General features: G+C 62.0%; 53 protein-coding genes and 2 pseudogenes (1 of these 55 only partly in view). 25 read left to right on the top strand and 30 right to left on the bottom strand.

The window, feature by feature from the left end:
- Nucleotides 1–670 precede the first annotated feature (670 nt).
- The 5 genes and pseudogenes from ltrA (at nucleotide 671) to ONR57_RS16315 (ending at nucleotide 4,738) form a co-directional block, all read left to right on the top strand.
- Nucleotides 671–2,191 (top strand): group II intron reverse transcriptase/maturase, encoded by a 1,521-nt coding sequence (gene ltrA, locus ONR57_RS16335; protein ID WP_265124568.1) that lies wholly within the window; start codon nucleotides 671–673, stop codon nucleotides 2,189–2,191.
- A gap of 115 nt (nucleotides 2,192–2,306) precedes the next feature.
- Nucleotides 2,307–2,564, top strand: a pseudogene (locus tag ONR57_RS16330) (ATP-binding protein); the annotation flags it as partial.
- A 323-nt stretch (nucleotides 2,565–2,887) separates the two neighbouring features.
- Nucleotides 2,888–3,073, top strand: a complete 186-nt coding sequence (locus ONR57_RS16325; RefSeq protein WP_265124567.1) for a hypothetical protein — start codon at nucleotides 2,888–2,890, stop codon at nucleotides 3,071–3,073.
- A 1,096-nt stretch (nucleotides 3,074–4,169) separates the two neighbouring features.
- The gene (locus tag ONR57_RS16320; protein WP_265124566.1) at nucleotides 4,170–4,397 is read left to right on the top strand and encodes a hypothetical protein; all 228 of its coding nucleotides are present in this window, start codon (nucleotides 4,170–4,172) and stop codon (nucleotides 4,395–4,397) included.
- 128 nt (nucleotides 4,398–4,525) lie between these two features.
- On the top strand, nucleotides 4,526–4,738 hold the full coding sequence (locus ONR57_RS16315) for a hypothetical protein (protein ID WP_265124565.1): 213 nt from the start codon (nucleotides 4,526–4,528) through the stop codon (nucleotides 4,736–4,738).
- Nucleotides 4,739–5,077: 339 nt separating this feature from the next.
- Here the strand turns inward: ONR57_RS16315 and ONR57_RS16310 are convergent, their stop codons facing one another.
- Complete coding sequence (locus tag ONR57_RS16310) at nucleotides 5,078–5,413, bottom strand: hypothetical protein (RefSeq protein WP_265124564.1); 336 nt, start codon at nucleotides 5,411–5,413, stop codon at nucleotides 5,078–5,080.
- A gap of 167 nt (nucleotides 5,414–5,580) precedes the next feature.
- The gene (locus ONR57_RS16305; RefSeq protein WP_265124563.1) at nucleotides 5,581–6,294 is read right to left on the bottom strand and encodes a hypothetical protein; all 714 of its coding nucleotides are present in this window, start codon (nucleotides 6,292–6,294) and stop codon (nucleotides 5,581–5,583) included.
- Between the two features lie 571 nt (nucleotides 6,295–6,865).
- On the opposite strand from ONR57_RS16305, the gene ONR57_RS16300 reads away from it, so the two are divergent.
- Both ONR57_RS16300 and ONR57_RS16295 read left to right on the top strand, forming a co-directional pair.
- Nucleotides 6,866–7,120: a hypothetical protein gene (locus ONR57_RS16300; protein ID WP_265124562.1), complete on the top strand. Its 255-nt coding sequence runs from the start codon at nucleotides 6,866–6,868 to the stop codon at nucleotides 7,118–7,120.
- 552 nt (nucleotides 7,121–7,672) lie between these two features.
- A complete protein-coding gene (locus ONR57_RS16295; protein WP_265124561.1) occupies nucleotides 7,673–7,882 on the top strand; it encodes a hypothetical protein in 210 nt (69 codons plus the stop codon).
- Here ONR57_RS16295 and ONR57_RS16290 read toward each other — a convergent pair.
- The 4 genes and pseudogenes from ONR57_RS16290 to ONR57_RS16275 all read right to left on the bottom strand — a co-directional run.
- Complete coding sequence (locus ONR57_RS16290; protein ID WP_265124588.1) at nucleotides 7,850–8,269, bottom strand: SRPBCC family protein; 420 nt, start codon at nucleotides 8,267–8,269, stop codon at nucleotides 7,850–7,852. The two genes, ONR57_RS16295 and ONR57_RS16290, sit on opposite strands and share 33 nt — an antisense overlap.
- A 103-nt stretch (nucleotides 8,270–8,372) precedes the next feature.
- Entirely contained in the window at nucleotides 8,373–8,624 is a 252-nt protein-coding gene (locus tag ONR57_RS16285; protein ID WP_265124560.1) for a hypothetical protein, read from the bottom strand.
- A 94-nt stretch (nucleotides 8,625–8,718) separates the two neighbouring features.
- Nucleotides 8,719–9,621, bottom strand: a complete 903-nt coding sequence (locus ONR57_RS16280; protein ID WP_265124559.1) for a transposase — start codon at nucleotides 9,619–9,621, stop codon at nucleotides 8,719–8,721.
- Between the two features lie 117 nt (nucleotides 9,622–9,738).
- Nucleotides 9,739–9,855, bottom strand: a pseudogene (locus ONR57_RS16275) (IS607 family transposase); the annotation flags it as partial.
- Between the two features lie 97 nt (nucleotides 9,856–9,952).
- Here ONR57_RS16275 and ONR57_RS16270 point away from each other — a divergent pair.
- Nucleotides 9,953–11,761: a penicillin-binding transpeptidase domain-containing protein gene (locus ONR57_RS16270; RefSeq protein ID WP_265124558.1), complete on the top strand. Its 1,809-nt coding sequence runs from the start codon at nucleotides 9,953–9,955 to the stop codon at nucleotides 11,759–11,761.
- A gap of 53 nt (nucleotides 11,762–11,814) precedes the next feature.
- Here ONR57_RS16270 and ONR57_RS16265 read toward each other — a convergent pair whose 3' ends face one another.
- The gene (locus ONR57_RS16265; RefSeq protein ID WP_265124557.1) at nucleotides 11,815–12,090 is read right to left on the bottom strand and encodes a hypothetical protein; all 276 of its coding nucleotides are present in this window, start codon (nucleotides 12,088–12,090) and stop codon (nucleotides 11,815–11,817) included.
- A 222-nt stretch (nucleotides 12,091–12,312) separates the two neighbouring features.
- On the opposite strand from ONR57_RS16265, the gene ONR57_RS16260 reads away from it, so the two are divergent.
- Nucleotides 12,313–12,750 carry a hypothetical protein gene (locus ONR57_RS16260; RefSeq protein WP_265124556.1) on the top strand — a complete coding sequence of 146 codons (438 nt, stop codon included), beginning with the start codon at nucleotides 12,313–12,315 and terminating at the stop codon, nucleotides 12,748–12,750.
- 5 nt (nucleotides 12,751–12,755) lie between these two features.
- Here the strand turns inward: ONR57_RS16260 and ONR57_RS16255 are convergent, their stop codons facing one another.
- From ONR57_RS16255 to ONR57_RS16235, 5 genes are all read right to left on the bottom strand, one after another.
- Nucleotides 12,756–12,980 carry a hypothetical protein gene (locus tag ONR57_RS16255; protein WP_265124555.1) on the bottom strand — a complete coding sequence of 75 codons (225 nt, stop codon included), beginning with the start codon at nucleotides 12,978–12,980 and terminating at the stop codon, nucleotides 12,756–12,758.
- A 35-nt stretch (nucleotides 12,981–13,015) separates the two neighbouring features.
- Nucleotides 13,016–13,798 carry an HNH endonuclease family protein gene (locus tag ONR57_RS16250; RefSeq protein WP_265124554.1) on the bottom strand — a complete coding sequence of 261 codons (783 nt, stop codon included), beginning with the start codon at nucleotides 13,796–13,798 and terminating at the stop codon, nucleotides 13,016–13,018.
- A gap of 109 nt (nucleotides 13,799–13,907) precedes the next feature.
- A complete protein-coding gene (locus ONR57_RS16245) occupies nucleotides 13,908–14,432 on the bottom strand; it encodes a GNAT family N-acetyltransferase (RefSeq protein ID WP_265124553.1) in 525 nt (174 codons plus the stop codon).
- A 34-nt stretch (nucleotides 14,433–14,466) separates the two neighbouring features.
- On the bottom strand, nucleotides 14,467–15,702 hold the full coding sequence (locus ONR57_RS16240) for an RNA polymerase sigma factor (protein ID WP_265124552.1): 1,236 nt from the start codon (nucleotides 15,700–15,702) through the stop codon (nucleotides 14,467–14,469).
- 9 nt (nucleotides 15,703–15,711) lie between these two features.
- A complete protein-coding gene (locus tag ONR57_RS16235; RefSeq protein WP_265124551.1) occupies nucleotides 15,712–16,134 on the bottom strand; it encodes a YciI family protein in 423 nt (140 codons plus the stop codon).
- A 240-nt stretch (nucleotides 16,135–16,374) separates the two neighbouring features.
- On the opposite strand from ONR57_RS16235, the gene ONR57_RS16230 reads away from it, so the two are divergent.
- Complete coding sequence (locus ONR57_RS16230; RefSeq protein WP_265124550.1) at nucleotides 16,375–19,575, top strand: arabinosyltransferase domain-containing protein; 3,201 nt, start codon at nucleotides 16,375–16,377, stop codon at nucleotides 19,573–19,575.
- A gap of 3 nt (nucleotides 19,576–19,578) precedes the next feature.
- Here ONR57_RS16230 and ONR57_RS16225 read toward each other — a convergent pair whose 3' ends face one another.
- Together ONR57_RS16225 and ONR57_RS16220 are read right to left on the bottom strand one after the other, a co-directional pair.
- On the bottom strand, nucleotides 19,579–20,256 hold the full coding sequence (locus ONR57_RS16225; RefSeq protein ID WP_265124549.1) for a GAP family protein: 678 nt from the start codon (nucleotides 20,254–20,256) through the stop codon (nucleotides 19,579–19,581).
- Entirely contained in the window at nucleotides 20,256–20,639 is a 384-nt protein-coding gene (locus tag ONR57_RS16220; RefSeq protein ID WP_265124548.1) for an Rv2640c family ArsR-like transcriptional regulator, read from the bottom strand. Before ONR57_RS16220 ends, ONR57_RS16225 begins: the two co-directional genes overlap by 1 nt.
- 93 nt (nucleotides 20,640–20,732) lie before the next feature.
- Between ONR57_RS16220 and ONR57_RS16215 the strand changes: the two genes are divergently transcribed.
- From ONR57_RS16215 to ONR57_RS16205, 3 genes are all read left to right on the top strand, one after another.
- Entirely contained in the window at nucleotides 20,733–21,140 is a 408-nt protein-coding gene (locus tag ONR57_RS16215; protein ID WP_265124547.1) for an ArsI/CadI family heavy metal resistance metalloenzyme, read from the top strand.
- Between the two features lie 10 nt (nucleotides 21,141–21,150).
- Entirely contained in the window at nucleotides 21,151–21,768 is a 618-nt protein-coding gene (locus ONR57_RS16210; protein WP_265124546.1) for a YigZ family protein, read from the top strand.
- Between the two features lie 123 nt (nucleotides 21,769–21,891).
- Nucleotides 21,892–22,857, top strand: a complete 966-nt coding sequence (locus ONR57_RS16205) for an L-lactate dehydrogenase (RefSeq protein WP_374116463.1) — start codon at nucleotides 21,892–21,894, stop codon at nucleotides 22,855–22,857.
- Nucleotides 22,858–22,888: 31 nt separating this feature from the next.
- On the opposite strand, the gene ONR57_RS16200 is transcribed toward ONR57_RS16205, so the two are convergent.
- The 8 genes from ONR57_RS16200 to rpsF form a co-directional block, all read right to left on the bottom strand.
- Complete coding sequence (locus ONR57_RS16200) at nucleotides 22,889–24,346, bottom strand: glycosyltransferase family 39 protein (protein WP_265124544.1); 1,458 nt, start codon at nucleotides 24,344–24,346, stop codon at nucleotides 22,889–22,891.
- Between the two features lie 27 nt (nucleotides 24,347–24,373).
- Nucleotides 24,374–24,853 (bottom strand): DUF4188 domain-containing protein, encoded by a 480-nt coding sequence (locus ONR57_RS16195; protein WP_265124543.1) that lies wholly within the window; start codon nucleotides 24,851–24,853, stop codon nucleotides 24,374–24,376.
- Nucleotides 24,854–24,987: 134 nt separating this feature from the next.
- Nucleotides 24,988–27,735 (bottom strand): replicative DNA helicase, encoded by a 2,748-nt coding sequence (locus tag ONR57_RS16190; RefSeq protein ID WP_265124542.1) that lies wholly within the window; start codon nucleotides 27,733–27,735, stop codon nucleotides 24,988–24,990.
- 506 nt (nucleotides 27,736–28,241) lie between these two features.
- On the bottom strand, nucleotides 28,242–28,931 hold the full coding sequence (locus tag ONR57_RS16185; protein ID WP_265124541.1) for a type 1 glutamine amidotransferase domain-containing protein: 690 nt from the start codon (nucleotides 28,929–28,931) through the stop codon (nucleotides 28,242–28,244).
- A 113-nt stretch (nucleotides 28,932–29,044) separates the two neighbouring features.
- Nucleotides 29,045–29,500: a 50S ribosomal protein L9 gene (gene rplI, locus ONR57_RS16180; RefSeq protein ID WP_265124540.1), complete on the bottom strand. Its 456-nt coding sequence runs from the start codon at nucleotides 29,498–29,500 to the stop codon at nucleotides 29,045–29,047.
- A 19-nt stretch (nucleotides 29,501–29,519) separates the two neighbouring features.
- A complete protein-coding gene (rpsR, locus tag ONR57_RS16175) occupies nucleotides 29,520–29,756 on the bottom strand; it encodes a 30S ribosomal protein S18 (protein WP_265124539.1) in 237 nt (78 codons plus the stop codon).
- Between the two features lie 49 nt (nucleotides 29,757–29,805).
- Complete coding sequence (locus ONR57_RS16170; RefSeq protein ID WP_265124538.1) at nucleotides 29,806–30,318, bottom strand: single-stranded DNA-binding protein; 513 nt, start codon at nucleotides 30,316–30,318, stop codon at nucleotides 29,806–29,808.
- 83 nt (nucleotides 30,319–30,401) lie between these two features.
- Nucleotides 30,402–30,689, bottom strand: coding sequence for a 30S ribosomal protein S6 (gene rpsF, locus ONR57_RS16165; RefSeq protein WP_265124537.1), 288 nt, complete (start codon nucleotides 30,687–30,689; stop codon nucleotides 30,402–30,404).
- A 175-nt stretch (nucleotides 30,690–30,864) separates the two neighbouring features.
- Here rpsF and ONR57_RS16160 point away from each other — a divergent pair, with 175 nt between their 5' ends.
- From ONR57_RS16160 to ONR57_RS16135, 6 genes are all read left to right on the top strand, one after another.
- Nucleotides 30,865–31,656, top strand: a complete 792-nt coding sequence (locus ONR57_RS16160; RefSeq protein ID WP_265124536.1) for a deoxyribonuclease IV — start codon at nucleotides 30,865–30,867, stop codon at nucleotides 31,654–31,656.
- 32 nt (nucleotides 31,657–31,688) lie between these two features.
- The gene (locus tag ONR57_RS16155; RefSeq protein WP_374116468.1) at nucleotides 31,689–33,026 is read left to right on the top strand and encodes a glycosyltransferase family 87 protein; all 1,338 of its coding nucleotides are present in this window, start codon (nucleotides 31,689–31,691) and stop codon (nucleotides 33,024–33,026) included.
- Nucleotides 33,027–33,108: 82 nt separating this feature from the next.
- Complete coding sequence (locus ONR57_RS16150; RefSeq protein WP_265124587.1) at nucleotides 33,109–33,798, top strand: response regulator transcription factor; 690 nt, start codon at nucleotides 33,109–33,111, stop codon at nucleotides 33,796–33,798.
- 9 nt (nucleotides 33,799–33,807) lie between these two features.
- The gene (locus ONR57_RS23380) at nucleotides 33,808–35,046 is read left to right on the top strand and encodes an ATP-binding protein (RefSeq protein WP_265124534.1); all 1,239 of its coding nucleotides are present in this window, start codon (nucleotides 33,808–33,810) and stop codon (nucleotides 35,044–35,046) included.
- Entirely contained in the window at nucleotides 35,039–36,109 is a 1,071-nt protein-coding gene (locus tag ONR57_RS16140; protein ID WP_265124533.1) for a hypothetical protein, read from the top strand. Before ONR57_RS23380 ends, ONR57_RS16140 begins: the two co-directional genes overlap by 8 nt.
- Before the next feature lie 152 nt (nucleotides 36,110–36,261).
- Complete coding sequence (locus ONR57_RS16135) at nucleotides 36,262–36,591, top strand: LuxR C-terminal-related transcriptional regulator (RefSeq protein WP_265124532.1); 330 nt, start codon at nucleotides 36,262–36,264, stop codon at nucleotides 36,589–36,591.
- On the opposite strand, the gene ONR57_RS16130 is transcribed toward ONR57_RS16135, so the two are convergent.
- Nucleotides 36,592–37,233 (bottom strand): sigma factor-like helix-turn-helix DNA-binding protein, encoded by a 642-nt coding sequence (locus tag ONR57_RS16130; RefSeq protein WP_265124531.1) that lies wholly within the window; start codon nucleotides 37,231–37,233, stop codon nucleotides 36,592–36,594.
- 331 nt (nucleotides 37,234–37,564) lie between these two features.
- Between ONR57_RS16130 and ONR57_RS16125 the strand changes: the two genes are divergently transcribed.
- Nucleotides 37,565–38,518, top strand: coding sequence for a proline dehydrogenase family protein (locus ONR57_RS16125; RefSeq protein WP_265124530.1), 954 nt, complete (start codon nucleotides 37,565–37,567; stop codon nucleotides 38,516–38,518).
- 66 nt (nucleotides 38,519–38,584) lie between these two features.
- Nucleotides 38,585–39,496 (top strand): hypothetical protein, encoded by a 912-nt coding sequence (locus ONR57_RS16120; protein WP_265124529.1) that lies wholly within the window; start codon nucleotides 38,585–38,587, stop codon nucleotides 39,494–39,496.
- Here ONR57_RS16120 and ONR57_RS16115 read toward each other — a convergent pair.
- The 4 genes from ONR57_RS16115 to ONR57_RS16100 all read right to left on the bottom strand — a co-directional run bounded on the left by ONR57_RS16115 (nucleotide 39,463) and on the right by ONR57_RS16100 (nucleotide 44,439).
- Nucleotides 39,463–41,013 (bottom strand): glycosyltransferase family 87 protein, encoded by a 1,551-nt coding sequence (locus ONR57_RS16115; RefSeq protein WP_265124528.1) that lies wholly within the window; start codon nucleotides 41,011–41,013, stop codon nucleotides 39,463–39,465. The two genes, ONR57_RS16120 and ONR57_RS16115, sit on opposite strands and share 34 nt — an antisense overlap.
- A 46-nt stretch (nucleotides 41,014–41,059) precedes the next feature.
- Nucleotides 41,060–43,234 (bottom strand): transglycosylase domain-containing protein, encoded by a 2,175-nt coding sequence (locus ONR57_RS16110; protein ID WP_265124586.1) that lies wholly within the window; start codon nucleotides 43,232–43,234, stop codon nucleotides 41,060–41,062.
- A gap of 150 nt (nucleotides 43,235–43,384) precedes the next feature.
- Nucleotides 43,385–43,804: a DUF5318 domain-containing protein gene (locus ONR57_RS16105; protein WP_265124527.1), complete on the bottom strand. Its 420-nt coding sequence runs from the start codon at nucleotides 43,802–43,804 to the stop codon at nucleotides 43,385–43,387.
- A gap of 200 nt (nucleotides 43,805–44,004) precedes the next feature.
- Nucleotides 44,005–44,439, bottom strand: coding sequence for a hypothetical protein (locus tag ONR57_RS16100; protein ID WP_265124526.1), 435 nt, complete (start codon nucleotides 44,437–44,439; stop codon nucleotides 44,005–44,007).
- A gap of 518 nt (nucleotides 44,440–44,957) precedes the next feature.
- On the opposite strand from ONR57_RS16100, the gene ONR57_RS16095 reads away from it, so the two are divergent.
- The 3 genes from ONR57_RS16095 (at nucleotide 44,958) to ONR57_RS16085 (ending at nucleotide 47,146) form a co-directional block, all read left to right on the top strand.
- Nucleotides 44,958–45,563, top strand: coding sequence for a PadR family transcriptional regulator (locus tag ONR57_RS16095; RefSeq protein WP_265124585.1), 606 nt, complete (start codon nucleotides 44,958–44,960; stop codon nucleotides 45,561–45,563).
- Entirely contained in the window at nucleotides 45,556–46,632 is a 1,077-nt protein-coding gene (locus tag ONR57_RS16090) for an inositol-3-phosphate synthase (RefSeq protein ID WP_265124525.1), read from the top strand. Before ONR57_RS16095 ends, ONR57_RS16090 begins: the two co-directional genes overlap by 8 nt.
- Nucleotides 46,633–46,768: 136 nt before the next feature.
- The gene (locus ONR57_RS16085) at nucleotides 46,769–47,146 is read left to right on the top strand and encodes a hypothetical protein (RefSeq protein WP_265124524.1); all 378 of its coding nucleotides are present in this window, start codon (nucleotides 46,769–46,771) and stop codon (nucleotides 47,144–47,146) included.
- 19 nt (nucleotides 47,147–47,165) lie between these two features.
- Here the strand turns inward: ONR57_RS16085 and ONR57_RS16080 are convergent, their stop codons facing one another.
- The gene (locus ONR57_RS16080; protein ID WP_265124523.1) at nucleotides 47,166–49,157 is read right to left on the bottom strand and encodes a sodium:proton antiporter; all 1,992 of its coding nucleotides are present in this window, start codon (nucleotides 49,155–49,157) and stop codon (nucleotides 47,166–47,168) included.
- Between the two features lie 175 nt (nucleotides 49,158–49,332).
- On the opposite strand from ONR57_RS16080, the gene ONR57_RS16075 reads away from it, so the two are divergent.
- Nucleotides 49,333–50,106 carry an LLM class F420-dependent oxidoreductase gene (locus ONR57_RS16075; RefSeq protein WP_265124522.1) on the top strand — a complete coding sequence of 258 codons (774 nt, stop codon included), beginning with the start codon at nucleotides 49,333–49,335 and terminating at the stop codon, nucleotides 50,104–50,106.
- Here ONR57_RS16075 and ONR57_RS16070 read toward each other — a convergent pair whose 3' ends face one another.
- Nucleotides 50,107–50,892, bottom strand: a complete 786-nt coding sequence (locus tag ONR57_RS16070) for an alpha/beta fold hydrolase (protein ID WP_265124521.1) — start codon at nucleotides 50,890–50,892, stop codon at nucleotides 50,107–50,109.
- A 51-nt stretch (nucleotides 50,893–50,943) separates the two neighbouring features.
- Nucleotides 50,944–51,016, bottom strand: the 3' end of a protein-coding gene (locus ONR57_RS16065; protein ID WP_265124520.1) for a hypothetical protein. 134 nt of this gene lie beyond the right edge of the window; the window shows 73 of its 207 coding nt (coding positions 135–207); its start codon lies off the right edge, out of view; it ends in the stop codon at nucleotides 50,944–50,946.

Genomic DNA, 51,016 nt, shown 5'->3' with positions numbered 1-51,016 from the left:
GGCTCCAGCAGGAATTGATCCGCCTTGGCCGCTATCCGTTGCTGATCATCGACGAAGTGGGATGTGCGCCACGAGGCGCTGATGATTCTCGCGAGAGGAGGTACTCGCCGCCGGCCATCGCAGTGGCCGGTTGAAGCTGGAGGCAGGCCGAACCCCGGGTTGGGGGTGAGGCCGGGAGCAGCCTCGACAACGTAGGGGCGGACCGCGACCACCAGGCGGTTCGTGCCCGCAAGCGAAGACGGAATGGGTGCAAGGAAACTGAACCAGTGGTTGAAGTCCCGTGAGTCGTCAGCGGCCTGCCGAATCTGGTGGATGGGCCGCTTTGTGGTGCTGGAGACGTTGTATCCGATGACGTCTCCTCTCCTGCCATCTGCTGTGGATGGGTGGTGGGAGGCCCGGACCAAAACTGCGATATGCGGTCCGAGGCGATGCCGCCGGGGTATAGCTGGGCACCGACGCCGTCATAGAGATCATCAGTGAACGTGGGAAGCGATCTGGGACCGCCCTTTCGCCCGGCATCCAGCCGGTTCGGCATGGGGCAGGTGCGACGCCCGCTGAAGGGCTCAGATCGTGGCGGAGTCGCCGTAGTACTCCGGGGCCGGGAAAGCCGGTCACATGGGGAAGGGCGACAGCGTGATAGCAGCAGGGCTGCTGTCGGGAAGGATCGTTGTTGAATAACGACGCACCGACCGTTTGGCCGGAGAGTTTTGCGGCTGAGCGACGGGTACTCGATCATCAGCGCAAGCTGCACCGATGGGCACGGGCCGATCCGGAACGCCGGTTCGGAGATGTGTTCAACTTGATTTGCGATCGGGCCACGTTGTTGGTGGCCTGGGAGCGGGTGGCGGGCAACCGGGGTGCCAGGACAGCGGGCGTGGACGCGGTGACCCGCTACCACGTCGAGGACCGGACGGGAGTGATCCCGTTCCTGGAGGAATTACGTTCCTCGCTGCGGGGCGGGACCTTTCGCGCGTTGCCGGTCAAGCAGGCGGTGATTCCGAAGAAGAACGGCAAGGTCCGTTATCTCGGGATTCCGACGCTGCGCGATCGGGTGGCGCAGATGGCTCTGAAGCTGATCCTGGAACCGATCTTCGAGGTCGATTTCTATCCGTCCAGTTACGGATATCGGCCTGGACGTCGGGCTCAGGATGCCATCGCCGAGATCCACCATTTCACCCGCAAGCCGTCGACCTACGAGTGGGTCATCGAGGGAGACATCAAGGCTTGCTTCGACAACGTCGACCATCACGTCCTGATGGACTTGGTGGGCGAGCGCATCACCGATCGCAAAGTGCTGCGCCTGGTCTCGGGGTTCTTGCGAGCCGGGGTTGTCGAGCTGCATGGTGGGTTCGCGGAGACCCTCACCGGGACTCCGCAGGGCGGGGTCGCCTCGCCGTTGTTAGCCAATGTCTATCTGTCCGTGCTGGATCGGCATTTTGCGCGGGTCTGGGACGAACAGATGAGCCCGCCTTGGCGGCGGAAGTATCGCCGCCGAATGGGACGACCGAACTACCGGCTGATTCGCTATGCCGACGATTTCGTCGTGCTGGTGCACGGCACGAAATCCGAAGCAGAAGAACTGAAGTCGGAAGTCGCGGTCCTGCTGGCCGACCGGTTGAAGATGACTCTCTCGGTCGAAAAGACCCACATCACCCACATCAACGACGGATTTGTGTTCCTCGGCTTCCACATCCAGGCGAAGAACTGGGGCAAGGGCCGTCGTGTTGTGCTCACCATCCCGTCCAAGAACGCGTTGGCGTCGGTGATGCACAAGATCAAGAAATTGACAACGCGAAGCACGACCTCGTTGTCGTTGGCGGAGGTGCTTCGGACGGTCAACCCGATCCTCCGGGGCTGGGCGGCCTACTTCCGCTATGGCGCATCGAAGAGGACGTTCTCCTACCTCGGCTGGTACGCGTGGTGGAGGATGTTGCTCTGGATACGCCGCAAGCATCCCGGCCTGACCTGGAAACAGTTGCGGCGCCGCTATTACGGGGCAGACCGCATCATTGAGGACGGTGTGGTCCTCTACAACCCGGCGAAGATGAAGGTCGAACGCTACCGCTTCCGCGGAGCGCAGATCAGCACGCCCTACAACATCGACGAGGTCGATCCGACTGGAGCACGCTTCCGCCGGACCAACCACGACGACGTGGGTTTCGTCGGACAGGTCAGCGAACGCCTCGCCTGACTCATCGGATCACGTGGAGAGCCGGATGCCCGGCCAACGGGCACGTCCGGTTCGGCGGGCGGCGGCGAGAAGACCGACACCGGAAACGGTGCACGGCGTCTCGCCGCCGACCCAACACATACCGTTCGAACCCGAAGCCGCCAACCTGTTCTTCCAGCTCGTGTCCAGCCGCTACGAACGCGCCAGCCTGATCGTCACCAGCAACAAACCCTTCGGGCGCTGGGGAGAAGTCTTCGGCGACGAAGTCGTTGCAGCCGCCATGATTGACCGGCTTGTCCACCACGCTGAAGTCATCGCTCTCAAAGGCGACTCCTACCGACTCAAAGACAGAGACCTCGGCCGCGTCCCCGCGGCCAGCAACGAGGAAACCTAACCAACCGAGGGGGTCAATTTTCAGTTGCCGAAAAGGGGTCAAGATTCAGCCGCCGTTGACAAAGATAGCCACCTACGCTGGACTTCACCGCCGGTTCCCGATGACTTTGACATACCTCATAGCCTACGCAGCAAGCTGTCTCGTTGCGTTCGGTTGTCGTTGGAGATTTCTGAAGCCCACCCTATTCGTGGGCGTCAGTTTGAGCGCTGAATGGGGGGACCTGATTTTGCCAGGTTGATGGGACCCGTCTCGTCGTATGTCCCGACCGATGGCTCGTTTTGATTTCTCGTGTCGGAGTTTTCCGGACACGGAGGCGGACGGGCATGGCGTTCCGGGAGGTCAATGTGAACGAGGTCAAAGAAGTGCACCGAATCTGGGTCACCGGCCCCAGCGGCAGAGGGGCGGGGCTGCGCACCATCGCCGTGCACTGCGGTGTGGACCGCAAAACAGTGCGCCGCTATGTCGGGGGCCGCCCAGGCAGCCGGTCCGACCCGTTGACAAGTAGGTGACACGCTCCTTGAGCCAGGCCGGACATACCTATTCGCTGGACGCTACACATCGCTGCACGACTGGTACACCGTGGTTCCGCAAACTGGAAATGTCCTCCTGAATGTCCGCGAAGTCCGAGGTCTTGAACGGGCTGAGCAACAGCCGAAATCAGTCGCTAGAACCCGAAGTGATACAGGAAATGCGTGCGGCGATCCGAAACGTCGTGCCGTTCGACGACCCCCAGCCCCGCAGGTACGGCCCAGGGACTACGCCTCGGCCAGGTGACGTCCCCACCATCGAGCCACGCCTGGAACTGCCGCCTCGGTAAGCCCAACTGTTCTGCTGTGCTCGAATATTGTGGTTTCGGGGGCGCGGTGGTTAATCCCGCCGCGATCAGGCCCGTAACTCCTGAAGCTGGCCTGAGCCCAAAGGTAGCGATCGGTCCGAGAAGGTTGGCTGCGCTGGCTGGGTTCTTGATGAGTACTCTGGCCTCGCGGGCACGGCAGTCGAAGCAGGAGTTGAAGGTGAACGCCTGGGCCCCGCAAGACCTTTCCTGGGGGCAAGTTCCCTATACACGTGGGAGGGCCAAAGGCAGGAGTAGACAGTGATGAGTAACCATGCGCACCTCAATAGACGGTGGAGTGTGTGGTGGGGCCTAGTCGCAGGAGCTATTGCCGCGGTCTTTCTCTATATGCCAGCGACCCTGGCCATGATGGACGTCTTTGACGTTCCCGTCCCCAGCGCGACCCCGCATGGGCTTCGTGATTCATCTACTGAGGTGCCGACCTCCTATTGGGGCAGCTGGTTACTCTTACTAGCAGTGCTAGCCCTACCTGCGTTGGCACTGGCCTGCGTCCCCCGAGCGCGGAAAGCGGCTTGGGGATACGTGTTCACGGCACTCACACTGGGAGGCATCCTCTGCGCCGCTGTGATCTCCTTTGAGTATTACGGCTTTGCACCCACCTGACAGCATGCATGCATCAGATTGCCAGTAGCTACGACTGAAGTCCCCGCATCAGCAGCAGTGCTGCTTGGTGCGGGGACTACCCTGGTGCGCCCAGAGTGCGCATTATCGCGGTCTGTCGGGAATGGGCCGTCTGCCGAACACCAAGGCTGGTGATCCGCGCGCCGACCGTGCGGTGGCTCGCGATAGTGCTTCCGCTCGGTGCCGTGCTCAGCACTGGCGCAGGCGTTGCCGTCGCCTGGTGGAGCGGCTTCACCACCTCATCGCCGGTGTTCGTCGCGGTAACTGCAATTGTCATTGCAGGGCTGGGAGTCACCGTCGGGGCCTCCCGGCACTTCGCCATCCGGCGGGCGGCTGACAGCGAGGCCGCCTCGGTCTAGCCGCGATCCGAGTGCAGCGGGCCTGCCAAGCGCGCACGCCATCCAGTCGGCCCTTAGCCGCGCCGGATATTTCTTAACGACGTTCCCCGAACGTGCAAAGGTACTGTCCGGTGATGGAGAGGAGGGTTGTGACTCATCAGTTTGCGGTCTTCGGTGCGACCCTCCTCATGGGTGCGTTCGTGGGGGTGGTCTTCTTTGTAATCGCGCGGGCAGTCTGGTTTGGGTTGTGTGCCATGAAGATCGCGTTTTCGGGGACCGGCTTCTCGGCTCGCTCGCGCGCACACTTGAGACGTGGCTGCCGGTCCAGCGAGTCGACGGGAAACCCGCGTGACTCCGCGTAGCCGTTCCGCCGAACACCCTCTGACGAATCAGAAGTTCGGGAAAACTCGGCCCTGCACGTATGGAAGGAAATCCCTCGCCGACGAAGAACGCTAGGGAATATGGACGTCGCAGTCGTACTTACGCCACGCCACGCCACGCCGGCAGGAGTCCGTGGAAGCTCACGGTATTCGCGATCAACGGTGTGCTCGAACTCCCGGAAAATGACCTTCAGACGCTACTGAGCCGAAAGCGCTGTGTGCGACGCGTATTGGGCACTATTGACCTTCGCACATCGTGGGTATGTGCGCCCCGGTTGCTACTTGGCAGCGTTTCATCTCCGGCATCGGAAACTTCGGCATTCATGTTCGGGTGCCTCGGCCAATCTTGACATATGCGAAGTTGTCGGGATTTAGATCTCGGCCGGAGGGTGCGTCGGCAAACGCTCCCGCTACTTCTATCCAGCGCCGAGCTTCCTCCCGCAGGGTGCGAGCGGCGCCTTCTCGGAACGCGATCGCGGCCTCCCGCTTGTCGTCTCCGGATTCCCCGCGCATGGCGTGAGCTTCACGCTCTACTTCCTCGGCGTCATAACGGACCTGTTCAGCGATCTGTGCGAAGAGCTCCGAAAGCAGCTGGGAGCGAGGAGCTGCCTGCTGTATCAAGGCGACCGCGCGCGCCAGCTCACTGCTCTGTCTCATACGCCTCAGCATCCCATACACAGGACGGTCCATATGTGGTCCTTTGTCCGGGCTTTCGTCCTGGCTGCCGAGGAAGCTGCGCCGCCTGAGTGGTGAGCGTTAGCCCCGGGGCCCTGTGTATCCCCTCGCGTGCTGACTGATCTGGGTTGTGTAGATTCCTCAATCTTTTAGTTCACGGTGTCGCCCCAGCAGCTGAGGTCGAGGTCGGGTAGTACATGGAATGACTCGAGCTTCACATCGTTTATCAGGGACTCGATGAGATCTGTCCTCCCGCCGACGAGGGTTGAGTCGAAATCGATCTCAGACAGCGCGTACCAGGACCGGTCACGCGGCCACATCACCATGGGGAAGCGTCCCACTGTTTGTGGGTGCTGGGTGACCTGTTCGGCCATCGCTGCGAGGTTGCCTTGCAGCAGGATGAGTTTCCGCCCCGCGAGCGTGTAGCGCGCAGTATCGAATCCGGCCTGAGTGAAGCCGCTGCTTCCTCCGGGGCGAACATCGAAGTGACCGGACCAGAACCCGAACACGGTTCCTTCGGGATCCATGGTTGCGCGCATTAGGTGCGGTAGGAGCGCGGCGAACGAATCAGGGTCGAGCTGTCCGTGGCGTGGGGAGAAGCCCCGCCAAGAGGCGTACAGGTCTTTATCGGCATCCGTGCCGCCAATAAGCCGGTGCCACTGAACCGCCGGATGCACAATAGCCCCGGTCTCCGCCGCGATATCGGCCCACCGCGGCGGCGGGACGTCGTTGCTGGACTCGGGCCGGTGCAGGATCCGGCAGTACGCTTCAAACCCGAGGGGCACCTGTCCCGAAATCTGGCTGCTGTTTCCCTGGAAGCGTTCAGCAGCCCAGTCCGCCGCTGCAGGATCGGTGACAGGCACCGCTGTATTTATCCACAATTGTCAATCAGTCTCAAACTGGGCTTCTTCGCCGCAGCCCGCTCACATCCGAATTCTCGCTGCATGATCACCACCACTTGTTTTCTAGACGCCATTTGCACTACGAGTGGTTCCGAGGCAGGTCCTCAATGGGACCTTCATCAAACTTCGGCGATTCTTCACCGTAGATAATTGTCAGGCGTGACGAGTAAGCCCCTTTCTTGGTGTGGTGTTGTCTACGGACCGGCTCATCCTCGATATACCACGCATCAGTTGCGACATAATCGTATCCATCCTGCACGCCTTGACCGGGGACCCGTCGCCAGGTGAAGTTGACCATGCGGCCTGGTTCCATACCATTATGACGCGCTGTCGACGGGGTTGAAGTATGAATCCAGCATCCTCCAGGCGTATCGGGTGAGTCAATTACACCCCAGCCCGGATCGATATCCCAAAATCGTACAATTCCCACGGATCGCATACTTCACTATACTGCTTCGTAACGTGACGGGCGGTTGAACTAGTTGCGGGAAATCTGTATGTATAACCGTAGATGGCGAAGTAGGAGGCAGAAATGTCACATCAGAACGGTGACGAGCACGGGGACCCGCAACTCGCCCCAGAAGAATGGGACCTATTTGATCCCGAAGAACCAATAATCGAGGGGCCACCTCCGGTGTCCGTCGAAGATTTCCTACGTGACTCACTCGAAGGCGTCGACCCCGACCAGGAAGCGATTGAGATCCCTACCGACGTCGAGTCCATCCCGGCGCCAGGTAACCGCAGCGATGGCAACTACTACATGGATCTGAGAATCGAAGAAGACTGACCAGGTCACCGTATAGTGCACCCCGACCGGTACAACCACTTCACCAGAGCATCTGTGCCTCCGGTGCGGGCGATGTTGCTGCGCGCGGTAGCTGCAGCAACTGGCGCCTAGTCAGGACGCTTTTGATGCAGTACCTCGGAGACGGGTATGTGCCCAGGTTTAGGTTCGCCTGGAAGGCTAACCGGCGCGAGTCCAGCGCTTTCTCGGCGCTCATTGACCGAAAAGACGTACTGTGCAAATTCAGGTTTGACGTGCACATCCGGGAATTGGATACGAAGCGCTGCAATTATCGCGTAGCCCTCGTCGTACCAGCCGTATACGTCTATCCCCGGAAGCCAGAGCGGCCGCGACGTAAAATCATCGACCTCCTGCACAAAGAACCTTTGGAAGCAGTCCGTCCAGGCCAGGATCCTCTCCCCCAGAGCGCCATCAATCCCGAGCTCATGCGGTAGGACGTAGGGCTTCGCCGAGGGCTGGCCGCCAACCAATTCTCTCGAAGGCCATAGCGAACTGGGGTGGCCATGATCGGGGTGAACCGTAATAGTGAGTTCCGTGGGAGGCGTTCTTAATATCGCCATAGCACCGGTATACCGGGTTGTGGCCCTCGCGGTCGGCTTGATCGGGTGCGGCGCCGACGTGGGAATGGTTGACGTCACCCGGTTGCAGACGACCTACGGAGACGAGGTGACGCTGCGTGCACTGCTTGAGGGACGCCATGACTGGCGTGAATTACAGTCCGGCCGCGACGTTTGGCCGCGCTAAGGCAGGGAGTGGCTCGAACGCGAACGTCCAGGTGAAGCGGCATCCGGTGGCCGTCGGTTCGACGAGGTAGTCCTCGGCGAAGCGCCGGAACATCGGAAGGCTCGCTTGCATTACCCAGAACGAGTGGCGCCTGCCTTCTTCCCAGCGGAAGAATTCCTCGCAGAGGTCAAGCATCCGCGCAACGGTGATCTCACGGTTCGTACCGGCTCCGAACGGCCGGCGCGAGGTGTAGCGACCGTTGCTTAGCAGGCTGCACCACGCAAGAGGGGTGTCGCTGCTCAGCCCCTCCCATACCTGAGCAGCCGGAACGGGGAGATCAAGGCTGAACGACCGGACTGTCGGGGCAGTCTCAAAGAACGACGCGTCGCATTCTTGCAGGTCAAACATTTTCACCACTGCTTCTCGATATGGCGGCCGAGTGCTCTGCGCAGCTGATAGTTCACTTTGCCGTGGATATTGGCGAGATCCCACGGCGCTCGCACAGAAACGGTCATCGCAGGAATCCAGTACTGGTCCTTGATCGGATCGGGCGGTGAAGCCGCTCCCATGCGATCGTGGCCGCGATGTCGCCCTCACCGTCGGCTTCCGACAGCCGGGCGAGGATGGTGCCGTCGCGCTCGACGATCTGTGTCTCGCCGAGCATGCTTGTGCGCCACGGCACCTTGGGAAGCCCGGGTATGAACATGGTGGTCGGGCCGACGTGGCTTGCGTGAACTGCGGCGGTTCCCACCAGGGGAGCCATCTGACCAGGTAGTTTGCGTGCGAGTTCCTGCTGCAGGGCATGCTCGCGGTTACCGTTGCCTTCTGGTGAGCAAACGTGAGTGTGCTCTGATGCATTAGACAGCCTCGCCTTGCGGGGAGGCGCTTCCATTGCTGGATTCAAGTTTCACAGCCACCAGCGCCGCCGGAACGGTCGTCTTACGGTCGGCTCCACCATTGTCGAAGCAGGCACTCTGCTCCGCTCGCGCTAAGCGCGCGAGATTCACTGCGGCGTTGAGATCACGATCGATCACCAACCCGCAGTGCTCGTTGTCGCAGACGTATCGGCGTTCTGACAGGGTCAGCTTGGCTTTCACCGAACCGCAACCAGAACACGTCTTCGAGCTTGGATACCACCTGCCAGCCTGTACGCGAACTGACCCGTACCAGGAGGTCTTGTAAGCGAGATGGCGGGAGAGCTCACCCAAACCAGCATCAGCGATCGAACGATTCAAACCCTTCTTGCGGGCACCACCGGCGGTCATCATGTTCTTCACCGCTAGCGTCTCGGTACCGATCACGCCAAAGGACTGGGCGAGCCAGGTGGTCAGCTTATGCAGCCGATCCCGGCGCAAGTTCACCACCCGTATGTGCTGTTTCGCGATGACCTGCTGAGTACTCAGCCACGCGTTCGACGGTTCCCGCCTGGCCTCAGCGACCGTGTCCCACCGTCCTTGCTGCCGCGCGGCTTTACGTTGCAATGCCCGCAACTTGCGTGCGGCCTGCTTCAACTCCCTGGGCGCGGTGACGCGCAGGACCTCCCGGCCGTCGGGTGTGGCCGCGACGATCAGGTCCTTCACACCGAGATCAACACCAACCACCGGCGCGAGGCGCTTCACGTGCACCGGACGTGCGGCGGCACGCTCAACCAGGCAGGTGAAACTCACCCAGCCACCGGCCACGCTCGAACCGCACCGTGGCTTACAGCAGCCGTGCCGTCCCTGCTTCGAGGCGGCGGGCGAGTTTACGGGTCGACTCATGCACCCGCAGCGTCCCGAGCCGGGGCAGTGTCACGTGACGACGGCCCAGTTCGACGCAGATCGTGCCGGTGGTGAACGCAAACGCCTGGGCCGGAACGCTTCGACTTGAATGACGGTCACCACAATCCGGCGGCCCCGTGCGGACAGGGCAACTTCGAGGTGCTCGACCCCGAAACGGGGCACACGGTCGCGGTACTCCACAACGACCACTCTGACAGAGGGGTCTGACAAAACATGACCTCTCTCGCCTCGCGCGGTGTGCGGATCGACTGGACGCCGCCGAGACACAATCGCTCTCGACAGAACCAAGATCGCGTGGTGGTATGGCTGTATGCGAGCCCAGCGACCGACCCGTTCGCCATCCGCCTCCAGGATCGTCCGCAGGACCGTTTCGGCAGGTATCGCGGCCGCGCTGGTCAGCGTGACGGTATCGTGCGGGCTTTTTACCGACGAGCGCCAGGAAACGCTCGAAGCGTTCGCCGAGGCCGTTAACGCCGGTGACGTCACCACGGCGGCAGAGCTTACAACTGACCCAGAAGCTGCAGCGAGAGCGCTACAAGCCAGCCTGGACGGGATGGCGGGCGCTGCCCGCACTATGAGCATCAGCGCTGGCGAAGGCGCGGACAGCCCCGCGCAGACAATTACGGTGTGGGACCTCGGTGAACAGCGCCTCGCGGAAACTGTAGGAATTGCGAACGTCGCTGAAACGGAAGCCGGATTTCGGATCCAATGGGCCCCCGAGGTGCTCGACACCCGCCTGAACGAAGGTGGCCGACTCGTATACGCAGACCTGCTGGACTACGACACTCCAATCGTCGACCGCAACGAATCACCGCTGATGACGTGGCAGACCGTCACCGTGATCAGCCTGGAGAGTGGCGCCGAGGATAGCGCCGCGGCGGTCGCAGCGCTCGTGTCAGACGCCGCGCCCACAATCACCGCTGCGTCTATTCAGGAGGGCATGGCCGAAGCGCCCGACCAAGACTACGTCGTGGTGACACTGCGCGAAGATGACATCGCTCCGATACGCACGCAACTTAGTGAGATTGATGGCGTCCAGTTGAGCGAGCAGGGCCGGCTGCTGACCGCTGATCGCTCGCTCACCTCCCCCGCCCTGCGGGGCCTCCCGGAGGTGTGGGAAGAGGCTCTGCGGGCCGAGCAAGGCTGGGTGGTCACCGCGAGCAACCCCGAATCGACTGAACGTGTCGCTGGGCGGGACGCGGGAGAGGTCGCGAATATTCCCACCATGCTCGACCTTGAGTTACAGCAAGCCGCGCAAGAAGCGGTCGACGGTGAAGAGCGTCCCGCGATGCTGGTCGCGATCCAGCCATCGACCGGCGGGATCCTTGCTGTTGCCCAAAATTCAGCGGCCGACAGCGAAGGCCCCGTTTCCCTTACTGGCATGTACGCGCCTGGTTCAACGTTCAAAATTGTGACGACATCTGCAGCGCTCAACGCTGGCATTACATCAGCTGACGAGGTCATGCCCTGCCCTGGGGTCGCGACGATTGAAGGCCGGACAATTCCGAACGACGAGGGTTTTGACCTCGGTCAGGTGCCGCTGCACACGGCCTTCGCACGCTCGTGCAACACCACCCAGGGCATGCTCGCGGTTCAGCTTGACGCCAGTGCGCTGACGGACACCGCGCAGGCCCTGGGGCTGGGGGCCGATTTCGATATACCCGGCCTTACCACCGTCACAGGAAATGTGCCTGTGACCGAGGCTGGACCAGCGCGAGTCGAAGCCGCGATCGGGCAGGGGGAAGTCCTTGCCAGCCCGTTTGGGATGGCGGTCGCCGTCGCATCGCTGGCGAACAACGGGACGATGGTGACGCCCAGTCTGGTCGAGGAGGCGGAGACGACGGCCGACGTCGCGCCTCAGCCCCTACCGGAGGAAGTTGTTGCGGCAATACGCCAGATGATGCGTGAAACAGTCAGCAGCGGAACCGCGACAGCGCTGGCGGATATCAGCGGGCTTGGGGGAAAGACCGGCACCGCTGAGGTGGGCGGAGGCCCATCAAACGGCTGGTTCGTTGGTATTGCGGACGATATCGCGTTCGCAACGTTCGTGGAGGGCGCAGACTCATCGGCACCGGCGGTTGCCGTCTCGGGCCGGTTCCTGCGCGCGGTCACACCTTAGGCTCGGCTAGTCGCGACGCCGCGCGACGCGGCGTCGCTTGTTTGCAGACCCGCTTACGCTGCCCGAGCCGTCGGCGTCGCGGGCCATGCGCGCTTCACCGCTCGCACGATGCGATCAGTAACGGGTAGCGGGGCAACCCACTCGAGGTCACCGGCGAAGATGTAGCCGGCCGGTCCGCGATCCAGCAGCGTGTAGTACGGAAGCCCCGAGGGATACACGCGCGCTGGCCCGCTGACTGTGACGGTCGAGCCGTGATAGCCGGCGAGGTAGTCCCCGGGCACAGCTGACTGCGGATCCACGCGTTCAGCTGCCAACTGGAAAAGGCACATGTGCAGACACCTCCTTGTGAGTTTCGTGTCCTGCTTGATTCAACGTTCAGCGCGACCACATCGTGCCGAATACCGGAGTGTTTTCGCTCACGCATGCCCTGAACTCGGCAGGCGCCGCCGAACCCGCGCAGTGAAGTCCGTCGCGTGCTACCTTGGTGCTCCGGTCACAATGGTGCCTCCGGTGCGACCTAGCAGTACCGGCGCGGACACGAAGGGGTGCATATGGTGGTGCGCTTCCTGCCCAAATCCCTGCGCGAATTGTCTCGCCGGGCAGTGCAAACCGTCGAGCATTTTGAGATCGTCCGCAGCGACGTCGATACCACTCTCGGTGACGTAAAAAACACGCTCTCAGAAGTCGCGCATATGCTGAGCGAAGTCGACAAAGTCGTTGCTGATGTGGGGCAAACCCTCCACCATGTCGACGCCACCCTGACAGGCATTGGTGAGTCTCTGCACAAGGTACTTGGCAATGTCGACGTCCGGCTTTCGCAAACCTCCGCCACGCTGAACGACGTGAAGAATATGCTCGATCGTCACGAGGCTGAGCGCGAACTCGTGCGACAAATACCTGCCCTGACCGCGAAAGTGAACGAGATGGACACTATCGCGGTGCAGGTGAGCGAGATTCACGCTGCGCTTACTCAAGCAGGCAAACTGTAGCCCGATCAGGCTTCGAAAGGGAGCGCGTTCCCCGCGACGTCAGTGGCGCCGCGATTCTGTTCGATCGCGCTGATCATCTCGTCGATCGATTCCCACGGACGCGGCGGGTCGCCGTCCAGGTTGCCGATGGTTAACCAGCGAGGGTTGTCGCGGTATCGGACGAGACCGTGGCCATTCTCGTCAAGCTGAACATCAAGTTCACCGGAGATAGAGCCTTCTTCGTCGGTCATCACAACTAGCTTGCCCGGGATCGAGACGCACCCACTCAATCGAGTTCCCCTTTCAGGACGCACTCCTCCGCCGCATGCTTCAAAGCCGCCACCTCGTCTGCGTCAGCCGTCAGACCGTATTTCACCTTGACGTGCGTGTAGCGTTCAACGTACTCGCACCGAAAGTTGCCCGGTGGCAAATACGTCGATGGGTCCTGATCGCCCTTTGAACGGTTCGCGGACGGATCTGAGATAACCACGTTCAGGGCATCATTCGCTATCAGCCGACGGGTGTGCACGTCCATTTCGCTTGCCCCAGAGCGCCATGCTTCACCCAGCGCCACAATGTGTTCGGCGTCGACAGCGGACGACTCCGTCATCCACTTGTAGTCACGCACCTGCCCGGTCTGCCGGTCGACAACCCCGTACTGATCGAGCCAGCCGCCGTCCGGTCCGATGCCGAATTCACACGTCGCGGGATCCAGTGTGACGGTGCCGCGCGCGTCACGGAGCAGCACGGCATCACGAGATGTGCAGCGGCCCTCATATTTTCCGAATGCGGCGCCAAATCCAAACTCGGGTTCGAGCCGGTCCCAATGCGGGAAGTCAGAGCGGCTGTAGTCGGACATCGTCGATTCCGCGCCCACCTCGATCAAGCCCACCAGCGCCAGAATCCCGTGTGCCTCCGGCACGTCCGGTGCGGAAGCGCTTTCCGTATTGAGGGTTTCCAGCCATTCCGCAAGCAGGTCTTCAATACTCGAGGGTTCGCAAGCGGTGACCCCGAACACCGCTCCGGCAACGACAACAGCTCCAGCCACCCAGCGAGCAGACGTGCGCACGATTCCCCTTCACGCCGAAAGTAGTTGCTGCGCTTGATTATTCAGGCTTTACAACGGTTCGAAGCTGAAATCAGAACACGTGTCGTGGGGACTGCGTCACATGAGGTGCTCAGGCAGGTGTCGGTGCAGGGTCCGACAACGAGCGCTGATACCAGGCGACGTCGTGCCACGCGTCATTCTTCCAGCCGATCTTTCTGAACACGCCCACCAACTCGAAACCCATTGATGTGTGAATCCCGACGCTCGCGGCATTGGGCAGCGCGACACCGGCTACGGCGGTGCTGTAGCCACGGGCTGCGAGCCGCTCGAACAGGGTCGCATAGAGCAAGCGTCCCCCACCTGTCCGCCGTAGGCTCATCTTGAGGTAGATGCTCACCTCACAGGACCGCCGATACGCAGCGCGCTCTTTGTACGGACCACCGTAGGCGTAACCAACCACTTCGCCGCCATCCTCGAGCACAAGCCAGGCGTACTCGCGCAGCGCAGCCTCAATGCGTGCGCGCATGGTTTCTGGCGCAGGCGGTTCCGTTTCGAACGAAATGGCCGTCTCTGTTACGTAGGGGGCATAAATCTCGGCACATGCCGCCGCATCGGCCGCGCTCGCGTCACGCACGGTGAGGGTAGATATCGCCATGTCCCTATATTTGCATCACCCAGGCGCTCCGCGCCTACCGTGCTTTAAGCGCCGCCGCCTTAGATAACAGCACTCCCCGCTGGCGTTCGTTTGCCGCGCAGGCCGCGGCTTCGGTGAGGGCGCTGCGTGCCTCTTCGAACCGCCCCATTTGCGCGAGCAGTTCGCCGCGCACACTCGGCAGCAAATGAGATCCCCGCAGTGATCCAGCTGCGGCGATCTCGTCGACTATCGTGAGCGCAGCGGCAGGACCGGACGTCATCGAAACAGCTACCGCACGGTTCAGGTGCACCACCGGGCTTGGGGTAAGTTCGCCCAGCGCCTCATAGAGCAGCACAATCTTCTCCCAGTCCGTCTCCGCGACGCTCGCCGCGTGCGCGTGGCATTGAGCAATCGACGCCTGCAGCGCGTAATTGCCTCGGCCCCGCCCGAGTGCGTCGGCGCGCGCCAGCGCAGTGTCGCCCCGCGTGATTTGTGAATGATCCCACCGCGCTCGATCTTGGTCGGCGAGAAGCACCGGTGCGCCATCAGCGCCCGTACGTGCAGCGAACCGCGACGCCTGGAACTCCATCAAGGCAACGAGACCGTGCACCTCAGGTTCCGCTGGTGCGAGCTCCGCGAGGACGCGGCCCAGTCGCAACGCCTCGTTGGCCAGGTCGGATCGTATCCAGCGCTCTCCTGTCGTGGCTGCGTAACCTTCCGTGAAGATCAGGTAGATCGCGCCCAAGACCCCACCAAGCCGTGCCGGCCACTCCTGCGGTTCTGGCACCTCGAACGGCACACGCGCGGCAGTCAGCGTCTTTTTCGCGCGGACGATACGTTGCTGCATCGTGGGAACTCCGACAAAAAACATGCGCGCAATTTCTTCCGCCGTCAGACCGCCAACGACCCGTAGCGTCATCGCGACCTGAGCATCCCGGCCGAGGACGGGATGGCATGCGGTGAAGATCAGGCGCAGCACATCGTCATCGATGGGCTCCCATTCGTCGTGACTGTGCGCTTCGAGGTCCCGGGCGATCGCACGATACCGTTCGTCGAGCCGGTCGCGCCGGCGCCAGCCGTCGATCGCCTTCCGTTTGGCGACCGTTGTGAGCCAGGCGCCTGCATTACGCGGGACACCTGACTCCGGCCACTGCACGAGCGCGTCGGCGACGGCTTCCTGGGCGAGATCCTCCGCGAGACCAACATCGCCGACCATGCGGGCAAGGACCGCGACTACGCGCGCACCCTCGATGCGCCACACGGCGTCTATCGTCCGGCGGATGTCAGGCATCTCGAAACCTCATTTGGTGCCAAGTTCCTCGCGCCACCCAGCTTCCTTCTGGACGTACTCATTGTCCGTGAAGTCCTCGAAGTCACTCTCATCCGTGACGCGGCGGACCTCCAGTTTCGACCCGGGCCCCAGCGGGCATCGTTTCGCCCACTCCAGTGCCTCCTCTTTGGAGGATGCCCGGATGATCCAAAATCCATTGAACAGTTCGTGTGTCTCACCGTAGGGCCCGTCCGTGACGATGGGTTCCTCGGCGGAGAAGTCCACCACAAAACCCTCTTCCGGCCCGGAAAGTCCCTCGCCGCCCAGCAGGACGCCGGCCTTCATCATCGACTCGTTGTATGCGCCCATCGCATTGATGATCTCTTCGAACGGAACGTTCTTCGACGCTTCGAGAGCCGCATCGGTGGACCGCATGATCAGCATGTATTTCATCGTCGTTCCCCTTGTTTGTGAGGAGCCCCTCTGGCTCCTTCTACTATGACGTCGACTGGAGATCCGCCGGATCGACAACACGATCGAAAGTTTTTCCGCTGCCACTCTCTTAAGACATTCTCAACCGACCCGCTCCGTTGTGTGATCGGTCAGTGACGTAATTGCGGTTAGGCTTCGGGACGGACTCGAGCCGGTTGTACGTTTAGGGGGCGTTGGTTGGTCCGCAGGGCGATCGCACACGTGCGGCACAGACAGGCGGGGACGAACCTAGCGGACGGCGCTGTCCGGCGAACCAGTCTCATCGCGGCGTTCTCCGGACTGCTGGCGTTCGCTCTGCTCATCGCGGTGCCCTTCCTGCCGGTGAACCAGGTTGACACGTCAGTGGAGTGGCCGCAGGGTGCGGACAACAGTGACGTCGAACTTCCGCTCATCGCCTACTACCCGCTCGGCCTGGAACTGCAGGTGCCATGTGCTACCGCGCTGGATATGGAGGAAGGCACGGTCCTTTCGACTATCCCGCCCGAGTCCAGCGAAGGCAGCCGGACTGGGATGCACATTTCCGCTAGCGCGGGTGGTGTGGTCGTCGCGAGCCGTGATCACGTCACGTTCACAGCGGAGCAGGAACAACTTCGCGACTGCTCCTACCTCCATGTCCAAGTAGACGACTCCGGCATTTACAGCGAGTTGCGCGCAGCTGACGGTGGCATCGTGGCCAGCGGATCCATGGAAGGCGACCTGAAACCCCAAGTCGTGGGGCTGTATTCCGACGTGCCGGAGAACGCACGAGACGGCATGCGGGTTGATGTCCAGATCGATTCGCGCTTCTCGAACGAAGCGTCTTTGCTCAAAGTTGTCGCATTGGTGGCCGGAGTAATCGCCACCGCGATAGCCCTCACCGCCGTGGGACGGCTCGACCTGCTCGACGGACGAAAACACCGCCGCTTCCTGCCGGCGGGCTGGTGGCGAATCCGGCCGCTCGACGCGCTCGTCGCGTCAATACTCGGCATCTGGTACGTGATCGGTGGCATCACCAGTGATGACGGATACATCCTCACGATGATCCGGGTTGCCGAGGACGCAGGCTATATGGCGAATTACTTCCGCTGGTATGGCGTTTCGGAAGCACCGTTCGGCTGGTTCTATGACGTGAACACGCTTTTCGCGACTGTTTCTGCGTCGAGTCTGTGGGTGCGCCTGCCCGCGCTTATTGCGGGTCTGCTGTGCTGGTGGCTGCTGTCCCGGGAAGTGATCCCCCGGCTCGGGCCGCGAGCACGCGCATCCGCGCCTGTTTACTGGACGGCAGCGGGTGTCTTTCTCGCGTTCTGGCTTCCGTACAACAATGGTTTGCGTCCGGAGCCGATCGTCGCGGTCGGTGCGCTGCTCACGCTGGTGTGCGTCGAGCGGGCGATCGCCACCGCGCGGCTGCTTCCGGCGTTGATGGCCGTAGTCGCCGCAGCGTTCTCGCTCGCCGCCAACCCGACCGGTCTCATGGCGGTTGCTGCGCTTCTCGCTGGTGTGCGGCCCATGTGGCAGGTGCTGCGCAAGCGCGCGGCGGTAGTCGGGTACGCACCGCTGCTGCTGCCCCTGCTGGCCGCGGGCTTCTTGGTGCTTGCTGTGGTCTTCCGGGATCAGACGTTCGCGGGTGTTTTCGAGGCAGCCCGAATCCGTACCGAAGTGGGCCCCGCGCTGCAATGGAACGACGAGTTCATGCGCTACACCGCGCTTGTCAGCTCGGACGCGGACGGCGCGCTATCGCGCCGCTTCCCCGTGTTCATCATGTTTCTGGCGCTGATAACGGCAATTACGCTGCTAGTCGCGCGCCCGAGGGGCTGGGGGATCGCGCGGCATCCTGCTGCTCGCATCATCGGTGTCACGGTCGGTTCCCTGCTGCTGCTGATGGCCGCGAGCCCCACCAAGTGGACCCACCACTTCGGCGTCTTCGCGGGGCTTGGTGCCGCCGTTGCAGCGGTAGCGGCTGCGGCGCTGACAACCCCAGCGGCACGACAGCCCAGGAACCAGTTGCTGTACGCGGCCGCGGTCGTGTTTGTCATGGCGTTTTCCTTTGCTGGTCCCAATGCGTACCGCTACGCATCCAGCTGGGGCGTGCCGTGGTGGGACAAGGCACCGTCAATCAGTGGTCATCTTTTCGCCACCGGTTTCTTGGCAATAGCAGTTGCGCTCGCAGGTGTCGGCGCCTGGATTCACGTCACGAACAGGAGGGACGGCAAGCTTGTAAGCTTCACTGCCCGGGCCTCAGGTGCGCCGCTCGCCACCGCTGCGTTTGTCCTCGTTGCTTTTCAAGTTCTCTCGATCAGCAAAGCGGCACTTTCACAGTACCCGGCATACTCCGTGGCGCTGGCGAACGCCAAAAGCCTGACAGGCCAATCGTGCTCACTTGCAGATGCTGTTCTCGTGGAACCCGACCCCACCGCGGGCGTACTCGCCCCTGCTACCGCGACCCCGGCCGAGGCAATAGGCACCGGCACCCACCCCGGCTTTACTCCCAATGGGGTCGCTGAACGCCTTCCGGCCGAGAAGATCAACCGCTTCGATGCTGGACCTATCACGATTCAGCCAGACGGGCCAACTGTGCACAGCCGCGACCAAGATGTGGAATCGCTCGATTCGCCGGGGGTAAACGGAAGTACCGTGCGCCTGCCGTACGGGCTTGATCCGGCCGTCGTTCCCGTGCTCGGCAGCGCCACTGAGACCGGCCACGGTGAAGTCACCACGGACTGGTACGAGCTGCCCGAATTCGATTCCGCTACTCCGCTTCTCGTAGTCACCGCCGCTGGCGAGATTGCGTGGACTGACCGGGATGGTGTCCGCCGCGGTGGACAAACACTGCGTGCCGAGTTCGCGCGAAACGCGGACGACGGCGCCGAGATACTCGGTGAGGCAGAGTTCATCGACGCAGGTTACGCACCGGAATGGCGAAACCTCCGGCTACCGGTCAGCGAGATACCTGAGGGAGCTGACGTCGTTCGCCTGCATGTTGCCGACACCGACCTCGCCCCACGGCGATGGATTGCGTTTACACCGCCGCGAGTCCCGCGACTGCAGACACTCAACGCTGTGGTGGCGGATACACCGACGCTGATCGACTGGACAGTCGCGCTGCAATTCCCCTGCCAGGAGCCCTACGTGCATCGAGATGGGGTCGTGCAGCGGCCCGAATTCTGGATTTTGCCCGATCGTGACGGACTCGGGGGTGCATACAACTGGCCCAGTCCGTTCGCGGGCGGATCATTGGGCTTCACCCTCACCCTGTCCGACCAGCTCACGCTGCCCACCTACCTCGACGAAGACTGGTACCGGGACTGGGGCCAGCTACGGCAGCTCACGCCGCTCCGCCCGGAATCAGTGCCCGCCCAACTCGATCGTAACGTGCACCCACGCTGGGGCTGGTGGCGGCCGGACGGCCAACAAGTGACCACGTAGCCGTCACACCAGGTACTGGTGGTGCATCAGTGCATCGATAATGAGCACAGCACCCGCCACAATGAAGATGATGCGGACGGTGCGCGGGCCATAGCGGGTGAGTACGCGGACCACGGATCGGTAGCGGCGCCGCGCAGCCGGGCTTCGGCGCGTGGCGAGAAAAAGCACGACCGCGGGCGGGATCAGCGCCACGAGGCAATACGCGATGATGATGAACGGCCACCACGCAGGCAGGGGCTGGTGCGCTGTGAGCATCGCAAGCCCAGCTAGGTAGGGCACGGCAGTTGGCGCTTGAGCCATTCCGATGAGAGCACCGGCCCCGACGAGCAGGGCTGGGTTGCGGCGCAGGCGAACTGCCCAATCGGGCGGTGGCCGTTGCGAGGTGGGCAGCAGCGCGACCACGATGAGGATGAGTCCTACGACCAGCCCCACCCAGTATCGAACGGTCGGTGTTATCGCTATGTCAAAAAGCTCGGTGAGGTAGCTGAGCCCTAGCACGGTCAAAACACCAAATGCCGTGGTCATGACGAACACACCGAGCAGAAACGCGCTCACCCCCGGCACCGGGGACCGGCGCGCCAGCCGGGCGTCGTAGACGATCGCCGCAGTGGCGCCCACCAGCAGTACGTCGAGCGAATCAAGAAACGCCAGCCCCATCAGCGCCAACAGCAGTGTCGTCATCAGTCAGCCAGGCTACTCGCCTGAGGTTCGCAGCAGTTGGGGTCGAGCACGAGCCGGAGCGCATCGAGGGCCGCGGCGCGCACACGGTAGTAGACGTTCATTCCGCGCCGCGTGCCCTCGACCAGTCCCGCCTTCTTAAGCTGACTGAGGTGGTGACTGACCGTCGATTCGGCAAGCGCGAGGCTGGCAGCCAGATCACACGTGCAGAGTTCGCGGTCGCTGCTCGTGAGCAGCAGCGACATCAGCTTGATGCGCACCGGATCAGCGAGCGCCTTAAGCCGCAGCGCGATCTGCAGCGCGGCGTCGTCACTGATCGGTGCTGCGGACACCGGCGCGCAACACAACGGGGCGCTGATGTCGACGGCGGGAAGGGCTTTGGGCACAGAGCCAGCCTACCCCACCTTCTTGACATATGTCGAAAAGGTGGCAAAGTGGGACTCGTCATAGTTCGACATTTATCGAAAAGGTGGTGTGGCATGTCCCGTGTCCAACTTGCCCTCAACGTCGACGACCTACAGCAGGCCATCACGTTTTACTCAAAGCTGTTCAACTCCGCACCCGCGAAAGTGAAGCCCGGCTACGCGAACTTTGCGATCGCCGAACCACCCCTGAAGCTAGTTCTGATCGAAAACCCAGGCGCGGGTGGCAGCCTCAATCACCTGGGCATCGAAGTGGGGTCGAGCACGCACGTGCACGACGAGATCGGGCGCCTGCAGGACGAGGGGCTCTTCACCCAAGAAGAGATCAACTCGACGTGCTGCTTCGCAACCCAGGACAAGGTGTGGGTAACAGGTCCCGGTGGTGAACGGTGGGAGGTCTATACCGTTCTTACCGACTCAGAGACGTTCGGTCCCGCCGCGGAAGCCGAGGCCAGCACGGCTTAAAATCAGTGCGATGCCGTACTCGCTGGCCAGCACTGAGCACCCTCGCGTCGAGACAGAGATCAAGCGATCTCGTTTCATCGCTGAGCTGCGGCGTGCGGAGGATATCGATGTCGCCCTGCAGCTTCTCGCCGATGCGCGGGCCGCACACCCCAGCGCGCGCCACCACTGCTTCGCGTGTGTGATCGGGGATGCGGACGAGGCACGGATCGAACGGTCAAGTGATGATGGCGAGCCCGGCGGCACAGCTGGAATCCCTATGCTGCAAGTACTGAAATCGCGAGATATCGTCAACGTTGCCGCGGTCGTGATCCGCTACTTCGGCGGGGTGAAACTAGGGGCGGGCGGGCTCGTCCGCGCGTACTCGGGGGCCGTGGCCGCGGCGGTCGATGCGGCAACCCTGATCCCCCGGGTACGCCACGAGCTATTTCGCCTCACCGTCGACCACGCCGACGCGGGCCGGCTTGAAGCCGAGTTGCGAGGCCGCGGAATCGATGTGCCGACTATCGATTACGCCGAGCGCGCCACGCTGACCGTATCTTCTGCCCACCCAGCGGAACTCGCCTCAACGATCGCCGCGCTCACCGGGGGGCAGGCGCAGTTAGTTCCTGCTGGCCATGTCTGGACGTAACCGTGCCCCGGCCTCTGGATCCATCTACGGAAGTCATACAGAATGGCCAAGTTTCGGGGGTTTTAGCTGACCTCCGCAGTTGAATTCGCGCACTGGTGGCTGGGTGCACCCTGCTTTGAAACAATGGTCCGCATGGGCGCAGTGGAAAATTCGAAACTTGCCATCGTTGGGGCGGGAAGCGTTGGGGCCAGCCTTGCGTACGCGGCACTCATCCGTGGATCGGCGCGGCACGTCGCCCTCTACGACATCAACCACGCCAAGGTTGAGGCTGAGGTGCTCGATCTCGCCCACGGCACGCAATTCACCGGCGCGAGCGACATCGCGGGGTCAGCTGATATCGCCGCGGTTGAAGGGGCGCACGTCGTTGTCGTTACCGCTGGCGCGAAGCAGAAGCCGGGGCAGACACGACTCGATCTCGCAGCCACGAACGTGCGCATCCTCGAACAGTTGATGCCAGAACTCGTCAATCATGCGCCGCACGCGTTCTACGTGCTGGTCACAAACCCGTGCGATGTGCTTACTGTTGCGGCGCAGCGCATGTCAGGCCTTCCCGCCTCGCGCGTCTTCTCGTCTGGCACGGTGCTCGATACTTCACGGCTGCGCCGTCTACTCGCGGATCGCGCAGGCATCTCACCGACCAGCGTTCATGCGTACATCGCGGGTGAACACGGGGACACCGGGTTCCCTGTCTGGTCAAACGCACGAATCGGGTCTGTCCCGATCTTCGATTGGCACAGCCCAGAAGGGCTTCCTCCTTTCACCGCAGAAGAACTCAACCGAATTGCCATCGATGTCCGCGACGCTGCCTATCGAGTGATCCAGGGCAAGGGCGCGACAAACTACGCGATTGGCCTCGCTGGCGCGCGCATCGTGGAGGCACTGCTTAATGACGAGCACGCCATCCTCCCCGTGAGTACGGTGTTGCGCGGCGTGCACGGCATCGATGGCATCGCCCTGTCGGTGCCGTCCGTCGTCAGCGCCGCTGGTGCAGTCCCAATCACCGAAACACCCTTCACTGCAGAAGAACTCGCGCAGCTGCACCACTCCGCTGACACCCTGTCCGGCTCGCTGCGCACGCTCGGCCTCTAGCGTCGCGCCAGGACGCTCCGCGAGCGTGTCATCAGCCGATTCGGCGCAACGACGGCCAAACCTCGTCCCACCGCCGTGAACGGTCGTTGCATATCCAGACTTGCCGACCTTGTTCATCGTTGGCGACATTTACCTGGTTATCGATCGTCGCGGCGGACCACAGATCATCGCACAAGTCCCTCAGGACATCCTCCGGATAGCCCAGGGCGATGAATGGGCCACGCCGCTCGGGCGGCGGCCCCCACGACCAGTAGCTGTTGTGTCCGCTAAACACCGGGATGTGCGGCAGGAACATTTCGATCGCGCCCGCTTGGCCGTAGTTTCCTGCCAAGACGATCACGTCGCTGTCAGCTATGCTGCGGTGCATGCCGTCTATCGTGGCAGCGAACTCCGGCCAGCCAATCGTCTCCCCGGCGTCGTAGTTGATTGACGGGATCGGTGTTTCCCGCAGTTCCTGCGGGGGGACGATTGGCAGGAAAAGTAACCCGGACGTCACGGCTGTCGCCACGATTGCGAGAACCGCAAGACTGCGGCGGAACGCGGTAGTCAGCCACCGCAGGACAGGTTCAGCACCGGCCGCGAGCAACACCGGGTACATCCCGGCTAGATAATAGGGCTTACCGCCCATCACCAGGAAGACGACTGCGAGAAGGAGGTACGCGACCGCGAAGAACCGCCACGAACGCATGCCTGGCTCTCGCAGCAGTCTCCAGAGACCGATAATCCAGATCGGCGCGAGCAACGGACCGAGCAGCACAGTCTGAAACGGCAGGAACAGCCACCGTGGCTCGCTCGTTCCCGAACTCCCGGCAGCGATTGATCCAGACAACTCAAACTGTGGCCAGCCATGAGCCGCCTGCCACCAGGTGTTTGGCAGCGCGATCAGTATTGCGAGCGCGGCGGCACCCCACAGCCAGCGATTCCGCAGCACGGACCGTGGCCCCACCGCCACGATCGCGGCAAGTAACGCTGCCAGCAGCACGACCACGAGGGACTTGGTAAGCAACCCGATGCCCGCTGCCGCACCGACCGCCATCCACTGTGGCCCCGGCTGTTTGACGGCCCGAATCACGAGCCAGCTCAGCAACGCCCAAATCAGGAAGTCGAACGTACTCGTCGACAACAAGTGCCCGACTGCGATGAGCACCGCCGACGCCGCCATCGCCGATGCAGCCAGGAACTGACCCGCACGTCCGGCCCCGAATTCCCTCGCGATGAGAGCAGTCACAATCACGATCACGCCCGCCGCGACCGCCGAGGGGATGCGCAGAGCCACCAGCGAACCACCCGACAGCGAATCGAGCAGATACGCAAGTAGCGGCACCAGTGGCGGCTGATCGACATACCCCGCCGCGGGACGGCTACCAGCGGCAATGAAGTACAACTCATCGCGATGGTAGCCATACCGGCCCGCCGTCGCGCACAGTGCGACCACCGGGACGGCAGCAATCAACCCCACCCCGCGCCAGGCAAACCGTGGCCGCTCCACCTCAGGAGCCTATCGGGCTTCGATCCACTATCTCGCCGTCATCCGTTGCCGGGCACTGTCTTGGCCGGATCGCACCTGGATCGACTCGGTCGCAGCGGCAAGCCCGATAACGGGCATGTCAACATAAATCGTCTCGTGGTGACCAGCAGGGACCGCGTACGTTTCGTGCCAGACACCGACATCTCCCGGATACTTGCGGATTGCCTTGTTGTACGCCTTCCAGGCAGGGCGGTGCAGTCGCTGCGCATCAACAGCGTAGCGGTAAATGTCCTCCGCTGATCGCCAGTACTGGACCACCAGAATTGTCCTGCCAGACAGGTAGGTCCGGTGCCACAAGAAACCGGCTTGCGGATCCTGTGCCAGTTCTTGGAGCATCGCAGGCATCGCCTTAACCACCGGCGCCCAGGACCTGACTTTACGCAGGCGATTCAGTCTCATGCCGATGAGAAACACGGTTACCGGTCCCTCATGCGCGTGCGTCCTCCGGCCGTGGTGAATCGTAGCCATGACTACTCCCCTGCATAGATAGTGATGCTCTCCATTATTGGATAGCTCCACTATCTAATGCAAGGTGTCGGGGAAGGTTTTCGCGTTGGCGCTGTAGGCGCCCGGCGCTGGAGCGACTGGTGGCGCAGACCGCCTTACCCGCGTGCCATATCAACGAAGCGTGAGAAGTGCAATTGGTGCGCCACAGTGATCGTCGCGGTGGGACCGGCACGGTGCTTGCCCACGATGATGTCGGCTTCGCCGCCGCGCGGGTCGTCAGCCTCGAACGCGTCGGGACGGTGCAGCAGGATCACCATATCGGCATCCTGTTCCAGCGAATTATGGACTGCTACGCCATCGGCAATGAAGTTGTGCGTTCCGGGCACGGTCCCGTCGTAGACTTCTTGCTCACCAAGACTGGTGATCTCGACTATTCGGTCCCAATATGCGTCGTTCGTCGCGAGCATCTCGATGTCTTCGTCATCAAGAATCTCCGCAACCCGCGCGAGGCGGGACCGACTCGGCGCGTGCTTCCACATCGCGGATCCGCAGAACCGCGAATTCATAGCCGCCGCCAACTCCCTGTGCGTGATTTCTTTCGCGGCCAGCAGATCGCGGACCTTGTTCCAGACCTCTTTCGGCACGGTGTCGACGTTTGTGTTCGAGGCGACCGCTTCGAGTTCATCTGCAGCCACTTTTACCGCTGATCCTCGATTCCCATGCACACCTACCCCGTTCAGGAATGCCAGCTGGTTCTCAGCCCCATCGATTGAGAGGTGCCAGCAATCGCGGTAGTCGGCCTTACTGACAGACTTGATGCGGCTGGCTACACCCAGACGCATCAGCAGTTGTGCAATGTCGTCGACAAGTCGGCGACTCGTCGACGCATAGTAAATTCGGGCCTGGTGCCCCTTGGCATCCCACCGCACCGATCCATCCGTCGCCCACAAGTGGCGAAGGAAAAGCGCGATTTGATCGTTTGGTGCCGAGAATACGACCTGCGGCACGAACTTCTCGTTACTGCGGAGACCGAAGATGCCAAGCCCGTCGAGCCATGCGGCGATCGGATTGCGATTGCCGTGCGTAAGTCGTTCCGGCGCTCTCAGCCCCAACGTGGTACACCGCGCTGCCGGGTACTCGTCGCGCACGGCCGTGACACCGAAATGGTGCGCGGCTGCCGTCACCGCCTCGAGGTTCTGCTTATCAACACTCGCATATCTGATCGGCTGGCGCTTCACGCAGGAGCCATAGCCGATCATATGCGCGAGCAGGATCACCTCGGGATCAGGCAATCGTTGAGTGTGTGCCGGCTCGGGCACCATTCGGGGCGTCGCTACACGGTCGGCCACCTTGAGCTGGTCCAGGCTGATCCAGCCGTCGACCGTCATGAACGGGTGGTTGGCAGTTGCCTCAACCTGACGTCCTGACGCCATTCGAACCCGAAACACTTCCTTGCGGCCACTCGAGAAAACCTTCACCATGGGGCGGGCCACCATGCGCATGCGCTCATCAAACGACCACACGAGCGGCGTTTCACCGGTTTCGAGTAGCTCGCCGAGAGTCACTTCTGCTCCGTTGTCAGCGCGCAAGATTCGTGTCGAGGCGGGGAGGCATCCAGATTCGCGCAGGTCAGAGACTTGCGGCTTCTTATCTGAACGCTGCTCCGGGCCACGGTTGAGCTGACAGATAGCGATCACCGGGACTTCGAGCTCTTTCGCAAGCAGCTTGAGGCTTCGCGAAAGTTCCGACACTTCCTGCTGCCGCGATTCGAACTTCTTACCGGAGGTCATGAGCTGCAGGTAGTCGACGACGACGAGACTAAGTTCGTGTTTCTGCTTGAGACGCCGCGCTTTCGCCCGGATCTCCATCATCGTCATATTTGGCGAGTCATCAATGAAAAGCGGCGCTTCACTGATTTCACTCATCCGCCGCGCCAAACGCGTCCAGTCATCGTCATTCATTTTGCCGGAACGCATGTCGGCAAGTTTGATCTTCGCTTCGGCCGACAGCAGCCGCATCACGACTTCCGTCTTGCTCATCTCAAGAGAAAACAGAACTCCGGCTTTCCCCTGCTTCACGCAGCAGGAACGCAAGATATCCATGCCCAGCGTCGATTTGCCCACACCCGGCCTCGCCGCAATGATGACCATCTGACCTGGGTGCAGCCCATTCGTGAGTTCATCGAACTCCACGAACCCGGTTGGCACACCAAGCGAGATCCCCCCGCGCGACGCGATCGAATCGATTTCGTCCATCGTCGGCTGCAGGAGTTCTTCGAGCGGCACATAGTCCTCAGACGTGCGCCGCTCGGTCACATCAAAGATCTCGGCCTGCGCGCGGTCGACGACCGTTGCGACATCCTGTCCCTCGGATCCGGCGTAGCCGTACTGGACGATCCGCGTACCGGCTTCCACCAATCGGCGCAGAATCGCTTTTTCCGCGACGATTTCGGCATAGTAGCCCGCGTTCGCTGCCGTAGGCACAGTGGAAATGAGGGTGTGCAGGTAGGGGGCGCCGCCGATACGCCGCAACTCACCGCGGCGCTCTAAGTCGGCAGCGACAGTCACCGGGTCGGCCGGTTCACCGCGACCGTAGAGATCGAGGATGCAGTCGTAGATGTTCTGGTGGGCGGGGCGATAGAAATCTCCGGGGCGCAATTTCTCAACGACGTCCGCGATCGCATCCTTACTCAGCAGCATCCCCCCGAGGACAGCCTGCTCGGCCCCGAGATCTTGAGGAGGCTGACGCAGCAAGGGCTCGGCCGGTGGTGGGGCAGAGTGCCCCCCGCCGCTATCGCGGTCACCCCGCCGCTCGTGGCCGTTTCCGCTGCGGGTGTGAGCGCCGTTTCCAGGATCACCAGGTTCCCCCGGCCCGGTGTATCCCCGCTCGTCGACTACCCCCACACACCCCTCCTCAGGCACGGTCTGAATGAGCTTGCACTACTTCTTACCAGCGGGGTCCGACAACTTTCACCGGTCACTCGCGCACCCCACTGGACCGAGTTGTGCGCTCGACGCTAAGCAGGAGACGCCCGCACCGCAACACTGCCTGTGGACAGGCCTGTGGACAAGCTGGGGATTACCGGTGCACAGTTCGGTCAGCCTTGTGCACTAATTGGGGATAACTTGGGGAAAACGCGTGTTATGGATGTCGTTAGCGCAGGTAAACGGCCCCGCTGCGCCTGTTGATAGTGTGGAAAAACCTGTGTACGGCGTGTCGCGAAGCCGTCCACTTTCGGCGTGTTGAGGTGACTAAAGACCCTGAAAACAGTGACCCGTGACACTTTTTACGAAGGATGGTTACTGGCCCCACCAGCGAGGATCGCAGCAGAGGTGGGCGGAGCCGCGATCAGCCCCAAGGCTGCCACGCCTCCGTTACCGGTTACGCATTGCCCACTCGATGCCGAGCGTTACCGCTCGAGAACCGCTACGACCTTCTTCGCGGTTGATTTGGCCGACTGCGGGTTCTGACCGGTCACCAGATGACCATCGACGACGACTTTCGGCGTGAACGGAATCAGGCCTTTCTCGTAGAGCGCCCCGCGCTTGCGCATCTCGTCCTCTACGTTGTACGGCACCAGTTTGTGGACCCGGGCGACCACTTCCTCTGTCCACGCGAAGCCCGTCAGTTTGCGACCCGAGACAAGCAGCGAACCGTCCGACAGCGTGACGTTGAGGAGGCCACAGTAGCCGTGGCACACAGAGGAAACGATTCCGCCGTTCTCGAAAACCTCCCGCGAGATGCGCTGCAGTCCTTCGCTGTCCGGGAAGTCATACATCACGGCATGACCGCCGGTGAAGTAGATTGCGTCGTAGTCGGACGAATCGATCTCGTCAGGCGACTTGGTGTTCGCCAGCAGCTCCATTTGAGCCGGATCGGCCTGCCACGCTTTCGCCGTCTTGTCGATATTTGGAAACTTCAGTGACCGTGGCTCAAGCGGGGATGGCCCACCCCTGGGACTGACGATGTCTTGTTCGTAGCCCGCCTGTTCGAAGACATGCCAAGCGTGTGTTAGCTCTGAGAGCCACAGCCCGGTCGGGTGCGATGGGTCATCGTAATGATCGACGTTGCTCACGGCGTGCAGAATTCGCTTGGTCATGTTCCGAGACTTCCACAATGGCTGTGGCGCAAACCAACAAGCACACGGTACGCAAACGCACGCTGGCCCCAGGAGAGTCCACTCCTGGGGCCAGCGAACGTGCGGCAGCTAGCTCAGCTAGCGGGTGTGATCTGAAGGTTGAGCTTCGCCGTCACCTGCGGGTGCAGCTGAACGGAGAAGGAGTACTTACCAACAGCCTTCAGGTGCGCCGAAGGAAGTTCGACGTTGCGGCGATCGACCGTGAGGCCACTTGCGGCCTTCAGTGCGTCGGCGACGTCAGCCGCGGTGACAGAGCCGAACAGCTTGCCACCTGCACCCGTGCGTACCGGCACGGTGAGGGAGCCGAGCTCCTCGAGCTTCTTCTGTGCGTCCTGAGCATTCTCGAGCTCGCGCGCCGCGCGTGATTCACGCGCCTTACGCAGCTCTTCAACCTGCTTTTCGGCGCCACGGGTGGCGCGAATCGCCAGGCCGCGGGGCAGCAGGTAGTTGCGGCCGTAGCCGTCTTTCACCTCGACGGTGTCGCCAGGAGCGCCGAGGTGCTCAACGTCAGCTGTGAGGATGAGCTTCATTCTGGTGTTCTCCCGTTCCTTAGCGTGCCGAAGAGGTGTACGGCAGCAAGGCCATTTCTCGTGAAACTTTTACTGCGGTCGCTACGTCCCGCTGATGCTGGACGCAGTTCCCTGTTACGCGACGGGCGCGAATCTTGCCGCGATCACTCACGAACTTCCGCAGCAACGTCGCATCCTTGTAGTTGATCTGCGATTCCGTGGACTTACAGAATGCGCAGACCTTCGTCTTTGCCGGGCGCACAAGCGCTTTAGACATAGTCGTTCTCCGTGTATTTCTGGTGCCTGTGATCAGACCCAGACCCTGCTCAGAATGGCGGTTCGTCATCCTGTGCAGCGAAGCCGCCGGCCGGAGGTGCGCTGCCCCAGGGGTCGCTGGCAGCCCCAGCCGAGGCACCACCGCCACTGGCACCGCCACCGAAGCCGCCACGGCCGCCTCCCTGGCCACCATCACTGCGTCCGGCCCTATTGACTTTCGCAGTGGCGTACCGCAGCGAGGGGCCCACTTCGTCGACTTCAAGCTCGATCACCGTGCGCTTCTCACCCTCACGGGTTTCGAAGCTGCGCTGACGCAAGCGCCCGCTCACGATGACGCGCATTCCCTTCTGCAGTGACTCCGCCACGTTCTCGGCCGCCTGCCGCCAGATGTTGCAGCGAAGGAACAGCGCTTCGCCGTCTTCCCACTGGCTTGTCTGGGCGTTGTACTTGCGCGGTGTCGACGCAACCGTGAAGGTTGCAACTGCAGCACCGGCAGGGGTGAAGCGAAGCTCTGGATCTGCGGTGAGGTTGCCAACCACCGTGATGACGGTGTCGCCTGCCATGAATCCTCCTGAAGTCGGCGGCCCCGCCACATGCCGTTACCGGCTGCAGGGCATTGGGTGCATTGGGTCCAGATCTGGATTAATCAGCTCGCGACCCGCATGACCTTGGTGCGCAGGACCGACTCGTTGAGTCCGAGCTGGCGGTCGAGCTCACTCACGGTTGCAGGCTCGGCCGTCACGTTGACGACTGCGTAGATGCCTTCGCTGTGCTTGTTGATTTCGTATGCCAGGCGGCGTTTTCCCCAGATGTCGACGTTGTCGATCGAGCCGCCACCCTGGCGGACCACATTGAGGAAAGTGTCGAGTGAAGGAGCAACGGTGCGCTCATCCAGACGCGGATCGAGAATCACCATCAGTTCGTATTGACGCACGGGACCACATCACCTCCTACGGGCTAAGTACGGCCACGGACGTTCCGTGGCAGGAGGGTCGTTACGTCAGTAACCCCCGCAAGTTACCAGTTCGACAGTCTGAAAGCGAATCAACACGGAGGCTCACGCGTACGGCGCGCCCGCCGGTGGCGGCGCTGTCGCTTACTCTTGATGCATGCGTATCGGTGCCCACGTCAGGGATGACGCTGACCCACTCGGCTCGGCTGAGCGCTACGGCGCAGAAGTAATCCAGCTCTTTGTCACGGACCCACAGAAATGGAACAAGCCGAAGCCGCACCCGCAGGCGGACCAGCTACGTGCGAGTTCGGTCGAGGTGGTCGTGCACTCGTCGTACGTCATCAATGTGGCCAGTCTCAATAACCGCATACGCATTCCTTCCCGCAAAGCGGTGCAACAGCAAGCGATTGCAGCGGCGGAAATCGGCGCGTTCGGGCTCGTGGTTCACGGCGGCCATGTCCGGCAGGGCGAGGACGTGTCCGAGGGCTTCGCGAACTGGCGCAAACTGTTCGAGCGGCAGGATGACGAGGGTGGATTCGCTGTTCCGATCCTGATCGAAAACACGGCGGGCGGTGACGCGGCCATGTCTCGATACTTCGATTCCATTGCCCGGCTTTGGGACCACGTCGGCGACTTCGGCGCAGGTTTTTGTCTTGATACGTGCCATGCGTGGGCGGCTGGCGAGCAGCTCGTCGACGCTGTCGAACGGATCAAAGCCATCACCGGACGCATCGATCTTGTCCACCTGAACAATTCACGTGACGAGTTCAATTCGGCGCGCGATCGCCACGCCAACCTCGCGGACGGATTGATCGATCCGCAGCTGCTTACCGAAGTCGTCAGGCAGGCCGATGCCCCGGTGGTGCTCGAGACACCAGCGGAGGGAATCACGGCAGACATCGCTTACGTGCGCGAGGCCCTCGCGCCCTCACCGTCAGCCAGCAACTAGGCTGCATCAATTCGTATGCGAGGAGTTACGTGTTGATGTCAGCTGTGCGCAGGCACCTACCGTTGATCGCGGTGGTGCTGGCCGCCTTCTCCTTGGTGCTGGCCTACCTGAATAAGGCGCGCTGCACAGGTCCGGTCTTCAGCGACTACGGACGCAGCGAGAACTTCGATATCTACAAAAACCAGATCGTGTGCTACTCCGACATCCAGCTTCTCTGGCTGGGGCGGGACATCGATCGCCACGTCTTCCCGTTCATCCACGGAGGTATCTCACCGGACGGACACCTGTTTGGCGGCACCGTTGAGTACCCCGTGTTATCCGGAGTCCTGATGTGGCTCGGCGCGATCCCGGCGTCGAACGACGCGGAGTTTCTCTTCTACTCAGCGCTGCTGCTGAGCCCGTTCGCGCTCGCCACAGCATGGATGCTTGCGAAACTCGGCGGACATCGCGTCCTTCTCTTCGTGGCTACGCCGGCGCTCATTCTGTACGGCTTCCACAACTGGGAACTACCGGTGGTGTTCACCGCAGTTGCCGCGATTTTTGTCGTGACGATGGCGCAGTCGTGGAGTATTCGCACACGCGGTGTCGCAGGTGCGGTGTTGCTGGGAATTGGCACGTGCCTGAAATTGTATCCCGGAATTTTCGTTCTGCCGTTGGCACTTTACGTCCTCACAGAGGGCAAGAAACGAAACGGCCACTGGGACTTTCGTGGCGCTTTCGCCGTGGCTGGCGCGGCCGTCTCGACTGTCCTGGCGATAAATGCACCATTCGCGCTAGCCGGTTTCGAAGGATGGCGCGCATCATTCGAATTTCAATCACTTCGCAGGGCGGACATCACCACCAATTCAATTTGGTACTGGGGTCTGCGTCCGCGAATCGATGACGTCACCGAATACGACGCCATCGTGGACATGCTGTCGCCGGCGCTGATACTCGCTTCGTTTGCCGTCGCGACTGCGGTGGGCTGGTGGATATACCGGCGCAGCGGCACCTTCCCCTGGGTCGGCGTATCAGGCGCTATGCTGTGCGGTTTCCTGCTGTTCCATAAGGTGCACTCTCCGCAGTTCGCCCTGTGGCTCATCCCCTTCTTCATCCTGCTCCGCGTGCCGTGGCAACTCATCGGTGCGTATCTGCTGGCAGATATTGCGGTCGGAATCGGCGTATTCCGGTATTTCTACGACCTCGGCGCGGGGATCGATCCGGCCGGAGGATCTGAACTCATCACCCAGGTCGGAGTTTGGGGCCGGGCGGCGGGTCTCGTGCTATTCTTCGCCTTCTTCCTGCGCGCGTCTTACGTTCCCGACGAAAAAAGGCCCAACGTCCCCGCGGAGAATCCGCTTAACTCGTATAGCCCCGTCCGAAATACCTGATCCTTCGCGCTTTGCAACGTAGTACCATCGTTTGTTTGAATGACTGTGGGAGGCGTTGCGTGCGGCGCAGCGGGAGGTAATGATGTCGGCGATTTCTGAAGATGCACCCGAGGAGGGTCGGCCCGAGCCTCGACGAATCGGGCTTGTGGAGGATCACGAGTCTGTGGCAATTGGGCTTGCAACGATTTTGGCCGACTACCCCGACCTCAATCTGGTCGCGGCCGCACGCACCGTGCAGGACTTGCTAGAGGAGCCACACGATCTCGATCTCGTCGTTCTTGATTTGCGGCTTGGTGATGGCTCGTCGCCCAAGAGTAACGTGAGCAGCCTTCATGAACGCGGACTCAAGGTCCTGGCGTTTACCGGGGCAGAAAACCCGTACCTGGTTCGTTCCGCCGCGCGGGCGGGGGTGCTTGGCGTGGTACGGAAATCCGAGCCTGCAGCAGCTGTTGTTGATGCGATCCGTTGTGCCGCTGCAGGCGGACAAGTCGTGACCACCGACTGGGCGGCAGCAATCGACGGCGATCCGCGCTTACCTGACGTTGGCTTGAGCCCGCGTCAGCAAGAAGTCCTCGCTCTGTATGCCTCCGGCGAGAAGGCAACTCGCGTCGCGCACCTCACAGGCCTGGCGGAACAAACCGTCTACGACTATCTGGCGCGCATCCGCCAAAAATACGCGGAGGCCGGTCGCCCCGCACCCACGAAAACCGATCTATTCAAGAGGGCGGTCGAAGACGGCTGGCTCCCCGTGCCAGAGCACCCCGATTCCTAGGGGGCCACAGTGTCGACCGCGGTACTCAGCCGCCCCTCGAGTGGCCGCACACCTGACGGCGACTACCCCGCAGCGCGCGCGGCCTACAACAAGGTGTTCCGCACGTTCGCGCTGGTTGTCGGGATTGCCGGGGTTAGCCTGGGCGCCCTCAATCATGCCCGTGTGGCCCGTGAGACCGAACTACTGCCATTATGGTGGAGCATCCCAGCCCTCGCAGCCGTGTTCGCGACGGCTCTGATACTCGCTGTTACAGCATATTTCGCGCCCGAGCGGTTCCTCTGTGCCGTCCTGCGCGTGCACTCAATCGGTTACGTCCTGGCGATGGTCACGTGGCCGCTCGCGTATTCCGGCCCGCCGATCGACGATTTCGGCTCCTGGCTGTGGTCGGTCAATGCGGTTGCCGCCACGGTGTCCGCCATTGCCTGGGCGCCGCGCATCGCGCTGCCATACCTCGCACTCGTCCCCGCTGGCAGCGTCTTGCTCAACGCATACGGTGGCGCCGGCATCGACTGGGGAATCGTCTTCGAAGACATAGCTATGGCCGCCACTGCCGCCACGGTGTTCGTGTCGATGGCCATGATCGGACTTAACACGGGCAGCCGCCTTGACGAAATCAAGGCGAGCGCCCAGGCCCGGGCCGCCAAAGCAGCGGCCGCTGCGGCGCGTAACCAGGAACGTGAACGAATCGACGGCCTGATCCATGATGGCGTCATCTCGACGCTGCTCAATGCGTCACAGGGCGGTGATACGGTGATCCTCGCGCGCCAATCACGGCGCACCCTTGACCACATCGACCGCCTCCGTGCTGGTCTCGAATCAGCTCAGCCATTCCGCGGCTCGGAGGCGATCGCGTATCTGCGGTCTGCGGCCACCGATATTTCCGAAGACACGCCCGTGTCGGTGGATGCCCCTCGAGACACTGAAACGTTCACCGTTCCGGCTGAGGTCGTGCGCGCTATCGGTGCAGGCCTGGCGGAAGCGCTTACGAACAGCCTGCGCCATGCTGATGTGCCAGGGCGCCAGACCGATCGCTGGGTAGTGATCTCGGTTTTTCCAGAACGGGTGCGGGTGACTGTACATGACAACGGAAGAGGCTTCGATCCACGCTCCGTGCCTGCTGACCGGTTGGGCCTCACGGTGAGCATCCGGGGGAGAATGGACCGTGTCACCGGTGGAACGGCGCGGGTGGAGAGCACGCCCGGTGGCGGAACGAACATCACGCTGCAGTGGCGGAGCAGCGATGATTGACGACCCTTTCCGGCACCGCGATATTCCCGCGATCCTCGGCCTGCGCAGTTCCGCCGCGTGGACCGTTGTCGTTTTCGTGGTTGCAGCATACGTCGTGGTCGCAGTTCGAAACTCGGAGATCCTGCCTTATCCCATCGTTGCCGCACTGGCCATTGTTTCGATCGCGGCTGGTGGTTTCGCGCTTGTCTTCGCGAAAAGCGACCCGCTGCCGCTCAGCGTCGCACTGGCACTGAGCGCGATCGGGCCCGTGTTTGCGGTGCTGTATTCGGTACAGATTGAGCCCGGCGAGCTTCGCTCTAGTGCAACCTGGTACGTCAACGCAGTGACCTTCATAATTTGCTTCACGGCGCTGCGCGGACGGATCCTGCTGGCCTGGCTCAGCATGGGGTCGATGGCGGCGGTGCTCACGTGGTGGGGCGTCCATCACGGCGAGGGCTTCGATTTTGGCTTCTGGCGGACAATCTTCTCTGCGAATCTGCTCCTTCTAGCGACGATTCTCGCGTTCACTATGCGGCCAGTCGCACGCACGATTTTCGCGCTTCAGGAAGGGGCTCTCCAGCGTGCCGCCGAACAAGCGTCCACCACCGCGATCCTGGAAGAACGTGATCAGCGCCTGCAGCGCCTCGATGACTTGGTCCGCCCGCTCCTTGAGCGCATCGCGTCAGGGGAGCCATTGAGTGCAGCGGAACGTGAAGAGTGCAGACTGATCGAAGGGCAGTTACGCGACTCCTTGCGTGCCCGCAGCCTGGCCGTTTCACCGATACAGCGCTCTGCGAAGGACGCGCGGCGGCGCGGTGTCGACGTGGTGCTACTCGATGACGGCGGACTATCGGGCGCCAGCACTGAGACGGTGTCCCGAGTTCGCGGCACGATCAGCAGCACCCTCGACAATGCCAGGGAGGGCCGCGTGACAGCGCGGGTACTCCCAGTCGGCCGCGAAACGGTAGCGACCATACTCAGCACAAGCAACGAATACACAACTCGCATCACGATCGACCGTCACGGCGAAACAGTCATGAATAGTGAGCGAACCGCTGCCTCGAACATTGTGCCGCAGGCATAACCCGCATATCGGTATTCCAGTCCGCCCCTAGTTCTATGGGCACCAAAATTGGGGGATTTCCTGCGGATCAACCCTCACTTAAGGTCGACATCATCGGGAGTGATGCGTCTGTCTCTTCCGGCTCGGCTGACACCAGTGAAGTGAGGATGACGATGACTCCCTCATCACCCGCGCACCATGCTCCCGTGTGGAAGCGTGCTGCCCCTGGCCATCCGCGGCACCTGGCACTCGTAGACCTCGTGCGTCCGAGTCATAAGCGCCCAGCTTTGTCGCCTCGCGAGGTCGAAGTCCTGCGCGCATGGTTTGCGAGCGACTCGAAGACGACAGTGGCCGCGAACCTGGCTGTGTCACTCGGCACCGTGAACACACATCTGTCACGTGTGCGCTCGAAGTACGCTGCGGTTGGCCGTGCCGCGCCCACCAAGGCAGCTCTGGTTGCGCGGGCTCTCCAAGACGGCCTGATCGACCTCGACGAACTGTAACTACCATCGGCTGCGGCAGGGGCACGGGATTAGCCCGTCCTCCAGCGCGCACCGCAGCAAACCGATCTTTCCATCTGCGGGCCGGCCAGCGGCTATGTACTTGGCACGCGCACGGTCCAGGTGTGTCGACACGGTCGTCGGAGCGACACCCAGTTCGGTGGCGACCTCTCGCACCGTCATTCCCATCGCGTAGGCAACAACAGCGTCCTTCTCTCGCGCCGAGAGTTGCGGGGCAGGGCCGCGCGGACCCTCATCGGCCGGTCCGATGAGTCGCTCTACCGTGGTGACCACAGCATTTGTGTCCATCGAGTATTGCAGCCACACCGCGTTCGGGATGGTGCTCACCATGTCTGGATCTCGCGGACCGAGCACGACCACCGGGGCTGCCTGCGATACCAGGGAGCGGTACCGATCGGCATCCCGGCCGCCCCCAACCACGCGGAAAAATACCAGGTCAACCCGGTGAGTTCCGTTCCGTGGCGTCAACGCGACTACTTGATAACCACGCTCCCGCAACAATGCGGCGAGTGCGTCGTCAAGGAAGTCGCCCCGCCCCGCGATACCGATCCATTTCCCAGCGACAACAGGCCCGCCGACGGCCACCACTTCCGAACCCCCTTGGCCATGGATCACTGCCACCATCACAACCCCACTCCCCGCGATGCCAGACACTGTACGAGCGCACACGCCTGGCACCCCTCCCTGCATTGAACTGCAGGGCCGGCCTGGGGACAATCCCGCAAATCTGCTGTCGTACAAATGACCGACGCTGACCTCAGGGGGAGCTTTCAGCGCCTGCGTCGACAAGGTCGCCCGCGTGACCGGCCGGGGTGCACGACCTCACGGGCGGACGCCCTGAAAGAATCGCGGGACGTTCGGCCTGCACCCGAGAACAGTGAGGAATACCATAGGGATCGAATCAGAAATTTAATATCAGCCAACCGGAATACAAGATACATCAGGGGTAATTGCAATGCTCCGCCGTTTTTTACTCTCCGCCGTCGACTCACCAGGCATCCGGCGCTTTACCGAAAACAGCCGGATGGCGAGGCCACTTGTCGACCGGTTTATCGCTGGCGAATCGTTTGAAGACGCGCTGCCCGTCGTTCGCGATCTCGCACAGGACCGCTGCGTGAGCCTGGATCACCTCGGAGAGTTAACAACAGACGACTCCATCGTTCGGGACTCCGTAGACATCTACAGAGAAGTGCTTGGCAAGCTCTCTGCGGAAGGGCTCTCGAGGCGCGTCGAACTGTCCGTCAAACTGTCCTCACTCGGTTCCGCTCTTACCCGGGACGCGTTTCCCGCCACGCTCGCCGCAGCGCAGGAGATTTGTGCGGCCGCGGAGGCCGCAGGGACGTTCGTGACCGTCGATATGGAGGGTGCGGGGACCACCGACCTCACGCTCTCCATAGTCCGTGAACTGCGGCGCGACTTCCCGCAAACTGGCCTCGTCCTTCAGGCCCATTTACACAGGACGGAAACAGACTGCCGCGAGTTCGCGAACGCCGGTGCGCGGGTACGGCTATGTAAAGGGGCGTACCAGCATCCCTCGTCCGCGGTCTACGCCACGCGAGACGAGATCCGCGAATCCTACCGGCGCTGCCTTTCGATTCTCATGTCGTCCGAAGCGTACCCAATGGTCGCAACTCACGATCCGGTGCTGATCAACACGGCAACCCAGCTCGCGGAGCGTACGAAATGCGGCGGCAACGACTTCGAGTACCAGATGTTCTACGGCATCAGGCTGAATGAGCAGGCGCGGCTGGCCGAATCTGGAGCCAAGCTGAGGGTCTACGTACCCTTTGGCACGGAGTGGTATCCCTACTTCATGCGCCGCCTCGCGGAGCACCCGTCGAACCTTTTTCTCCTTATGCAAGGCGAAGCCGCTGCGGGACCTCGTCCCGCCCGTACACACCCCAGCTGATACCAGCCCCACCCTCCATACCGGTGATAATGTGATCTAGGACACATTCTTGTGTAAGGAGGTGGGTTGGCGGTGATGCATGGCACTGTGAGCGTTCCAGTGTCGCGCTGCCGGTCCTGCCTCTCAGCAGGCCGGCGCATTGCCGCCCTCGTGGTTATGGCGATCGCTGCTGGACTGCTTGTACACGTCTCGTCCCCCGCCGAAGCACAAACCGAGCCAGCCGTCTCAATTCCCCGTGACGTGCTCAGCGCGGCGGTCGCGTGCCGCGCTGAGCCATCAGCGCCAACGGTTGACCGGCCCGAGCCGGTCCTGGTTGTGTCGCGGCCAAACGCCATAACGAGCCCCGACCTGATAACCGCACTGGTGAAAGCTGGGCACACGGTGTGCGCCCTTCGCATCCCATCTGCTCATGCCTCGGCTGATGATGCCGCGCAGTACGTCGTCAATGCGATCGAGGCAATGGCGGGAGTCTACGGCGGCCGGATCAGCGTTGTGGGGTATGACGAGGGTGCCACTGTGGCCCTGGGGACCCTGCACACCTGGCCGTCCGCCGCCGCTCTCGTTCGCACGATCGTCAGCATCGCGCCGCGATTTGCGCTGCCCCTGCCCCTGGCGCCGGACCCAAACCCGATCACCGCCTGGTATGCGAAATTTAGCGCAAGCGAACTTCCAGCGGGTCCCAATTACGTTGCGGTGCTGAACAACAATGACGCTCGCAATCTTGCCGGGCAGGTTCCTGTCCCCGGCGTTAGCCGTGGTCATCTGCGCGACATGACAATTCTTGCAGTCCAGGATCCGTGCCCACTCGATCCTCCGGAGCGCCGAGTTCTCGACTCGGTGCTCGGTGACCCACCCCAGCTTCCCGCTGAACCCGTGTTCAGTCTCGCCTACGATCCCGTCGCGCAACATTTGACGATTGCCGCGCTCGAAGGCACGCCGACGGCCTACCCTGCTGGCTGCCCCGCGGCGGACAGCTGACCTTCGCTTCCTCGCTGCGCACCTCGCGGCCGCAAGAACGGGGGCAGCCAGCTCGGCACGCGATCGGGTTGTCCCGCCAGCGGCCCGCCGACCGGATCGTCGACACCGTGCTGACGGACGAGATCCTCTCCCGGCCGATAAATCTGGCGGATGATCAGCACGCAGAGAACAACGACGGCGATGTCCCTCACAGCCACCGTCGCAGTAAACCATTGCTCCGGGAGGCCCTTGTTCGCGATCCCGTGGTAGTACATCATCCGGGGCGCCCACACCAGCGCGTCAATCACCATCCACGTAAGCAGAATCCGAACATGCGGAAGTGCGAGTACCGCCAGTGGGACGAGCCACAGCGAATATTGCGGGCTCCACACTTTGTTCGTTAACAGGAAGCCCGCAACGAGCAGGAAGCACAACTGTGCCACCCGCGGGCGGCGCGGCGCGGTCAGCGCAAGGTAACCCACCCCGACACACACCAGGGCAAACAGCCCAAGCGTCACAACGTTCAGTATTGACGGGCTTTCACCTGCGGCGAGTGGACCGTCGAACCCTTGCCACCCAGTAAACGACCGGATGACGTTGTAGATTGAATCGGGATCCATGTGACGTTCGCTGTTCAGGCGGAAGAACTCGTACCAGCCGTCCCAATTCACCAACGCGATCGGCACGTTGACTAGCAGCCAGGTCGCAACTGTTGTCGCAGTGGCCTGCACCCAGGAGCGGATTGTTGCCGACCGCACTGCCAGTACCAGCAACGCGCCCAGGATGAAGAGCGGATACAGCTTCGCGGCTGTGCCCAACCCGATCAGCAGCCCGGCGAGCATCGGCTTCTTCCGCGACCAGGCGAGCAGACCTGCAGCGGCGAACCCCGTGGCGATCGCATCGAAATTCGTGAATAGGTGCACCACAACGAGCGGCGAAATCGCCACCAGAGCCGCGTCCCACACACGCCGGCCCGCGAGCATCGCCGTCGCCCATACCGTCACCAGCCAGAACAGCGCGAGACCCAGCGCGACCACATTGAAGTACACGACCACCGGCAGCGCGCCTGGGAGAAGACCGTGTCTTGCTCCTTCTGACCACACGCTGCCCAGCGCGGCGGCCGCGTATTGGTAGAGCCCGGTAAGAACCGGGTACTCCATGTAGCGGGTACTGACGGAACCGTCGGCAGCTTCAGTCTCGATGGTCGTGCGGTACGGAAACGCCAATTCGTTCAGGCGATGCACTCCGTACAGCGGGACAGTATCGGAATAGCACATCGCCACGTACTGGCGCCCGTCACGCCAGTCGATGATAGGCGCGCCGTCCGCACCTCCTGGATACTGCTGAATGCATGCCGCCTTGCCGAGCCAGCCGAGCGCTACCGCGACGAGTGCGAGCAGCAGGATGACACGAAGCGGTGTGAAGAAGCGCGCCCGCCCGATCACCGCATGCTTGCCCACCGGGCCGCCAATGACGGAACTGAGCTGACGGACGGTGGGGTCGGACCGGCTCGGTAATTCACGCTCAGCTTCGGTCAAGCTGACTGAATCTGAGTGCGAGGCTGACACGCTGATAGAGCCGCCGCTACGCGCCGCTAGTTGTCACGACAGGCTCGGGAGTAGCGGTAGCTTCACCCTGGCCCGCGGGGTTGCGGCCCGTTGCGGGTCCGGTTCCGCCGCCGGCACCCGGAGGAGGACCGCCATTCCCCGCGCCCGGATCGTCACCGGGGGCGTCACCTGGGCCTGGCTCCTCAGGTGCCCCACCGTTGTTTCCACCGGGAATAGGGATTTCGACGGTGAGGCCCGGCGCGATCTCGATCGTGGCAGTGCTCGGCGGCTCAGTCGTTTCTTCGGGTTCGGTGGTCTCGGTCGGCTCGGGCTCTTCGGTCTCGGTGGGCGGCACGTACACCGGCACACCTGCGACACCACCAATCGGCTCCGGGGTGGGGAACGACTCCCACTCCGTGTTGATCAAGGCGGCATCCATGGTGTTCTTCCAGATTGTCGAGGGAATGCCCGATCCATAGATTTGCCCGCCCCACGCGTTCAGCAGCGGGTCACCATCGTTTGTGCCAACCCACACGGCGGTCGACAGTGATGGCGTATATCCCACCATCCACGCATCGCGGTTGTAACCAGTGTCCCCGAGCTGGGTGGTACCGGTCTTCGCCGCGGAGGGGCGGCCCCCCGCGAGGGAGTTTCCGTTCGAGTAGGCGGCGATCGGCTCCATCGCTGACGTCGTATTATCAGCCACCGCGGCCCGCAGGCGACGCTCACCGTCCTGGTTGCCGCGATCAAATAACACGGTGCCGTCAGCAGTCACGACACGCTCGACGAAGTGGGGATCGTGATAGACACCGGACGCGGCGAGCGTCGCGTACGACGACGCCATGTCAATCGGCCGAACCTGGTACTGGCCGAGCACGATGCCATTGTTCGGTGGAGCGCCATTCTCAGTCAGCGCCTCCCCACCGAGTCCGGGAATCTCGCGCGGAATACCCGCTTTGTGCGCAGCTTCCTTGACGTCGACCGGTCCCCGATCGAGAGAGAGCATCAGCCGATAGAACGACGTGTTGAGGGAACGCATTAGGGCTTCCGCGATGGTGCAGCGCCCGCAACTTTCGTTTCCGACGTTCCGGATCGTAATGCCATGCATATTCAACGGGCTGCTGTCATACGGCTGGGTCACAGGGATGCCCTGGTCCAGCGCGGCGACCAGCCCAAAGACTTTGAAGGTCGACCCAGTCTGCAGCGGTGCCTGCGCGTAGTCGTAACCAGCACCGTCGGTACCGCCGTAGTAGGCCTTGACCGCGCCGCTTCGCGGGTCGATCGATACCACTGCGGTCCGCAGGTTATCGGGCTGTCCCGACAGGCCGTTCTGCGCCGCACGAACCGCGCCATCCTGGGCTGTCGAGTCGATTGTGGTGGTGATCTGCAGACCCTCGGTGTTCAGCGTTTGCTCGGTGATCCCCAGCGAATACAGCTCATCGATCACCCGCGACCGGATGAGCCCGTTCGGGCCAGGGGTTGCGCCGGACTCCGCCAGTTCCTCAATCGAGCGATACGCGGGGTACTGGGCGTTCGCTCGGGCCTCCGGGTCTAGCGCACCAATCTCCACCATGCCGTCAAGGACGTAGTTCCAGCGCTGCTCGGCGATTTCTGGGTTCTGCGCGGGGTCGAGACGTGACGGCTGCTGAATAGTCGCAGCGAGTACCGCACCTTCTTCGGGGGTGAGTTCATTCACCGGCTTGCCAAAGTAGGCCTGTGCCGCAGACGCGATGCCATACGCATTGCGCCCGTAGTAGATGGTGTTCAAATACGCAACCAGGATGTCGTCTTTCGACCACTCCCGCGACATCTTCGTCGAGATCACCAACTCACGCATCTTGCGTACGAGTGTGCGGTCGGCGCCAACCAGCGCATTCTTGACGTACTGCTGGGTGATTGTCGAACCACCGCCGGCATCGTCCCGGCCTAAGACGTTGTCACGAACTGCACGGGCGAGACCTGTCACCGAGAAGCCCGGGTTGGTGTAGAAGTCGCGGTCTTCGGCGGCGATCACCGCGTTTCGGACATGCTCGGGAATCTGATCGATCGTGACCTCAACGCGGTTACCTTCCGGCGGGACGATCCGGGCAAGCTCGGATTCACCGTCGTTCATGAAGATCGTCGCCACCTGATTTGTGGGGATGTCTCCGGGACGCGGCACACTCGCTGCCACGTAGTACGCCATGAAGGTTCCGATGGGGAGGACAAGCATTACGACGAACGCAACCGCGATGAGACGCAAGATCAGGCCCTTACGTCCCCGCTTCGCAGGCGTCGCCGCTCCAGCTTGTCGCTTGCCAGCGGATCCACTTCTGGTCGAACTCACGATGAAACTCCAGTTCTCGCGGTCAGCGTTCGGCCGTCAATCACTGGCGGTCCGAGCGCTGCGACGCGTCCTTGCCGATCGCGATCGCCGCGGCGGAGCTTCACCAAGGACGTACGACTGCACAAGATGATTCCAGCTGCACGTGCGACATACCTCCACCACATGCACTGTGAACTCATCTTTCGTTTGTGCGAGCCGAACGATCTCGTCTTCGCTGCGCGCGGAGCCCGATACGGTTCCCAAACGGTCACCGAAGACCCAGGATACGAGCGTCAGCTGTTCCTTACGGCAAATCGGGCAGACCACAGGACTTGGCCGCCCATGGAATTTCGCCGCCCTTAATAGGTAAGGGCTGGCGTCACACACCTCAGCGACTCCGACCCGGCCGGCGAACACTTCAGCAAGGACGGAGCGGCGCTGGAGCGCGTAGTCCACGGTCTGCCGCTGCGATCGCACATAGACCAGAGTACGTGCGAGCTTCCGCGCATAGTGCGGCTGGTGGCGCAATTCGAAAATGCGACGGCCAGGTGACGCCGGACACGTGCCATCGCTGACGCGAGACGGTGGCCCAGAAAGCCGGAGTATCCGGACTCCCGAGCCACCGCCCTTATGCCTGCGCGCGCAGTGCAGCGCAGTCTGGCCGTTCCCGCGCCGGCTTAGTAGCCGGTGCCGCCCGTGCCGTCTTCGTCCGGCATGCCGGCGTCACCACCAGTTACACCGGCCTCGCTGATTGGCGTATCTTCCTCACCTTCCAGCGTGCACATGGCATCAATGGAAAGGAGCGCTGAATCGATTTCCGCTTCGCTCGGATCCTGCTGCCCCTCTTGCTGCAGGTAGTCGGCGACAGTCGTGCGCTGCTCCTCTGGATCCTGCTCGGCAAACTCGCCACATGTCGTGTCACCGCCCTGACCGAAGAAACCCTCCACTCCTTCGGTAGCGGTGTCACCCATTTCACCGAGGGTATCTCCGGTGTCATTGAAAACGTCTTGCTCGCCATTAGTACCGGCGGTGTCGTCACCACAGCCTGCTACTGCCAGAGCCGCTACTGCGCCGCACGCTGCAAAGACTACGCGGGGATTCTTTATTCTCATCCGGTCTCCTCATCTCGTTACGTGTATCTCCGCATGCACAAGTCAGGGCGACACAATGAAGCATTCGCCCGGACTTGTGCGCAACATACCGGAATAGCGCAGACAGTTAAACCACCGGCCGTTATTCGATTGGGGGCTAAGCGAATAGAAAGTGCCCTGAGGTGCATTTTTCGCGCAGCAGGATTATTCGTATTACGTCGGCGCGTCGCCGCTGCCGCATGTGCGTAGCAATTATTTATTAGCGCAAGCAGTTTGCGCTCAGCCAAAATTGGGCATGCCACTAGGCTGGCGCGCCGCGTTGCCAAACACCTCTGCGATGACCGCATCTACTAGCGAGGCCCACGCTCGGACGTGTGGAGCTTCTCGCTGACACATCGGCCACAACGGTAGTCAGGCAAGTCAGCCGTTACCGCGATACTGGCTATCTATATATCGGTGCGATACAGTTGAGCATCGCATCGCCACGTTCGATCGTGGCACTATTCAGGTCTGTTCCATGGGAGCCGAGGGAGGTGGCAGTGCTTGAGCTTGCGATTCTCGGCCTCCTCCAAGAAGCGCCTATGCACGGCTATGAGTTGCGCAAGCGGCTCACGGGGCTCCTCGGGCCTTTCCGGGCTTTCTCCTACGGCTCGCTATATCCGGCGCTGCGACGGATGCTTGCCGACGGGGTCATCGAGGAGGATCCAGAATCCGAGGGAACAGGGCTTCGGCGACGTGCCCGGCGGGTCTACGAGATCACTGAGAAGGGGCGCGGCCGATTCGCTGAGCTGGTAGCGGACACTGGCCCGCAAAACTACAGCGATGACGGATTCGGCGTGCACCTCGCCTTCTTCAGCCGCACACCGGCAGATGCCCGGCTGCGAATTCTCGAAGGGCGGCGCAGGCAAGTCGAAGAACGGCGGGAGGGGCTGCGGGAGGCCATCCGCCGCGCCACCAGCCAAGACCGATACACACGCCAGTTGCATCAGCTCTCCCTGGAATCCAGTGAAAGAGAAGTGCGCTGGCTGAACGAACTCATCACAGCCGAAGCCGGGGCCGCGGGCGAGCGCACACAGGCCGTCGCCCTTCCCGCCGAGCTATCCAGCGAGCTTCATCAGAAAGAAGGAGATCCCGAACATGGGTGACAACAAGGTACGCGTCGCTATCGCCGGCGTTGGCAACTGCGCCTCATCGCTGGTCCAAGGCGTCGAGTATTACAAGAATGCCGACGACAACTCGACAGTTCCCGGCCTCATGCATGTCCGCTTCGGCTCGTACCACATCAGCGACGTCGAGTTCGTCGCAGCGTTCGATGTGGATGCCAAGAAGGTCGGCGTTGACCTCGCCGAGGCAATTAACGCTAGCGAGAACAACACCATCAAGATTGCTGACGTTCCGCCTTCGGGCGTGATCGTGCAGCGTGGCCCGACTCTCGACGGACTGGGCAAGTACTACCGGGAAACGATCGACGAAGCTGACGCGGACGCCGTCGACGTGGTCCAGGCGCTTAAAGACGCGCAGGTAGACGTGCTGGTCTCGTACCTTCCGGTGGGTTCAGAGGAAGCGGACAAGTTCTACGCGCAGTGCGCGATCGACGCAGGAGTTGCTTTCGTCAACGCTCTGCCAGTCTTCATCGCATCCGACCCTGTGTGGGCACAGAAGTTCGAGGACGCCGGCGTCCCGATCGTAGGTGACGACATCAAGTCGCAGGTCGGCGCCACCATTACGCACCGCGTCATGGCGAAACTGTTCGAGGATCGCGGCGTCCAGCTCGACCGCACCATGCAGCTCAACGTCGGTGGCAACATGGACTTCAAGAACATGCTGGAGCGCGAACGGCTGGAATCGAAGAAGATCTCCAAGACGCAAGCCGTCACCTCCAACATCAAGCGCGAACTCGTCGCCAAAGACGTGCACATCGGACCGTCCGATTACGTCGGCTGGCTCGATGACCGCAAGTGGGCGTACGTTCGCCTCGAGGGCCGCGCGTTTGGTGACGTTCCGCTGAACCTTGAGTACAAGCTCGAGGTATGGGACTCGCCCAACTCGGCGGGCATCATCATCGACGCGGTTCGTGCCGCCAAGATTGCCAAGGACCGCGGCATTGGCGGACCAGTCTTCTCCGCGTCGTCATACCTGATGAAGTCACCGCCCAAGCAGCTCGCGGACGACATCGCACGCCAGCAGCTCGAAGATTTCATCGACGGCAAGTAAGCACCGCTGCCTCGCCATACGGGGGCTCAGTCCACGGACTGGGCCCCCGTTTGCTCTCCCAGAGGTATTTCTCTGCCGCATGTGGGTACCCCCCGGAAGGTCCGGGCTGACACGACGAAGCCGAAGGGGTAACCGAATGACTGAGAACACCGAAGGACAACCTGGCGACATCACCGGCGGCGAGCGGGTGCACACCACGTCCGAAGAGATCCGCGAAGACCAGGAATCTCACAAGATGGCTCAAGAAGATTCCACGTCGCACACCCGCGCAGCGGGCACTGTACCAGACACATCGGAGCTCGATCCAGACGTCGTCGAACGCGCGAAGGAACGCGTATCAGACATCAATGAGCAGTACCGGCCCGGGAGCAGGCCAACTGTGCGTGTGCCCGGCACCGGTGCCACAGTCACCGGAACGGCCTTCGCCGAAGACTACGCAGACCACGAGGAAAACCGTGACCTCGTTGAAGAAAGCTCAGGTGACGACATCGAAGAGACCGACGAAGATCGATAGGTCCGGCAGGCTGAAATCGTTACTCACCCGCTTGCTGAACTTCAGTTGACACACGTTCGGCCGCCTCGTCAGCAACTTGCTGTGACATCACACCGGCGGACACCATTTGCTGGAGGGCCTCCACAATAGCGATCCGGCTCAGCGCCTTCGCCTGGCGCCGGCGTAAGACGCGTTCGTCGAACTTTTCGGACACACCCAAGGTTTCGAGCGTTTCCGTCGCACGCTCCTCCCAGTGCAGGAACAGGCGCTTTGCGGTCTCGACGTTTGCGACCTCCACGTTCGGCAAAGACTTGAAAAGTTCAAGTTCGTCCGCAGCGTTGTGTGCTGCGAGTCGGCGCGCGCAGATCTCGATGTAGCCCACCTCGTCTAAATCTTCGCCTAGCGGCGGCGGGAGCTTCCCCAGCGTGAACCTGTGCAACCGCGCATACCAGGGCAAACACGCACGGCGTGCCTCGTCAATGCGGAGTCCGCCCTCGCTGACTTCCTCGATCTCGTCGTCGATCTCCTGCATCAGAGTGCGCGTTGCGATCGGTGGCAGCAGCCCTGCGTCACTGAGACTCTGATACGTCTCCCGCTGAATATGCAGGCCGCGAAGCTCTAGGACATCGACCTGCTCCTGAGCATTGAGCCGGGTTCGTGCAAGTTGGTCCCGAGCGTCCGCCTCTGCAACGTCGAGGTGGGCATTGACGAGCTCATCGCTGAATCCCAAGTCATCGAGACGTTCCCGGGCGGACCGCACAGCCACCATTCTGGCCAGTGCTTCGAGATACTCATCTTTACGGCTTGGCTTGTCGAGCCCGAGCGAATGCACCACAAACGAGATCGTCGTCGCGTTGATCAGCAGCGTGGCGAGGACAATGCCCCCCGTCATCGCTATGAACTGGTCACGCAAATCACCGAGCTCAAGCGGCAGCGCGAGCGCCAGTGCCAGCGCAACGCCACCGCGGAGGCCGCCCCACACGACTACGGCTGAGTTCCGGTTGCCAACTCTCGGAATCCGCGCGAGCCGTTCGAGAACCAGGACGACCGGGATGACGCCCAGTGGACGGGAAATCAGTACAGCGGCGATCCCGAGCCCTATCGCAGCGAGATTGTCTCGGATCAACTGAAAATCCAGCGCGAGCCCGATGAAGAGAAACAGCAGCGCGTTCGCCATGTATCCGAGTGATGCCCACAGTTCATGCAAAAGGTCACGGGCCGCGTGCTGCGCCCGGCTTTCCATCAGGCCACCCACTGTGATGCCGGCTGCCACCGCTGCCATCACGCCGGATGCATGCAGCACAGCCTCGGCAAAGACGAACGAACCGTACGCGACGGCGATAGACATCGCCGCAGCCGCCAGCCGGTCCAATAGCGGCAGCAAGAGCACGGCGAGCGTCCCGACCACCGCACCTGTCACGATGCCGCCCGCCACAACGACCACGAAATCAACCGCCCCGGCGCCGACGGAGAGCATCCCGGTCACTGTGGCGATGACGAGGATGTTGTACAGCACGATCGCGACACCATCGTTGAGGAGGCTTTCACCCTCAACCACCGTGAGCAAACGTTTCGGAACACCGAGTTCGCGGAAGATCGCGACGACGGCGACTGGATCAGTAGCGGAGATGAGAACACCGAACAGCAGCGCGGCGACGAGCGGAATTCCCAGGAAGAGGGTCAAACTGGCACCCACGACTGCCGCAGCAATCACGAGCGCGACCGACGCGAGCGCACTTATCGCGAGAAGGTTCCGCATGAACTCCCGTGTTGACAGGCCAAGAGCCGCCTCGAAAATCAGAATAGGAAGAAAAAGATGAATGAGTAGTTCTTTGAAACCCTCTCCGCTGAGCATTTGCGAGACCGCGAGATCCGCCCCCATTTCGGTAGCCAGTAACCCCGCCACCGCGAGCACGACCGTCAGCTGGATATGAATCTTTCGCGTAATCAGGCTGATAAGCACTGCAGCCCCAAGCAAGAGCGATACTTCGAGCAGCGCTCTGGGTAATTGCTCGACGACCTCATTAGGCATTAGACACCTCTGGCTCAGCCGCAGTTGATCTAACGGTGCGCCAGCCAACCCCCCGTGTCAATAGCTTCGACAAAGCGCGGCCTTTTGTTTGACCGGGTAATTAGCCGGTCAAATAACACCCCGTTAGTCGGGCTCCCTGATGCACAGACGGCCGGGGGCCTGTATTAGTGGAAACATGGACCGCCCCCTCCGCATCGGTGTTCAGATCCAGCCACAACACTCCCCCGACTACGCCCTGATACGCGACGCTGTCCTCCGAGCCGAAGACGCCGAAGTGGATGTGGTGTTCAACTGGGACCACTTCTACCCGCTCTACGGTGAGCCAGATGGCCCTCACTTCGAGTGCTGGACCATGCTCGCCGCGTGGGCCGAGCAAACCGAGCGGGTAGAGTTCGGTGCTCTCGTCACCTGTGGCGTGTACCGTAATCCGGATCTGCTCGCAGACATGGCCCGCACGGTCGACCACATTTCGGGTGGCCGCCTCATCTTCGGCATCGGTTCCGGCTGGTTTCAGCGTGACTTCGACGAATACGGTTACGAATTCGGCACCAAAGTCTCGAGACTCAACCTGCTCGGGGAGTATCTCCCCCGCATTGAAGCACGGTTTAAGAAGCTCAACCCACCGCCCACCCGGCACCTCCCGATGCTGATCGGTGGGGGCGGAGTGAAGAAGACGCTGCGCCTGGTGGCCCGTCACGCCGACATTTGGCACAGTTTCGGCGATATCGACACCTTCACCTATAAATCGGGTGTACTGAACGACCATTGCACCGCAGAAGGTCGCGACCCCAGCCTGATTGAGCGTTCCATCGAGTTCCCCGGTGTGTCCGAGGCAGATGATTTTGTTAAAGCGGGTGCCTCATTCTTCACCGTGCCGCTGAACGGTCCCGATTACGACATGGCCCCCGTGCTCGAAGCGATCAAGTGGCGTGACACCCGAAACGGGTAGTCAACGCCCGCTGCTGCCCTCAATGAGGATGGCGGCGATTTCCTCCGGGTCGTCAATCATCGGCACATGGCCAATCCATGGCATCACGATAACCCGAGCTTGCGGAAACGCGTCGCGGACCTTCGCCGCTTCGTAAACCGGAAGGATAAGGTCGCCGCCGCCCCATTGCACAGTGATGGGAATCGACGGATCGACCTGCGCGGAGAACGCCCAATCCTCGCCCTGGATGACGTCGATCAGCGTATTGGTGGTGAGCGACTCGATGTCGCGGATCGCATCGTCCGGGCTGACCCGCCAGGGCCTCCCGAAGAAGGCGCCCAGTGCCACGCTACGGCCAACCCGGTTACTCAGCAGCGGACCGCGGAGCGGTTTCACAACCCGCGCGACACTGCGCATAGCCAAGAACGTCTTGTTGGTGCGCACTCGATCAAAGTCACTCACCCAGAAACCGCCAGGCGACAGCGCCGTCGCAGAGGCAACCGCGCCACGGGCTGCGAGTTCCAGCGCCAGCCACCCTCCCAGTGAGTTACCGGCGACGTGCACCTGGTCGCCCTCTGGCGTCACTGTGGGCAGAAATTCCTCAACCTCGTCGGCGAGTGCCTGCAAACACCGTTCTGTGGCCGGCAGTTGCGGGGACAGCCCATGGCTCGGCAAGTCAATCGTCACCACGCGGCGGTGCTTAGCCAACTGTGGAATCACTGGGTTCCAGGCGTCCTGGCAGTGCACGATGCCGTGCATCAGAACGAGTGTCGGGCCTTTGCCGAAAACGCGGTAAGCCAGGTCCATGCCCTGATTATTACGCTTGCACCCCGTGCGCAGTACACGGCCCCGCCAAACTCAGCTTTGCAGACTGTCTCGCACGGCTCGCCATTTACGGAACGTCAGCCATGTCAGCGAGACGCACACCAGC

Origin of the sequence: Hoyosella sp. YIM 151337 (assembly GCF_026041215.1) — a bacterium.
In the GTDB taxonomy this organism is placed as follows: domain Bacteria; phylum Actinomycetota; class Actinomycetes; order Mycobacteriales; family Mycobacteriaceae; genus Hoyosella.
The sequence above is the reverse complement of the archived record's forward strand: the minus strand, read 5'-3'. Positions and strand labels throughout refer to the sequence as shown.

Coding starts and splice junctions, on each gene's coding strand:
- ONR57_RS16160 (WP_265124536.1), top strand. CDS start 30,865: ATGCGTATCGGTGCCCACGTCAGGGATGACGCTGACCCACTCGGCTCG.
- ONR57_RS16260 (WP_265124556.1), top strand. CDS start 12,313: ATGGTGGTGCGCTTCCTGCCCAAATCCCTGCGCGAATTGTCTCGCCGG.
- ONR57_RS16270 (WP_265124558.1), top strand. CDS start 9,953: ATGCGAGCCCAGCGACCGACCCGTTCGCCATCCGCCTCCAGGATCGTC.
- ONR57_RS16070 (WP_265124521.1), bottom strand. CDS start 50,892: ATGGACCTGGCTTACCGCGTTTTCGGCAAAGGCCCGACACTCGTTCTG.
- rplI (WP_265124540.1), bottom strand. CDS start 29,500: ATGAAGCTCATCCTCACAGCTGACGTTGAGCACCTCGGCGCTCCTGGC.
- ONR57_RS16280 (WP_265124559.1), bottom strand. CDS start 9,621: ATGAGTCGACCCGTAAACTCGCCCGCCGCCTCGAAGCAGGGACGGCAC.
- ONR57_RS16130 (WP_265124531.1), bottom strand. CDS start 37,233: ATGGTGGCAGTGATCCATGGCCAAGGGGGTTCGGAAGTGGTGGCCGTC.
- ONR57_RS16075 (WP_265124522.1), top strand. CDS start 49,333: ATGGACCGCCCCCTCCGCATCGGTGTTCAGATCCAGCCACAACACTCC.
- ONR57_RS16135 (WP_265124532.1), top strand. CDS start 36,262: ATGACTCCCTCATCACCCGCGCACCATGCTCCCGTGTGGAAGCGTGCT.
- ONR57_RS16240 (WP_265124552.1), bottom strand. CDS start 15,702: ATGCCTGACATCCGCCGGACGATAGACGCCGTGTGGCGCATCGAGGGT.
- ONR57_RS16195 (WP_265124543.1), bottom strand. CDS start 24,853: ATGGCTACGATTCACCACGGCCGGAGGACGCACGCGCATGAGGGACCG.
- ONR57_RS16205 (WP_374116463.1), top strand. CDS start 21,892: ATGGTCCGCATGGGCGCAGTGGAAAATTCGAAACTTGCCATCGTTGGG.
- ONR57_RS16080 (WP_265124523.1), bottom strand. CDS start 49,157: ATGCCTAATGAGGTCGTCGAGCAATTACCCAGAGCGCTGCTCGAAGTA.
- ONR57_RS16285 (WP_265124560.1), bottom strand. CDS start 8,624: ATGGCTCCCCTGGTGGGAACCGCCGCAGTTCACGCAAGCCACGTCGGC.
- ONR57_RS16215 (WP_265124547.1), top strand. CDS start 20,733: ATGTCCCGTGTCCAACTTGCCCTCAACGTCGACGACCTACAGCAGGCC.
- ONR57_RS16225 (WP_265124549.1), bottom strand. CDS start 20,256: ATGACGACACTGCTGTTGGCGCTGATGGGGCTGGCGTTTCTTGATTCG.
- ONR57_RS16265 (WP_265124557.1), bottom strand. CDS start 12,090: ATGTGCCTTTTCCAGTTGGCAGCTGAACGCGTGGATCCGCAGTCAGCT.
- ONR57_RS16310 (WP_265124564.1), bottom strand. CDS start 5,413: ATGAGACAGAGCAGTGAGCTGGCGCGCGCGGTCGCCTTGATACAGCAG.
- ONR57_RS16150 (WP_265124587.1), top strand. CDS start 33,109: ATGTCGGCGATTTCTGAAGATGCACCCGAGGAGGGTCGGCCCGAGCCT.
- ONR57_RS16100 (WP_265124526.1), bottom strand. CDS start 44,439: ATGAGAATAAAGAATCCCCGCGTAGTCTTTGCAGCGTGCGGCGCAGTA.
- ONR57_RS16300 (WP_265124562.1), top strand. CDS start 6,866: ATGTCACATCAGAACGGTGACGAGCACGGGGACCCGCAACTCGCCCCA.
- ONR57_RS16170 (WP_265124538.1), bottom strand. CDS start 30,318: ATGGCAGGCGACACCGTCATCACGGTGGTTGGCAACCTCACCGCAGAT.
- ONR57_RS16255 (WP_265124555.1), bottom strand. CDS start 12,980: ATGACCGACGAAGAAGGCTCTATCTCCGGTGAACTTGATGTTCAGCTT.
- ONR57_RS16140 (WP_265124533.1), top strand. CDS start 35,039: ATGATTGACGACCCTTTCCGGCACCGCGATATTCCCGCGATCCTCGGC.
- rpsR (WP_265124539.1), bottom strand. CDS start 29,756: ATGTCTAAAGCGCTTGTGCGCCCGGCAAAGACGAAGGTCTGCGCATTC.
- ONR57_RS16245 (WP_265124553.1), bottom strand. CDS start 14,432: ATGGCGATATCTACCCTCACCGTGCGTGACGCGAGCGCGGCCGATGCG.
- ONR57_RS16125 (WP_265124530.1), top strand. CDS start 37,565: ATGCTCCGCCGTTTTTTACTCTCCGCCGTCGACTCACCAGGCATCCGG.
- ONR57_RS16325 (WP_265124567.1), top strand. CDS start 2,888: ATGGCGTTCCGGGAGGTCAATGTGAACGAGGTCAAAGAAGTGCACCGA.
- ONR57_RS16235 (WP_265124551.1), bottom strand. CDS start 16,134: ATGAAATACATGCTGATCATGCGGTCCACCGATGCGGCTCTCGAAGCG.
- ONR57_RS16110 (WP_265124586.1), bottom strand. CDS start 43,234: ATGCTTGTCCTCCCCATCGGAACCTTCATGGCGTACTACGTGGCAGCG.
- ONR57_RS16185 (WP_265124541.1), bottom strand. CDS start 28,931: ATGACCAAGCGAATTCTGCACGCCGTGAGCAACGTCGATCATTACGAT.
- ONR57_RS16210 (WP_265124546.1), top strand. CDS start 21,151: ATGCCGTACTCGCTGGCCAGCACTGAGCACCCTCGCGTCGAGACAGAG.
- ONR57_RS16085 (WP_265124524.1), top strand. CDS start 46,769: ATGACTGAGAACACCGAAGGACAACCTGGCGACATCACCGGCGGCGAG.
- ONR57_RS16090 (WP_265124525.1), top strand. CDS start 45,556: ATGGGTGACAACAAGGTACGCGTCGCTATCGCCGGCGTTGGCAACTGC.
- ONR57_RS16290 (WP_265124588.1), bottom strand. CDS start 8,269: ATGTTTGACCTGCAAGAATGCGACGCGTCGTTCTTTGAGACTGCCCCG.